Annotated in this window: 47 protein-coding genes and 1 tRNA gene; 16 read left to right on the forward strand and 32 right to left on the reverse strand. The window is 40.5% G+C overall.

All coding sequences use genetic code 11. From position 1 onward, the window contains the following. The first annotated feature begins 422 nt into the window (after window positions 1-422). Together V7783_RS14045 and V7783_RS14050 are read left to right on the forward strand one after the other, a co-directional pair. Window positions 423-836: a hypothetical protein gene (locus V7783_RS14045; protein ID WP_335679242.1), complete on the forward strand. Its 414-nt coding sequence runs from the start codon at window positions 423-425 to the stop codon at window positions 834-836. Between the two features lie 121 nt (window positions 837-957). After that, window positions 958-1,920, forward strand: coding sequence for a hypothetical protein (locus V7783_RS14050; RefSeq protein ID WP_335679243.1), 963 nt, complete (start codon window positions 958-960; stop codon window positions 1,918-1,920). 498 nt (window positions 1,921-2,418) lie between these two features. On the opposite strand, the gene pyrF is transcribed toward V7783_RS14050, so the two are convergent. The 9 genes from pyrF to gyrA form a co-directional block, all read right to left on the reverse strand. After that, window positions 2,419-3,123 (reverse strand): orotidine-5'-phosphate decarboxylase, encoded by a 705-nt coding sequence (gene pyrF / locus V7783_RS14055; protein ID WP_335679244.1) that lies wholly within the window; start codon window positions 3,121-3,123, stop codon window positions 2,419-2,421. 33 nt (window positions 3,124-3,156) lie between these two features. Then, complete coding sequence (gene lapB / locus V7783_RS14060) at window positions 3,157-4,293, reverse strand: lipopolysaccharide assembly protein LapB (protein WP_064666289.1); 1,137 nt, start codon at window positions 4,291-4,293, stop codon at window positions 3,157-3,159. Between the two features lie 2 nt (window positions 4,294-4,295). Beyond that, on the reverse strand, window positions 4,296-4,577 hold the full coding sequence (locus V7783_RS14065) for a lipopolysaccharide assembly protein LapA domain-containing protein (RefSeq protein WP_016707217.1): 282 nt from the start codon (window positions 4,575-4,577) through the stop codon (window positions 4,296-4,298). Window positions 4,578-4,598: 21 nt separating this feature from the next. Further along, complete coding sequence (ihfB, locus tag V7783_RS14070) at window positions 4,599-4,886, reverse strand: integration host factor subunit beta (protein WP_016707218.1); 288 nt, start codon at window positions 4,884-4,886, stop codon at window positions 4,599-4,601. Between the two features lie 62 nt (window positions 4,887-4,948). Then, complete coding sequence (rpsA, locus tag V7783_RS14075; RefSeq protein ID WP_029216020.1) at window positions 4,949-6,616, reverse strand: 30S ribosomal protein S1; 1,668 nt, start codon at window positions 6,614-6,616, stop codon at window positions 4,949-4,951. Between the two features lie 94 nt (window positions 6,617-6,710). Continuing rightward, entirely contained in the window at window positions 6,711-7,421 is a 711-nt protein-coding gene (gene cmk / locus V7783_RS14080) for a (d)CMP kinase (RefSeq protein ID WP_192541935.1), read from the reverse strand. Window positions 7,422-7,528: 107 nt separating this feature from the next. Beyond that, on the reverse strand, window positions 7,529-8,806 hold the full coding sequence (aroA, locus tag V7783_RS14085) for a 3-phosphoshikimate 1-carboxyvinyltransferase (RefSeq protein WP_335679245.1): 1,278 nt from the start codon (window positions 8,804-8,806) through the stop codon (window positions 7,529-7,531). Then, window positions 8,806-9,888: a 3-phosphoserine/phosphohydroxythreonine transaminase gene (gene serC / locus V7783_RS14090; RefSeq protein ID WP_335679246.1), complete on the reverse strand. Its 1,083-nt coding sequence runs from the start codon at window positions 9,886-9,888 to the stop codon at window positions 8,806-8,808. Before serC ends, aroA begins: the two co-directional genes overlap by 1 nt. 78 nt (window positions 9,889-9,966) lie before the next feature. Beyond that, the gene (gyrA, locus tag V7783_RS14095; protein WP_335679247.1) at window positions 9,967-12,666 is read right to left on the reverse strand and encodes a DNA topoisomerase (ATP-hydrolyzing) subunit A; all 2,700 of its coding nucleotides are present in this window, start codon (window positions 12,664-12,666) and stop codon (window positions 9,967-9,969) included. A gap of 179 nt (window positions 12,667-12,845) precedes the next feature. On the opposite strand from gyrA, the gene ubiG reads away from it, so the two are divergent. From ubiG to yfaE, 5 genes are all read left to right on the forward strand, one after another. After that, on the forward strand, window positions 12,846-13,556 hold the full coding sequence (gene ubiG, locus V7783_RS14100; RefSeq protein ID WP_335679248.1) for a bifunctional 2-polyprenyl-6-hydroxyphenol methylase/3-demethylubiquinol 3-O-methyltransferase UbiG: 711 nt from the start codon (window positions 12,846-12,848) through the stop codon (window positions 13,554-13,556). Next, on the forward strand, window positions 13,556-14,239 hold the full coding sequence (locus V7783_RS14105; RefSeq protein ID WP_335679249.1) for an HAD family hydrolase: 684 nt from the start codon (window positions 13,556-13,558) through the stop codon (window positions 14,237-14,239). Before ubiG ends, V7783_RS14105 begins: the two co-directional genes overlap by 1 nt. 401 nt (window positions 14,240-14,640) lie before the next feature. Then, window positions 14,641-16,923, forward strand: a complete 2,283-nt coding sequence (gene nrdA, locus V7783_RS14110; protein ID WP_192541939.1) for a class 1a ribonucleoside-diphosphate reductase subunit alpha — start codon at window positions 14,641-14,643, stop codon at window positions 16,921-16,923. A gap of 69 nt (window positions 16,924-16,992) precedes the next feature. Continuing rightward, on the forward strand, window positions 16,993-18,123 hold the full coding sequence (gene nrdB / locus V7783_RS14115; RefSeq protein WP_335679250.1) for a class Ia ribonucleoside-diphosphate reductase subunit beta: 1,131 nt from the start codon (window positions 16,993-16,995) through the stop codon (window positions 18,121-18,123). Then, complete coding sequence (gene yfaE / locus V7783_RS14120) at window positions 18,123-18,395, forward strand: class I ribonucleotide reductase maintenance protein YfaE (protein ID WP_335679251.1); 273 nt, start codon at window positions 18,123-18,125, stop codon at window positions 18,393-18,395. Before nrdB ends, yfaE begins: the two co-directional genes overlap by 1 nt. A gap of 37 nt (window positions 18,396-18,432) precedes the next feature. Here yfaE and V7783_RS14125 read toward each other — a convergent pair whose 3' ends face one another. Then, on the reverse strand, window positions 18,433-18,960 hold the full coding sequence (locus tag V7783_RS14125) for a YaeQ family protein (protein WP_335679252.1): 528 nt from the start codon (window positions 18,958-18,960) through the stop codon (window positions 18,433-18,435). A 150-nt stretch (window positions 18,961-19,110) separates the two neighbouring features. On the opposite strand from V7783_RS14125, the gene V7783_RS14130 reads away from it, so the two are divergent. Next, complete coding sequence (locus V7783_RS14130; RefSeq protein WP_335679253.1) at window positions 19,111-21,507, forward strand: TonB-dependent receptor; 2,397 nt, start codon at window positions 19,111-19,113, stop codon at window positions 21,505-21,507. An 80-nt stretch (window positions 21,508-21,587) separates the two neighbouring features. On the opposite strand, the gene V7783_RS14135 is transcribed toward V7783_RS14130, so the two are convergent. The 7 genes from V7783_RS14135 to V7783_RS14165 form a co-directional block, all read right to left on the reverse strand. Next, complete coding sequence (locus V7783_RS14135; RefSeq protein ID WP_335679254.1) at window positions 21,588-22,205, reverse strand: FKBP-type peptidyl-prolyl cis-trans isomerase; 618 nt, start codon at window positions 22,203-22,205, stop codon at window positions 21,588-21,590. Between the two features lie 104 nt (window positions 22,206-22,309). Beyond that, on the reverse strand, window positions 22,310-22,696 hold the full coding sequence (locus tag V7783_RS14140) for a hypothetical protein (RefSeq protein ID WP_335679255.1): 387 nt from the start codon (window positions 22,694-22,696) through the stop codon (window positions 22,310-22,312). Between the two features lie 49 nt (window positions 22,697-22,745). Next, window positions 22,746-22,836: transfer RNA gene (locus V7783_RS14145), tRNA-Ser, on the reverse strand. 101 nt (window positions 22,837-22,937) lie between these two features. After that, the gene (locus V7783_RS14150) at window positions 22,938-23,315 is read right to left on the reverse strand and encodes a hypothetical protein (protein WP_335679256.1); all 378 of its coding nucleotides are present in this window, start codon (window positions 23,313-23,315) and stop codon (window positions 22,938-22,940) included. 197 nt (window positions 23,316-23,512) lie between these two features. Continuing rightward, window positions 23,513-24,061 carry an NAD(P)H nitroreductase gene (locus V7783_RS14155; protein WP_335679257.1) on the reverse strand — a complete coding sequence of 183 codons (549 nt, stop codon included), beginning with the start codon at window positions 24,059-24,061 and terminating at the stop codon, window positions 23,513-23,515. A 170-nt stretch (window positions 24,062-24,231) separates the two neighbouring features. Further along, window positions 24,232-24,909, reverse strand: a complete 678-nt coding sequence (locus V7783_RS14160; protein WP_335679258.1) for an HvfX family Cu-binding RiPP maturation protein — start codon at window positions 24,907-24,909, stop codon at window positions 24,232-24,234. A gap of 64 nt (window positions 24,910-24,973) precedes the next feature. Further along, window positions 24,974-26,935, reverse strand: coding sequence for an NADPH-dependent 2,4-dienoyl-CoA reductase (locus V7783_RS14165; protein ID WP_335679259.1), 1,962 nt, complete (start codon window positions 26,933-26,935; stop codon window positions 24,974-24,976). Window positions 26,936-27,154: 219 nt separating this feature from the next. Between V7783_RS14165 and sppA the strand changes: the two genes are divergently transcribed. After that, a complete protein-coding gene (gene sppA, locus V7783_RS14170; RefSeq protein WP_335679260.1) occupies window positions 27,155-29,020 on the forward strand; it encodes a signal peptide peptidase SppA in 1,866 nt (621 codons plus the stop codon). Window positions 29,021-29,089: 69 nt separating this feature from the next. Next, window positions 29,090-30,100 (forward strand): asparaginase, encoded by a 1,011-nt coding sequence (ansA, locus tag V7783_RS14175; protein ID WP_335679261.1) that lies wholly within the window; start codon window positions 29,090-29,092, stop codon window positions 30,098-30,100. A gap of 61 nt (window positions 30,101-30,161) precedes the next feature. Here the strand turns inward: ansA and gndA are convergent, their stop codons facing one another. Next, window positions 30,162-31,535 (reverse strand): NADP-dependent phosphogluconate dehydrogenase, encoded by a 1,374-nt coding sequence (gndA, locus tag V7783_RS14180; RefSeq protein ID WP_335679262.1) that lies wholly within the window; start codon window positions 31,533-31,535, stop codon window positions 30,162-30,164. Window positions 31,536-31,934: 399 nt separating this feature from the next. On the opposite strand from gndA, the gene pyk reads away from it, so the two are divergent. Next, the gene (pyk, locus tag V7783_RS14185) at window positions 31,935-33,371 is read left to right on the forward strand and encodes a pyruvate kinase (protein WP_335679263.1); all 1,437 of its coding nucleotides are present in this window, start codon (window positions 31,935-31,937) and stop codon (window positions 33,369-33,371) included. A gap of 122 nt (window positions 33,372-33,493) precedes the next feature. On the opposite strand, the gene V7783_RS14190 is transcribed toward pyk, so the two are convergent. The 6 genes from V7783_RS14190 to thrS all read right to left on the reverse strand — a co-directional run bounded on the left by V7783_RS14190 (window position 33,494) and on the right by thrS (window position 38,884). Then, on the reverse strand, window positions 33,494-34,318 hold the full coding sequence (locus V7783_RS14190; RefSeq protein WP_335679264.1) for a LytR/AlgR family response regulator transcription factor: 825 nt from the start codon (window positions 34,316-34,318) through the stop codon (window positions 33,494-33,496). After that, the gene (locus V7783_RS14195; RefSeq protein WP_335679265.1) at window positions 34,315-35,388 is read right to left on the reverse strand and encodes a sensor histidine kinase; all 1,074 of its coding nucleotides are present in this window, start codon (window positions 35,386-35,388) and stop codon (window positions 34,315-34,317) included. Before V7783_RS14195 ends, V7783_RS14190 begins: the two co-directional genes overlap by 4 nt. Before the next feature lie 175 nt (window positions 35,389-35,563). Next, window positions 35,564-35,926 (reverse strand): 50S ribosomal protein L20, encoded by a 363-nt coding sequence (gene rplT, locus V7783_RS14200; protein WP_008110477.1) that lies wholly within the window; start codon window positions 35,924-35,926, stop codon window positions 35,564-35,566. Window positions 35,927-35,941: 15 nt separating this feature from the next. Next, a complete protein-coding gene (gene rpmI, locus V7783_RS14205; protein WP_004587840.1) occupies window positions 35,942-36,142 on the reverse strand; it encodes a 50S ribosomal protein L35 in 201 nt (66 codons plus the stop codon). Between the two features lie 208 nt (window positions 36,143-36,350). Then, window positions 36,351-36,914: a translation initiation factor IF-3 gene (infC, locus tag V7783_RS14210; RefSeq protein WP_335679266.1), complete on the reverse strand. Its 564-nt coding sequence runs from the start codon at window positions 36,912-36,914 to the stop codon at window positions 36,351-36,353. Window positions 36,915-36,973: 59 nt separating this feature from the next. After that, complete coding sequence (gene thrS, locus V7783_RS14215; protein ID WP_335679267.1) at window positions 36,974-38,884, reverse strand: threonine--tRNA ligase; 1,911 nt, start codon at window positions 38,882-38,884, stop codon at window positions 36,974-36,976. Between the two features lie 258 nt (window positions 38,885-39,142). Between thrS and V7783_RS14220 the strand changes: the two genes are divergently transcribed. The 3 genes from V7783_RS14220 (at window position 39,143) to V7783_RS14230 (ending at window position 42,616) form a co-directional block, all read left to right on the forward strand. After that, complete coding sequence (locus V7783_RS14220; protein WP_335679268.1) at window positions 39,143-40,183, forward strand: endonuclease/exonuclease/phosphatase family protein; 1,041 nt, start codon at window positions 39,143-39,145, stop codon at window positions 40,181-40,183. Between the two features lie 41 nt (window positions 40,184-40,224). Further along, complete coding sequence (locus tag V7783_RS14225; protein ID WP_064666315.1) at window positions 40,225-40,671, forward strand: DUF3010 family protein; 447 nt, start codon at window positions 40,225-40,227, stop codon at window positions 40,669-40,671. 199 nt (window positions 40,672-40,870) lie between these two features. Next, window positions 40,871-42,616 carry an AMP-binding protein gene (locus V7783_RS14230; RefSeq protein ID WP_335679269.1) on the forward strand — a complete coding sequence of 582 codons (1,746 nt, stop codon included), beginning with the start codon at window positions 40,871-40,873 and terminating at the stop codon, window positions 42,614-42,616. A 45-nt stretch (window positions 42,617-42,661) separates the two neighbouring features. Here V7783_RS14230 and V7783_RS14235 read toward each other — a convergent pair whose 3' ends face one another. From V7783_RS14235 to V7783_RS14255, 5 genes are all read right to left on the reverse strand, one after another. Next, the gene (locus V7783_RS14235) at window positions 42,662-43,591 is read right to left on the reverse strand and encodes an alpha-E domain-containing protein (protein WP_335679270.1); all 930 of its coding nucleotides are present in this window, start codon (window positions 43,589-43,591) and stop codon (window positions 42,662-42,664) included. 1 nt (window position 43,592) lies between these two features. Then, window positions 43,593-45,047: a circularly permuted type 2 ATP-grasp protein gene (locus V7783_RS14240; RefSeq protein WP_335679271.1), complete on the reverse strand. Its 1,455-nt coding sequence runs from the start codon at window positions 45,045-45,047 to the stop codon at window positions 43,593-43,595. A 43-nt stretch (window positions 45,048-45,090) separates the two neighbouring features. Further along, the gene (locus V7783_RS14245; RefSeq protein ID WP_335679272.1) at window positions 45,091-45,969 is read right to left on the reverse strand and encodes a transglutaminase family protein; all 879 of its coding nucleotides are present in this window, start codon (window positions 45,967-45,969) and stop codon (window positions 45,091-45,093) included. Continuing rightward, window positions 45,966-48,485, reverse strand: a complete 2,520-nt coding sequence (locus tag V7783_RS14250; protein ID WP_335679273.1) for a circularly permuted type 2 ATP-grasp protein — start codon at window positions 48,483-48,485, stop codon at window positions 45,966-45,968. The genes V7783_RS14245 and V7783_RS14250 overlap by 4 nt, the downstream gene beginning before the upstream one ends. Before the next feature lie 119 nt (window positions 48,486-48,604). After that, window positions 48,605-51,916, reverse strand: coding sequence for a transglutaminase family protein (locus V7783_RS14255; RefSeq protein WP_335679274.1), 3,312 nt, complete (start codon window positions 51,914-51,916; stop codon window positions 48,605-48,607). A 538-nt stretch (window positions 51,917-52,454) separates the two neighbouring features. On the opposite strand from V7783_RS14255, the gene V7783_RS14260 reads away from it, so the two are divergent. Further along, window positions 52,455-53,258, forward strand: a complete 804-nt coding sequence (locus V7783_RS14260; protein WP_335679275.1) for an SHOCT domain-containing protein — start codon at window positions 52,455-52,457, stop codon at window positions 53,256-53,258. 44 nt (window positions 53,259-53,302) lie between these two features. Beyond that, window positions 53,303-54,484, forward strand: a complete 1,182-nt coding sequence (locus V7783_RS14265) for a zinc-binding metallopeptidase family protein (RefSeq protein ID WP_335679276.1) — start codon at window positions 53,303-53,305, stop codon at window positions 54,482-54,484. Between the two features lie 173 nt (window positions 54,485-54,657). Here the strand turns inward: V7783_RS14265 and V7783_RS14270 are convergent, their stop codons facing one another. The 3 genes from V7783_RS14270 to V7783_RS14280 all read right to left on the reverse strand — a co-directional run bounded on the left by V7783_RS14270 (window position 54,658) and on the right by V7783_RS14280 (window position 57,238). Continuing rightward, the gene (locus tag V7783_RS14270; RefSeq protein WP_335679277.1) at window positions 54,658-55,500 is read right to left on the reverse strand and encodes an alpha/beta hydrolase; all 843 of its coding nucleotides are present in this window, start codon (window positions 55,498-55,500) and stop codon (window positions 54,658-54,660) included. Window positions 55,501-55,630: 130 nt separating this feature from the next. Continuing rightward, on the reverse strand, window positions 55,631-56,038 hold the full coding sequence (locus V7783_RS14275) for a zinc-ribbon domain containing protein (RefSeq protein ID WP_335679278.1): 408 nt from the start codon (window positions 56,036-56,038) through the stop codon (window positions 55,631-55,633). A gap of 288 nt (window positions 56,039-56,326) precedes the next feature. Further along, the gene (locus tag V7783_RS14280) at window positions 56,327-57,238 is read right to left on the reverse strand and encodes a hypothetical protein (RefSeq protein ID WP_335679279.1); all 912 of its coding nucleotides are present in this window, start codon (window positions 57,236-57,238) and stop codon (window positions 56,327-56,329) included. Window positions 57,239-57,671: the final 433 nt, after the last annotated feature.

Genomic DNA, 57,671 nt, shown 5'->3' on the forward strand with positions numbered 1-57,671 from the left:
GCGGTCAGCGGTCAGCGGTCAGCGGTCAGCGGTCAGCGGTCAGCGGTCAGCGGTCAGCGGTCAGCGGTCAGCGGTCAATTTAAAATGATATAGAAAAGAGTAAAGTGAAAGCTTTGCTCTTTTTTGTTTTATAAGCTTCAATGGCAACTATGAGTGATAACTGTTCATTGGTTAAGTTAAACTTAAACCTGTATTGATGAGTAGAATTCTAATTTTGTCCGGTAACATTATTAAACGCCGTTTTGGTGCAAAATAACAAGCTCAATTCCTAGCTATTTTAATTATTTGTTTACAATGGTAATTTTTGGTGAAATTATCAGGGTATGTAATATACGCCGTTTTGGTGTGTTATAAACCACCAAAATGGTGTTCAATAAAATTGTTATAAGCCACTCTAGTTTGGTACTAAATTTAGGAAAATGATGAAAAAAACTCTTTTACTGCTGATGACTCTTTCGCTATTCGCATGCTCTCCGAACCCTAGGCTTGATGCAAACGAAGAATTCGAACGACTCTATGTCGCACTTGGAATGGAAGAAATCTTAAGTTCATTTGACGGTGAAATTAATATCAGTCCTGAAAAATTTCTTTCAGAAAAGTTGAGTGATTTACCTGAAAATCAAAAAAGAATTTTCATCGAGTCTATGCCTTCAAAAATAATGACTGATCCTATCAATATAAATGCTGCTAAAGTTGTATTTAAAACAAAACTTCTCTCGTTATTAACAGCCGAAGAGTTAAAAATTGCAGCAGATTTTTATTCTAGTAATGTTGGCTTAAAGGCTCATCGAGCAATTATAGAGGCGGAAGTGGCTGTTTCTGAATCTTTAGATTGAATAAATGGCTTATAACAAGGCGCTAAACTAGGAAAAAATTCAATAAGCTCGTCGCTTCGCTCGATTTTAGCTTATTCAATTTTTCCTGTTAGCTAAGCGTTAAGCCTATTGGGGGGCATTAATGAGTAAGTATGAATTGAAAGATGCTATTGATGAACATATGCCGCTTATTGATGAAATTCTCCAAGAGTCAAAAGTAGCTATATTTGATCGGTTTATGCGAGCTGCTTCAATTTTTGTTGATGTTGCAATAACTGATTCTAGTTTTGGAAGCAAAGAAGAGCTTCTTAAAAGTGAAGCTTTTTTTAAGGGAATAATTCCATTGGTAAACGACTGGTATTTTGAGAAATATGGCGAGCTCGCGAAAAATCCAAAGGATATAATTTATTCGGGAATTGTTAATCCCTATGGGCAACCTGTACTAGTAAAAATCCCATCTACAACTAGTAGAGTTGAAGTACCAAATGAAACAGCATGGCTTACTTTTCCAGATTGCCTGCAAGAAAGCGAGTCATTACCCGATATGATTCAAACTCCATTGATACTGGATAAGCTACCCACAAATGAACAAGAGGTACTACTTTCTGAGTTCGATGAAGTTGTATCTATGACGCGATCGATAAACCTAAATATAATGTCTGCTAGCGAACTTGATGCAGAAACTACTCATATGGCACAAGGAATATGGAGTCATTTTGAAAAAGCTATTACGGATATCCTTTCATTTAAAAATCATCAAGCGTCTATTGGGTGTTGGGAGTTACATCTAGCAATAGAAAAAACGCTAAAAGTGTATCTAAAGCAGGCCGATGGAAAGAAATACTTTGGACACAATTTGAACACACTCGGGGATAAAGCAAGGGACTATATTCCAGAAATTGACTTATCAATGATAAAATCGTTGCCAAGTGACAAAGATGCTATCCAGCTTCGATACTCCGAATTAGTTCATAATGTTGATGAAGCTGTGGATTATTATAAAAAAGCATTGGCATTGGTTTTCTTTATAACTAGCAAATTATCCCGAAAGTATAAGTTCAATAACGCGTCTTTCTTAATAAAAATGGCACCTTGGGCAAAGTAAGGCCTAATCGGGTAGCCGAAGGTCTCTAACCTCCAGCCCCCGCACCACCCATCATGCGCTTTTTATTAGCAGGTAGTGCAATGGGCGGTTCACCTCCCGTAATGAATATTGATCTAAAAACTGCGTACTTTGGTGCGGGCTATTGCGCCATTGCCATATAAACACTCCGTGGGTCTATCATCTGTATTACTCTTAAGCGCAGCGTCTCTTAACCTCTTTGTGAATAATTTACTAAGTTTTTTTGCACAAAGAGAAGGGAATGAGAAGTAAATGAGGGGAAACTTAGCGCTTAGTATTGGCATGGTTAAACCACCAATAAAAATAAATTAAAATCGAGTTGTTCTACAGGCTCGTGCCGACCATCTGCAACTGCCAAATTCCAAATTCTAGCCTATTCATCGCCAACTTATTAAGTTTGTATACCTAGAAACAAAAAGAGCAAAGTAAATACTTTGCTCTTTGTTCTTTGTATTAGTAATAGTTAAAAATAACGCTTGTTTATTTTATCGAGTCATTAATTTCTTTAAGAACCGCAACAGGGTCTGCAGCTTGGGTGATCGGACGTCCAACAACTAGGTAATCACTGCCATCATCAATCGCTTGCTTTGGTGTCATAATACGTTTTTGATCCCCTGCATCACTGCCTGCAGGGCGAATGCCTGGGGTCACTAGTTTAAAATCTTCACCTAGCTCTGCTTTCAATTTCTTCGCTTCTTGTGCTGAGCACACTACCCCGTCAAGGCCTGATTCTTTGGCAAGTTTTGCTAAATAAATAACCTGATCTTCTGGGGTTTTATCAACCCCTAAACGAGTTAGCTCTGCGGCATCCATACTGGTTAAAACAGTAACCGCAATTAGCAGTGGCGCTTTATCACCAAATTGCTCAAGCGCTTGTTTGGCTTTAGTCATCATTTCGACACCACCACTGGCATGAACATTAACCATCCAAACACCCATTTTGGCCGCGGCAGTAACCGCTTTGGCAACCGTATTTGGAATATCATGAAATTTAAGATCTAAGAATACGTCAAAGCCTAAATCAATCAGCTCTTTAACAAACGCAGGGCCAAAGTAGGTAAACATTTCTTTACCTACTTTTAATCGACACGTGTCAGGAGAAAGTTGTTTAACAAAATTTAATGCTGTTTGCTGATCATCATAATCAAGGGCTATAAGAACTTTTTTTGATTGTTCGAGAGACATAACTTTCCTAAAACGAATTGAATATAAGTAAAATTAAAAACCGTCTAAGCCACGGCTTGGGACTATGGTTTCCCAATGTTTACACGACGGGCAAACCCAATAAATGGTATGGCTAGTAAAACCACAGTGTTGGCACTGAAAATCTGGCTTTGTTGCAATATAAGAGGTTACCAATTTATCTATTTGATCTAACACTTCTTTAATATCATTATTTTGTTTTGCTAATAGCTGTAATAAAAAACTAAAGCCGCGAATAGTCGGCTGGCGTTTTAAACTATCAGTTAAAAATTTGATTGCTTGCTCGGTATGCCCTTGCTCTAGTAATGCTTTACAGTGTTTTATTTTTATTAGTACACCGCCTTTATCAAGCAATTGCAGCAGTAATTCATGAAATTGGTGGGTTAAGTTTAATTGCTCGTAACTATGCGCTAAGTCATCAATAAACAAGGGCGCAAAGAAGGTAAAATTGCAGATCAGCTCTCGCCAATAATAAATCGCTTTTACATAATCTTCTTTTGCAAACGCTGATTTACCAAGCTCATATAAGGGTCTAATTGCTTTTTGATTGAGGCTAATAGCTTTGCGCATAATTTGCGGATCATTTTCGATTAATGCCGCTTCACAATAAAAGTTAGCTATGGCCTTGAAGTGTTGTGGTTTAGAAAATAAATCGCTGTGTGCTTCAAACATATTGATACCTTTTTCCCATTCACGCGTTTGTGAATATAGATTAAGTATCGGCTCTAATGCATCACTGTGATTTGCTTTAACTAACCAAACAAGATGTTCTTCTGCGCCATCAAGTAACCCTGCCATAATATAATCTTCAGCAAGTTCAAGGCGACTAGTCGCAGCTTGTTGTTCATTAAGGCTTGGGTGTTTAAGGAGTAATTCGTGGATTTTTATTGCGCGATCTAATTCACCGCGGCGGCGAAACATCGTTGCGAGTGTAGAATAATGCTCGACAGAATCTGCTGCAACTTCAAGTAAATTGATAAGGTGTTCAAGACCTTGGTCTTCTTCTCTATCAAGTAAAAACTTTAAGCCTTTACTGTATTCAGAAGTGATCTGACGATTAAGTTGATGAGCTTGGTTTTTAGCGCTATTTTTACCCATGATCCAGCCATAACCAGCCGCAACAGGTAAAAGTAAAAACAAAAGCTCAATCATAGTTAGGTGTCTTTATTAGCAACAAGCTTATTATTATCTTTTTCAGGCGCTAACTTTTTCTTCAACCGATAGTTTTGCCACTTCAATTGCGAAAACAATTTAAAGCTAATAAAACAACCAATTGCGACACCTAAAGCAAAGCAGATACTTATTATCATTGCGAGGGGTAAAGTATTGCTGGCAATAATATAATTTATTTGCACTAACTGTGGATTTTGCGAACCAAGTACAAATGCAAAAATTAAGCATATTGCTACCAGGATAATTTTTAATACCCTAAACAAGTAACTACTCCAACTAAATAACTAGGCAATGCTCGCGTTTACGCGATCTCGTAACTCTTTGCCTGGTTTAAAATGTGGTACGTGCTTACCTTCAAGCTCAACTGTGTCGCCAGTCTTAGGATTACGACCTGTGCGTGGTGAGCGAAAGTGTAGTGAGAAACTACCAAAGCCACGGATCTCAATGCGATCTGAGCTTGATAATGAGCCGGCCATTTGTTCAAGAATTTCTTTAACAGCATTTTCAACATCTTTCACAGGTACATGTGCGTGTTGCTCGGCTAATTGTTCTATCAATTCTGACTTAGTCATAACGTTTCCTTAAAAAGAGATAAAGGAAGGGCAACACTGCCCTTCCAATTAAGACTGATTAATTAGTCTTTTTGTGCATTTGCGAATGCAGCTGCCATTGCGTTTTCGAACACTGGCTCTTCTTTCTTAAGCTTTTCTAGTACTTCTTTCTCTTCTGCTTCGAAAAGAGCTTTAACAGAAAGGCTTAAAGTGCGGTTCTTACGATCAACACCAACATATTTCACTTCAATCTCGTCGCCTACAGAAACAACAGTAGTTGCATCTTCAACGCGCTCTTGAGCGATATCAGCTACACGGATGTAACCTTCAACGCCTTCGATAAGTTCAACAGTTGCGCCTTTCGCATCAACTTCAGTCACTTTACCTTTAACAATAGCACCTTTTTTGTTTGCATCAAGGTAGTTATTGAATGGGTCAGCTTCGATTTGCTTAACACCTAGAGAGATACGTTCACGCTCTGGGTCAACTTGCAATACGATAGCAGTGATTTCGTCGCCTTTCTTGAATTCACGTACAGCGTCTTCGCCAGGTGTATTCCAAGAAATGTCTGAAAGGTGTACAAGACCGTCAATACCACCGTCAAGACCGATAAAGATACCGAAGTCAGTGATTGATTTGATCTTACCAGTAACTTGGTCGCCTTTGTTTTGAAGACGAGCAAATTCTTGCCAAGGATTAGCAATACATTGCTTAAGACCTAGAGAAATACGACGACGTTCTTCGTCGATTTCAAGAACCATAACTTCAACAGTGTCACCTAGTGAAACAACTTTTGAAGGGTGGATGTTCTTGTTAGTCCAATCCATTTCAGAAACGTGTACTAGACCTTCAACGCCTTCTTCGATTTCTACGAAGCAACCGTAATCAGTAAGGTTAGTTACACGACCAGAAAGTTTAGAACCTTCTGGGTAACGACCAGCGATAGCTGCCCATGGATCTTCGCCAAGCTGTTTAAGGCCTAGAGATACACGAGTTTTATCTTTGTCGAATTTAAGAACTTTAACTGCGATTTCGTCGCCAACATTAACGATTTCTGAAGGGTGCTTAACACGCTTCCACGCCATATCAGTAATGTGTAGTAGACCATCAACACCACCAAGGTCAACGAATGCACCGTAGTCAGTAAGGTTCTTAACGATACCTTTAACTTCTTGACCTTCAACAAGGTTAGCAAGAAGCTCTTCACGCTCTTGTGAGTTTTCTGATTCGATAACTGCACGACGTGAAACAACAACGTTGTTACGTTTTTGGTCAAGCTTGATTACTTTAAATTCAAGCTCTTTGCCTTCAAGGTGAGTTGTGTCACGTACTGGACGAACATCAACAAGTGAACCAGGTAGGAAAGCACGGATTGAATCAACTTCAACAGTGAAACCGCCTTTAACTTTACCGTTGATAACACCAGTAACAGTCTCTTGCTCTTCACATGCTTTCTCAAGACGGATCCACGCTTCGTGACGCTTCGCTTTCTCACGAGAAAGGATAGTTTCACCGAAACCGTCTTCGATTGCATCTAGTGCAACATCTACTTCGTCGCCAACAGCAACTTCTAGTTCACCAGCAGCATTTTTGAACTGCTCTGCAGGGATAGCACTTTCTGATTTAAGACCAGCATCTACAAGTACAATGTTGTTCTCGATTGAGATTACTGTACCTTTAACGATAGAGCCTTGCTCTGCTTCAAAACCCTTTAAGCTTTCTTCAAATAACTGCGCAAAATTTTCTGACATACGAATATACGTCTCATATATTAATACCAATAAGCAACCATGCTGCATGGGGTTGTTAAAATAGCACTGGCATCCTGCTGGCGCATAAAATAGTTTATCGTCGCTTTGGAAGTTTACCTTCGACAATCGCAGCATCTAATAAAGTCATAACCTTATCAAACACTTGCTGCGCATTAAGCTCACTAGTATCGAGCTCAATGGCATCATCAGCTGGCACAAGCGGAGCAACGGCACGATTCATATCGCGCTCATCACGTGCTTGAATATCTTCTAATAGACCACTTAGTGTAACATCAAGACCGCGTTCATTCAACTCAACAAATCGTCTACGCGCACGTTCATCTGCGCTGGCGGTCAAATAAATTTTTAATGGTGCATCTGGAAATACCACAGTGCCCATATCACGGCCATCGGCGATTAAGCCATTTTCAGTACGAAATGCACGTTGGCGACGTAATAATGCTTCTCTAACACGTGGTAAGGCTGCTACTTTCGACGCGGCAGCCCCTACTTCTTCATTGCGAATTGTTGTTGATACATCTTCGCCTTCAAGAATAACTTTACCAGCGTTTGCTTGACTATCTACTAAAAATTGCACATCTAAGTTAGCAGCTAAAGGCACGAGTGCCTCTTCGTTGTCTAGTGCAATTTGATGGTGCAATGCTGCCAGTGCTAATACGCGATAAATTGCGCCACTGTCCAGTACATCCCATCCCAATTTCTCGGCTAACAAGCGACAAACAGTTCCTTTACCTGAACCACTTGGGCCATCAACGGTGATCACCGGCATTAATAACGCCTGCATTTAAACCTCCTGCAATGCACACCAAAATTAAACTGCGACATTATACGTTACTTATTACAATAGATCCGCTTTTTGTATGTAACTTTTTATATTTCAGTCCCTGTTGCTCATTGGCTAACCGATGCTAGTACATTGAAAAACGTTGGAAATGTTTTATATGTACACTTAGGATCGTTAATGGTAATAGGCTTACCGCCCACTGCAACCATGGCAAAACACATGGCGATGCGGTGGTCGTCATAAGTATCAATTGCCACATCGTTAAAGTGTTTTGGCGGTGTTATTTCGATGAAATCTTCACCTTCTACAACCTCAGCGCCCACTTTACGAAGCTCGGTGGCCATAGCATGTAAGCGATCAGTTTCTTTTACGCGCCAATTGTAAATATTGCGAATAGCCGTTGGGCCATCGGCGAATAACGCCACAGTTGCAAGGGTCATTGCCGCATCAGGAATGGCGTTTGCGTCGATATCAACGCCTTTCAATTGGCCTTTACGTACCACTAAGCGCTCGTCATACCAATCAATCTTAGCACCAACCTGCTCCATGACTTTGGCAAACCCGATATCACCTTGGACTGATTTTGCACCAACGCCTTTTATTTCTATTTCACCGCCGGCAATTGCAGCAGCTGCAACAAAATAAGAAGCCGATGACGCATCCCCTTCAACCATAATACGCTCAACAGCTTGGTATTGCTGCGCGCCTTTCACGGTAAAGGTTTTATAATCATCGTGTGTGACAGAGATACCAAATCGCGCCATGACATCTAGCGTGATATCAATGTAAGGCTTTGAAACTAAAGTGCCTTTAATGGTGATGTTGGTATCGCCATTAAATAACGGCGCAGCCATTAATAAGGCTGTTAAAAATTGGCTCGAGATACTGCCATCAATTTCAACGTTGCCGCCGTTTATTTGCCCGCCAACAATTTTAAGTGGCGGATAATCTTTATTTTTTAAATAACGAACGTCACCACCTAGCGCTTGCAGAGCATCCACTAGATGACCAATTGGGCGCTCTTCCATACGTGGCTCACCAACTAATTCATAGTCACCTTTAACGGCGGCAAGTACCGCAGTAAGTGGCCGATAAGCTGTGCCTGCATTACCTAAAAATAACGGCTCTGAGGGCGTTAATAACTGCCCGCCTACGCCTTGTACTGTGGCTACCGTTTTATCGTCATTTAAACTTACCTGTACGCCTAACTGTTTAAGCGCACCTAACATGTGGCGAATATCATCGCTATCGAGTAGGTTTTCGACCACAGTAGTCCCTTTAGCAAGGGCTGCTAATAGTAAAATGCGGTTAGAAAGACTTTTTGATCCCGGTAACGTAACGCTGCCATTTACCTTACTAATCGGCTCTAAACGTAACTGTTCCATTAGCTGTGCTCCTTGGCAAATTGTGCCATAAAGTCAACTAACGCTTGTACGCCCTCAAGTGGCATGGCGTTATAAATACTCGCACGCATACCGCCAACAATACGATGCCCTTCAAGTGCCAGTAAACCTGCTTCTTTAGCTTGTGCTAAAAACGCTGCATTTAAGCTTTCATCGTTTAACCAAAAAGGTACGTTCATACGTGAACGACAGTGCTTTGCCACTTTATTATTATAAAATGATGATTCATCAATAAAGCCGTAAAGCAGTTCTGCTTTAGCAATATTTTGCTGCTCCATGGCTTTTACACCGCCATTTTGCTCAAGCCAGTCAAATACTTCTGCCGCTAAATACCAAGCAAATGTCGGTGGCGTGTTATACATGCTGCCTTGTTTTACTTCGAGTGCGTAATCGAATATGCCTGGTTTTGCGACCCCTTCACGTTCAAGCAAGGTTTTACGAATGATCACTATGGCAAGGCCTGATGGGCCAATGTTTTTTTGCGCACCGGCATAAATTAAATCAAACTGATCAACATCAAATTCACGCGATAAAATCGTCGATGACATATCAGCAACGATCGGCGCTGTTGGGTGACTTGGTACATCAAATACTTCTATGCCATCAATGGTTTCATTTGGGCAATAATGGATGTATGACGGATCTGCTGGAAATTGCCATTCGCTGACCGGTTTGATAGAAAATTGCTCGTTTGTGTCATTACGTACATCAAGCTCAGTGACTGTGGTGAATTTTACCGCTTCGTCAACTGCGCCTTTAGACCAAACACCGTTTTCACAATATACGGCGGCTTTATTATCGACATGCAGGTTTAATGGCACCGCAGCAAACTGACCGCGGCCACCACCGTGCATAAATAACACTTCAAATTCATCGCTAATATTCATTAGTCGACGCAGGCTTGCTTCACACTTCGCGGTGAGCGCTAAAAACTCTTTACTACGGTGACTAATTTCCATCACCGAGACACCTAAATCTTGCCAATCAACAAACTCTTTTTGTGCCTTTTTCATCACAGCTGGCGGCAACATTGCAGGCCCTGCACAAAAATTATATTTACTCATTACCTTTCCTCATTCCAGTAATTACTTTGCTTTTTAATTATGTATAAAAAAAAGCGGCCGAAGCCGCTTTATATTGGTTTATTCAACCGGTGGATTATCACCAGTTTCATCATTAACCGTTTCAACTACTTCGACGCTTTCGCCTTCGATAATAGCCTCAAGCTCATCGATTTCAATTTCTTCGATACGTTGTAAACCAACTACTTGCTCTTCGTCAATAGTTCTTATCAAAATAACACCTTGGGTATTACGCCCAACGGTAGAAACTTCTTTAACTCGCGTTCGAACAAGCGTACCACGATTAGAGATAATCATGATTTCGTCGTTTTCATCAACTTGTACTGCACCAACCACAGCGCCGTTACGCTCAGACACTTTGATTGATACTACACCTTGAGTCGCACGACTCTTAGACGGGTAGTCTTCAAGTAGCGTACGTTTACCGTAACCGTTTTCAGTCACAGTTAAGATAGCGCCATCAGTCTTAGGTACAATTAACGATACAACACGTTGACCTTCAGGCATCTTAATACCACGAACACCGGTTGCAGTACGACCCATTTGACGTACACCTTTGAACTTGATTTCCGGGTTACCGTTTTCATCAAGTACTGGGTTGCCATTTTCATCTAAAACAGGTGATTCTTCCGCTTCTTTAAAGCGAACAACTTTACCAGCATCAGTAAATAGCATGATTTCGTTGCTACCATCGGTGATATCAACACCAATTAGGCTATCACCGTCATTCAAGTTAACAGCGATAATACCACTGGCACGTTGACGACTATAAGCTGTAAGTGGTGTTTTCTTCACGGTACCGAATGCAGTTGCCATAAAGATGTATTTATTTTCTTCGTATTCACGTACCGGCAATATTGCAGTAATACGCTCGTCAGCTTCAAGTGGTAACAAGTTAACGATTGGTTTACCGCGCGCTGCACGACTGGCCAGTGGTAATTGATACACTTTAAGCCAATATAAACGACCTGCCGTTGAGAAACACAAGATTGTATCGTGGGTATTGGCGACCAGTAGACGTTCGATGAAATCTTCATCTTTCATCTTGGTTGCTGATTTACCTTTACCACCACGACGCTGTGCTTCGTAATCAGACAATGGCTGATACTTCACATAACCTTCATGAGAAAGCGTTACTACAACGTCTTCTTCTGTGATCAAGTCTTCAAGACTAATATCATGAGCCGCGGCGTTGATTTCAGTACGACGTTCATCACCGTATTGCTCTTTAATTTCGACTAGCTCGTCGCGGATAACTTCCATTAAACGCTCAGGATTAGCAAGAATATATAAAAGCTCGGCAATTAAATCTAATAACGTTTGGTATTCGCTTAGAATCTTTTCATGCTCAAGACCGGTTAACTTGTGTAAACGTAAGTCAAGGATCGCTTGGGCTTGTTGCTCAGAAATATAATACTGACCATCACGGATACCTAAGTCATCTGCTAACCAATCAGGGCGTGCAACGTTTGCTTCACCCGCTTTTTCAAGCATGGCTTTCACATTACCTAATTCCCACGGACGACTTGCTAGTGCGACTTTAGCTTCAGCAGGTGTTGGTGAGTTACGGATAAGCTCGATAATTGGGTCGATATTAGCAAGTGCAATTGCTAAACCTTCTAGCATGTGCGCGCGGTCACGGGCTTTGCGTAAATCAAATACCGTACGACGGGTTACCACTTCACGGCGGTGAATAATAAACTCTTCAAGCATTTCTTTTAAGTTGAAACACTTCGGTTGATTATTAATTAACGCAACCATGTTCATACCAAACACAGTTTGTAACTGAGTTTGTGCATACAGGTTGTTTAAGATCACTTCGCCTACGTCACCACGTTTGATCTCGATAACGATACGCATACCGTCTTTATCTGATTCATCACGTAATGCGCTAATACCTTCAATCTTCTTATCTTTAACAAGCTCAGCAATCTTTTCGATTAAGCGGGCTTTATTTACTTGATAAGGGATTTCGTGAACGATAATCGTCTCACGATGGGTCTTTTCGTCGACTTCAATTTCTGCGCGAGCACGCATGTACACTTTACCACGGCCTGTTAAATAGGCTTGTTCGATGCCTTTTTTACCGTTGATAATTGCTGCAGTTGGAAAATCTGGACCCGGAATATAATCCATTAATTCATGAATCGTTAGATCTGGGTTTTGAATAAGTGCTAAGCAACCGTTCACAACTTCAGTTAAGTTATGAGGAGGGATATTGGTTGCCATACCTACCGCAATACCCGAAGAACCGTTCACTAATAAGTTAGGTACTTTAGTTGGTAATACGTCAGGAATTTGTTCTGTACCATCGTAGTTAGGCACAAAATCAACCGTCTCTTTCTCAAGATCAGCTAATAGCTCATGAGACATTTTCGCCATACGGACTTCGGTATAACGCATTGCTGCTGCCGAGTCACCGTCAACTGAACCAAAGTTACCTTGGCCGTCAACTAACATATAACGTAAAGAGAAAGGCTGAGCCATACGAACAATGGTGTCGTACACTGCACTATCGCCATGGGGATGGTATTTACCAATTACGTCACCAACCACACGGGCTGATTTTTTGTAAGGCTTATTCCAATCATTATTAAGCTCGTTCATAGCAAACAAAACGCGGCGGTGAACAGGTTTTAAGCCATCACGTACGTCTGGTAGTGCTCGTCCTACGATTACGCTCATCGCGTAGTCTAAGTAGGAGTTTTTTAACTCGTCTTCAATATTGACTGGCAGAATTTCGTTGGCGAAATCAGTCATTTGATATCACATTCCTTCAGTATTTCCCCACAAAGTGCCGCATACGGGCGCTTGCGAGGATATTAGTTATTATTACCAAGTCATGCTACCACAATTAATTTAAATTTACAGGCGCTAAATCTTTGCGATTTATCAATTTCACCCTATATAATGGCCTCAGATTGACGAGGAAGTTTTTTATGACCGAACATCAGAATGTAGATAGTGCAGAAATTGCAAAGTTTGAAGCCATTGCCGAGCGATGGTGGGACCGCGACGGGGAATTTAAACCCCTTCATGAAATTAACCCGTTACGATTAGATTTTATCGCCGATAAAGCCAACGGCTTATTTGATAAAGAAACCCTAGATGTAGGCTGTGGTGGTGGCATCCTCAGTGAAAGCATGGCGCGAATGGGCGCAAAGGTTACTGGCATCGATATGGGCCAAGAGCCATTAACCGTTGCTAAACTACATAGTTTAGAAACCGGTGTGAAAGTCGAGTACATCAAAGTACCTGCCGAGCAGTATGCGCAAGAGCACCCTGCTCGCTTTGATACTATTACGTGTATGGAAATGTTAGAGCACGTTCCAGATCCTGCTTCTATCATTCATGCAGTGGCGGCATTAGCTAAACCTGGCGCTGATGTGTTTTTTTCTACGCTCAACAAAACCCCTAAAGCCTATCTGTACGCCATTATTGGTGCAGAGAAGTTATTGAAAATGGTGCCAGAGGGCACACACGACCACAAAAAGTTTATCAAACCAGCGCAACTCATTGCATGGGCAGAGCAAGCAGGGTTAAAAGTACGTGCAAGTGCTGGGCTCAGTTATAACCCGCTATCAAAGCAGTACAGCTTAAATACCGATGTGAGCGTTAATTATATTCTTCACTTTGAGAAACTTGCGTAATGGCTGGTTTTAACACAGCAGCATCAGCAATTGACTACGACGCCTTTATTTTTGACCTTGATGGCACCTTACTTGATACTGCAGACGATCTTGGTGCTGCGCTAAATAGTGTATTGTCAGCACATGATCAACCTACGGTATGCGCCAATGTTTACCGCCCAGCGGCATCAAATGGAGCAGTAGCACTGCTAGAGGCGGGATTTGGCCAGCACTGGCCCACCCACCCGCAACAAGATGCTTTGCGCCAACAGTTACTCACGGCCTACGCTGATAATATTGCCACTCATAGCCAATGCTTCACGGGTATCGCACAATTATTAATTGCGCTTGAGCAGCAACAGATCAAATGGGGGATCATGACCAACAAGCCGGAGTTTTTGACCACTCCCTTAGTGGCTGCAATCTCTGAGTTAAGTGATGCGCAAGCAATTGTCTGTGGTGACACACTAAACGTGGCAAAACCTTCACCGTTACCTTTACTTCACACAGCGCAACTATTAGATGTCGACCCGAGTCGCTGTTTGTATGTAGGTGATGCCGAGCGCGACATTATCGCAGCTAAAGCCGCGAACATGCACAGTGCAACTGCGTTGTGGGGATATATCCCCAGTGAAGAAGAAGCGTTGAGCTGGCAAGCTGACTTTAATTGGCAGTCACCTATTGATGCATTTAACCATATATAGTGGCTTGCTAATAATTAAACACTATATATTGTGATCGTGTTATTTTTTGCACATTGTTTGCTGATAAAAAAAGCAGCCTAAATTTATTTTTAAAATGGTTAAATTTAATAGATCATCAGTTGATTTTTATAAATTTCATTTTAATCAAATGGTCAAAGGTTAATGGCTACTAACACAAACGTGTTATCCCGACGTTATCCACAATGTGGGGCATTTATGCCCCTTGCAAATGATCGCATACCACACTATCTTGTGATCCAGAGTTTGATGAACACCAGATGTTGTGGCTAAATGTTATTCAATTAAATTCGCGCTAGAACAGTCTTATGACAATAAAATATTTATTTTAAGAAAAATGTGTCACTAAAAAATTTTATATCCCAAGGAATACAGGCAAAACTATGAACCAACAGCTATCTGTAAGCAAACGTGACGGCCGTAAAGAGTCACTTGATTTAGATAAGATCCATCGCGTTATTGCTTGGGCCGCCGAAGGTCTAAATAATGTGTCTGTCTCACAAGTTGAGCTAAAATCACACATCCAATTCTACGATGGCATCCGTACTGAAGACATCCATGAAACGATTATTAAAGCAGCCGCTGATCAGATTTCAAAAGAATCACCTGATTACCAATATTTAGCCGCCCGTTTAGCTGTATTCCATTTACGTAAAAAAGCTTATGGTCAGTTTGAGCCGCCGCGTTTATACGACCACATTGTCAAGCTGGTAGAAGATAAGCGCTACGATGCTCACTTACTTGCTGATTACACCGAGCAAGAAATTGATCAACTAGACGAATACCTTGATCACGCACGCGATTTAAACTTCAGCTACGCCGCAGTTAAGCAGCTTGAAGGCAAATATTTAGTGCAAAATCGTGTCACAGGTAAAATTTATGAAAGTGCACAGTTTTTATATATTCTTGTTGCCGCAAGCTTGTTCTCTGATTACCCGAAAGAAACGCGTTTAGATTACATCAAACGTTTTTATGATGCGGTATCAATGTTTAAAATTTCATTACCTACGCCAATCATGGCGGGGGTACGTACGCCTACTCGTCAATTCAGTTCATGTGTACTAATTGAATGTGGTGATAGCCTAGATTCAATCAACGCTACTTCTTCTGCGATTGTAAAATACGTATCACAACGTGCAGGTATTGGTATTAATGCGGGTCGTATTCGTGCACTTGGTAGCCCTATTCGCAATGGCGAAGCGTACCACACCGGTTGTATTCCTTTTTATAAGCACTTTCAAACAGCGGTTAAAAGCTGTTCGCAAGGTGGTGTGCGCGGCGGTGCAGCGACCCTTTTCTACCCACTGTGGCATTTAGAAGTAGAAAACTTACTCGTGCTTAAAAACAACCGTGGTGTTGATGATAACCGCGTGCGTCACTTAGATTACGGTGTGCAGTTTAATAAACTAATGTACGCGCGCTTAATTAAAGATGATTATATCACCTTATTTAGCCCGTCAGACGTTCCGGGGCTTTACGATGCCTTTTTTGAAGATCAAGATGAATTCGATCGTCTTTACGTACAATACGAGCAAGATGAATCAATTCGTAAAAAGCGTATTAAAGCCATTGAATTGTTCTCAATGTTTGCACAAGAGCGTGCCAGCACAGGTCGTATTTATTTACAAAATGTCGATCACTGTAATACACATAGCCCGTTTATTGCTAAAGTGGCGCCTATTCGTCAATCTAACTTATGTTTAGAAATTGCTTTACCGACAAAACCGCTTAGCAATGTCAATGACGAAGAAGGCGAAATCGCCCTTTGTACGCTATCGGCATTTAACTTAGGTGCGATTGAGTCACTGGATGAGCTTGAAGAATTAGCAGAGCTTGCGGTACGTGCCTTAGATAACTTATTAGATTTCCAAGACTACCCTGTTCCTGCTGCACATAATGCAACGATGGGTCGTCGTACTTTAGGTATCGGTGTTATCAACTACGCTTACTACCTCGCTAAAAATGGTAAGCGTTATTCTGATGGCAGTGCCAATGCATTAACGCATAAGACCTTCGAAGCGATTCAATATTACTTGATGAAAGCGTCGAATGAGCTTGCTAAAGAGCGTGGTGCGTGCCCTAAATTTAACGAAACTACATACTCACAAGGCATTATGCCGACTGATACTTACAAGCGTGATTTAGACAAAATTTGTGATGAGCCACTGCATTTAGATTGGGATACATTACGTGCCAATATTAAAGAGCATGGTATGCGTAACTCGACGTTATCTGCATTGATGCCTTCTGAAACATCGTCGCAAATTTCTAATGCAACCAATGGTATTGAGCCACCGCGCGGTCATATCAGTGTTAAAGCCAGTAAAGATGGTATTTTAAAACAGGTTGTTCCTGAGTATGAGCGTTTAAAAGATAACTATGAATTATTGTGGGATATCCCATCAAATAAAGGTTACATAGAGCTTGTTGGTATAATGCAAAAGTTTGTTGATCAAACAATCTCTGCAAATACTAACTACGACCCAAATAAGTTTGAAGGTGGTAAAGTACCGATGAAGGTATTACTACAAGACTTATTAGGCGCATATAAGCTTGGCGTTAAGACCCTTTACTATCACAACACCCGCGATGGTGCGTCTGATGCACAAGATGACACACCTGAAGTGGAAGATGATGATTGTGCAGGCGGCGCGTGTAAAATCTAATCGATAATAAATATAAATTGCAAGCGGGCCTTAAGCCCGCTTTGTCCTGTTCGTTTTTTGAGTGATCTTATGTCTTATACTACTTTTAGCCGAAACCATAATAACCAATTACAAGAACCGATGTTTTTCGGCCAAACCGTTAACGTATCGCGTTATGATCAACAGAAGTACCCTATTTTCGAAAAGTTAATTGAAAAACAATTGTCGTTCTTTTGGCGTCCTGAAGAAGTCGATGTAAGCAAAGACCGCTTAGATTTCCAAGCCCTGCCTGAGCACGAAAAGCATATCTTTTTAAGTAACTTAAAATATCAAACCTTGCTTGATAGTGTACAAGGGCGTTCACCAAATGTGGCACTACTTCCTATCGTATCTATTCCTGAGCTTGAAACTTGGATTGAAACCTGGGCGTTTAGTGAGACGATCCATAGCCGCTCTTACACGCATATCATTCGTAACGTAACGCAATCACCTGAGCTTATTTTTGATGATATCGTTAGTAACGACAAGATCAGCGAACGTGCTGATGCCGTGACTAAATATTACGATGAGTTAATCAATAAAGTGGCTGTGTATAACTTGTACGGTGAAGGTAAACATACTCTTAATGGTGAAACGGTACATATCAGCTTATTTGAACTTAAAAAGCTGTTATACCTTGCCATGATGTCAGTCAACATTCTTGAAGCTATTCGCTTTTATGTCAGCTTCGCCTGTTCATTTGCATTTGCTGAGCGTGAATTGATGGAAGGCAACGCAAAAATAATCAAGCTGATCGCCCGTGATGAGGCGCTTCATCTGTCTGGCACTCAGCATATTTTAAACATCATGCAAGATGGTAAAGACGATCCAGAAATGGCTATTGTTGCGGCGCAGTGTCGTGAAGAAGCAATTAAGATGTTTGTCGATGCCGCTGAGCAAGAAAAAGAATGGGCTGAATACTTGTTTAAAGATGGTTCAATGATTGGTTTAAACAAAGATATTTTGTGTCAATACGTTGAGTACATCACTAATGCACGTATGAATGCGGTAGGTTTACCAACCCAGTTTAAAACTAGCAGTAACCCTATTCCATGGATCAACTCATGGTTAGTATCAGACAATGTACAAGTTGCTCCACAAGAAGCTGAGATCAGCTCTTACCTTGTAGGCCAAATTGATTCGCAAGTTGATGCTGCTGACTTTGGTGACTTTGATCTCTAATGAGCAGCGACAAAACTGCAAAGGTTCACTTTGCAGATAACAGCCAGTGTGTTGAGTTTAACACTGGCTGCCATTCCCTTTTAGACTGCCTTGAACAACAGCAATATGATATCCCTTTTCAATGCCGGGAAGGCTATTGCGGTGCTTGTCGCGCAACTCTTAGCCAAGGACAAGTGATCTACAATGAAGAGCCACTTGCGTTTGTACGTGACGGCGAAGTGCTGCTATGCTGCTGTAAACCCGATGGTGATATTACTCTGAGCTTTAAATAAACCCGCTAAAATAGGTAAATATTTAAGTCGATTGCTATTAGTGCCAATCAAATTGTTTGGTTTCATAGCAATGCACTTTATCACTGATCATTAAACTACTTTCATCAATGATGACATCCCAATTTAAACTGCGCGTTAAATCCATTTGAATATCGTCAACAAACTGCTGATCAATTTCGATAATATGACTATTTGCGAATAACTTTAAGCGTGCTTCTGACTCAATTAGCCACTGACTATTACTAATCGTTAGGACTAGTAATTCGTCAACTTGCTTCGCTATTTTTAGCAGTTGCTCAAGATTAGGCTGTTCGACACTTAACCACGTTTTATAATGCTCATCCAGTGCTTGAATACCGACATCTGGTTGTAGTCTATCGGAGAGTTTATTGAGCACTGCATGGCTGTCGTAAGATAAAAGACAATACCCTACTAGCTTTAAAACAAAATGCTCGAGTGTTTCATTTTTTGTTAAAGCTGTGGTAAATACCTCTTGATGATTACGCTGCTGACGTAAGTCTGCAATGCTAAATCGTGCTTTAAAGATCCGGGCTTTATCAGACATAACACTCACCAAACTAGTGATTATTTCTACTAGAGTATAGCGCTAAGTAATGAAAATGTGTTTATTTTAAAGTTATGGTATAACATTATTGATCGGCACAAATGATGGTGTTATATTATATCACAACATAATAACCACGATGTAGTAACCATGATCCGACATTCTTTAGTATCCACTGCAATTATCTCTGCTTTAAGTTCTTTTTCTGCTCATGCCGCGGTTGTAACAGGCCAAGTTTTAGATGACAAAAATCAACCGATCAGCCAAGCCGACGTCCATGTACATGGTAAAGCTCAAACAATAAAAACTGATAACAATGGCCAGTTTAGTATTAATATCGACGCGAATAGTCAATTACATATTAGTAAAGATAATTATGTTGATGCCCGCATTGCAGTTAATGAAGCAAGCCCAGCATTACACGTTACCCTTATTCCAACCTCTGTTGAAACAGTAGTGGTATACGCCTCTGCCTTACATAAAAATAGTTTAGAAATGATTTCACCAGTCAGCGTACTCAGTGGTGATGAACTACGCAATAAAGCAAAACCAACTTTAGGCGAAACTTTAAAAGGTCTGCCAGGTGTAAATGCCAGCTATTTTGGCCCAGTTTCTTCAAGCCCTATAATCCGTGGTTTAGATGGCCCCCGTGTAAAAATCACTCAAAATGGTTTAGACAGCAGCGATGCATCTAGAATTGGACCTGATCACGCAACCTCTAATGACAGCCTAGCAGCTGAACAGATTGAAGTTTTGCGAGGCCCTGCGACGCTACTTTATGGCTCAGGTGCAATCGGAGGTGTTGTTAATGTGGTTGATAACCGTATTCCTACCGATAATATTGAACAATTGACCGGTGCAGTTGAATACAGTCACGATACGGTATCAAACGCCAACACCTATGCTGCCAAGCTTGAAACAGGCCATAACAACTTTAATTTCCATTTTGATGGTACCAAACGCACTGGTGATGACTACCAAACTCCGCGTTTTAACTTACCTGAGGAAGAGCACGAAGATCATGAAGGTCATGACGAAGAAGAGCATGAAACAGCAACGTCAGTTAAAAATACCTTTATCGATAGCCAAACCGTAAACTTTGGTACTAGCTATGTAGGTGACCATTTAACGTTAGGCGTCTCTTATGGCCGTATAGAAACAGATTATGGTATTCCAGCACATAGCCATGAACATGGTCATGATCACGAGCACGAACATGCCCATGAAGATGGTGAAGAAGAAGCTGTTTATGCACGTGTTGAGCAAGATCGTTGGCAAGGTTTAATGAGCTATGCATTGCATAACAATTGGATTGAAACCATTAATTTACGTCTTGGTTATACTGACTATCGCCATGCTGAAATTGAAGATGGCGCGATTGGTACAATCTTTAGTAATGAAACCACTGAAGCACGTTTTAATGTTGAGCATAAACTAGGGAACTGGCACGGGATGGCGGGCTACCATTTTAGCGAGTCAAATTATGATGCTGATGGTGAAGAAGCCTTTACACCTGCAAGTAAAACCACGACTAATGCATTGTTTATTTTAGAAGAGCAACAGTTTGGCGACGTAACTGTTGAGCTTGGTGCCCGTTTAGAAGACTATAATATTGATAGCAACGTTGATGCTTCAGCGCATGACCACGACCATGGCCATGCTGATGAGCATGCTGATGAGCACGAAAATGAAGTAACAGCTTACAGTAAAAGTTTTACAAATCTAAGCGCTTCGGCAGGTGCCATTTGGCAATATACACCTGGCCAAAGTGTGTCTCTTAGCGTGTCACATTCTGAGCGTGCTCCATTATCAGCAGAACTGCTTTCAAATGGTGTGCATATTGCCACTGGAACCTATGAACTCGGTTTAGGCTACGTGATAGAAGACGGTGAAATTCACTTCGAACCAGAGAATATCAAACAAGAAACATCAACCAATATTGATTTTGGCTTTAGACGTTTTAGCGGTGATTTTGGTTATACCGTTAACTTTTTCTATAACGACATTGAAAACTTTTACTATCAGCAAAATACAGGCTTAGTGTTTGATGAAGAGCATGGCCTTGAGGCTGCAGAGCCTGGTCACGATGATGGTATGGCTGTTTATCAATTTGTTAGTAAAGATGCAAAATTATACGGGATTGAGTTTGACGCACATTATCAACTTAACGCCAATGCCATGGTTAAATTATTTGGTGATTCAACGACAGCAAAACTTGCTGATGATGAAGGGAATTTACCGCGTATTCCTGCGAACAAATTAGGCTCTGAATTACAATATACTATTAGCGATTGGCAATTTAGCTTAACGGGCACTCACTACTTTGAGCAAAATGACATTACAGCCTATGAAACAGCGACTGATGGTTACACATTAATTGATGCACAAGCAAATTATCAATTAACTGTTGGCCCTGTCGATACGCAGTTTTATGTCAACATTGATAACATCACCGATGAATTAGGTTTTGTACACAGTTCCTTCATTAAAGATCAAGCGCCATTACCAGGGCGAAACTTTAGACTTGGTGTTCGTGGATACTTTTAATTTACCGTAACACAAGTATAAAAAAAGCCACCTTAATCATCTTAAGGTGGCTTTTTATTTACTTAAAAAGTAAATAACTATTAAAGAATAGCGTGTAACTCAACATCAAATACAAGCGTCGAGAAAGGTGCAATCGCAGCACCGGCACCACGTTCACCATAAGCAAGCTCATGAGGAACATAAATACGCCATTTAGTGCCTACTGGCATCATTTGTAATGCTTCAGTCCAACCTTTGATAACGCCACCAACTGGGAATTCAGCAGGCTGACCACGCTCATAAGAGCTATCAAAAACAGTACCGTTGATAAGTGTACCGTGATAATCAACACGCACTGTAGACTCTGCAGTTGGCTTTTCGCCTTCACCTGTTGCAAGTACTTCGTATTGAAGACCAGACTCAGTAACCGTGATTTCAGCACGTTTTGCATTTTCTTCTAAGAACGCAATGCCTTCAGCTGCTAATACTTTAGCTTCTTCTTCACGACGAGCTTGAATTTCAGTGTTGATTTTTTCAAATGCAGCTTGGATCTCTGGGATTTCAACTTGGAATTCGCCACCTGCATAAGCATCTTTCATGCCTTCAAACACTGAATTTAAGTTTAAGCCTTCAAAAGGGTTAGCTTTAAGTTGCTCACCCATTTGTAAGCCAATACCGTAACTTGCTTTTTCAGCATCTGTAGTAAAATTATCTGACATAATGTGTTTCACGTTTTGTTTATACCAACCTTAAAAACGTTGGTATCAGTTAAAAGACGCGCCTATGCTATCATAAAAAAAAGCCCTTTTGGGCTTCTTTAAGATTAGTTTTTAGGGAGTTTTCGCTTTATAAAGCGCATCGCGAAAGTAAATACTGGCAAGCTGATTAAAATACCAGCGAGTAATGGGCGACTCAGTAATGCTTGCGGACCAACGAGTATAACGGGAACCACTAACAAGCCAAAAACGCCGATATAAATTGCTGCAATTTCAGGCCAATGCTTATCATATTTGGTGATCAAATGGGCTGATAACACATTAAAGCCTAAGCAATACGCCATAGCCGTAACTAATACCTGCTCAGGTTGTGAATCAATGGCCATTTTAACTAACAAATTAATAGCGCTGTGATAGCAATAGCCAAATACAGTCCATAACAACACATGCTTGAGTACCCGCTGAGTTGTCGTTAATTGATTTTGTTCTGACATGGTAAACTCCAGATAGCAAAAAGCCGCCCATAAGGCGGCTTTTTAAATATGGTGGAGAGATAGGGATTTGAACCCTAGATGGGCTACAAACCCATGCCGGTTTTCAAGACCGGTGCATTCGACCACTCTGCCATCTCTCCGTACGGCGCGGATAATAGGGTTTACTCGCCTTGTTGTAAAGCCCTAAAAGTAAAAAATCTAAATTAATTGCAGCTATGCCACTATTGCGGCGAAAAATAACTCAATAGTACTGTTTTGGTCGTTTTGCTATCCACGAACATAATAAACACACTAACAAGCTAAAAGTCACAAAACTTAAACCTTGAAATATTAAGTCATAACGATTGAGATCATCACTTGGCACCAAGACCAATACAAAGGCAGGCAAAATACTCAGCACTAAAACATAAAAGCACACTTTGAATGCTCTACCAAAATCAAATCGTCTGGTACGTTGCATCCACCACGCTAATATAAAGACGATACCTATTGATGACATTGCGATTAGATGAGGAGTCTGCGTACTAAATGCGGTGTACAGAGTGATCACGGCACCTACAAAGCCCCATAAAGACCAAGTAAGCCATTTTTCTTTTTCACGTAAAAATAAATTTCCCATTGTTCTCGTCTTTTTTATCGTTATTGTTATAAGACATTCCATACACTAACAAAAAACAACAGATTAAAAAACAAACCGAAGAAGAATAATTGCCTGCATCCTAGCGCTTCTCACAGCCAACGTTTAGCTAAGTTAAGTTAGCAAAAGCAACCTTAATCTAGTATGACTGTGATAGCGCCGACAAGTTCATTTTAAATTTATAACATACTGAAAAAGTCGTCTGCTTTATGCCGCGCAGGCTTAGTGCAATCAACAACCGCAGTGCCTAGATATAGATAACCCACTATTTCATCTTGCTCAGCAAGACCAAGTGCCTTTTTCACAGCTGCACTTTGAGCAAAATACCCAGTGCGCCAAATACCAGCTAATCCTTGTGCAAACGCGGCCTGCTGCATTGCGAATACGGCACAACCGGCACTTTGCACTTGTTCAATTCGAGGTACTTTTGGGTGTGCTTGATATTTTGCCACTGCAATAATGATCATCGGTGCTCGCTGTGGTAATTCTTTTGCACGACTGATCGTTTTTTCATCTTGTTGTTCTGCAATAGCACTTTGATAGTAAATTTCACCTAAGCGGTCGCGCCCGGCTTCCTCTACTATAAAAAATTGCCAAGGCGCTAAGCCACCATGATCGGGAACTTTTAAGGCAGCCTTTTTGATGTTGTCTAATTGTGCTTGATTGGGCCCAGGGAAACTTAATTTGGGATCAGATTGACGAGTTAATAACAGCTCAATAGCGTCCATAACAATTCTCTATTTGAAAAAGAAACAAGCATAGCATTGATATGGATCGCTGAGAAAGTTAGAAAGTTAGAAAGTTAGAAAGTTAGAAAGTTAGAAAGTTAGAAAGTTAGAAAGTTAGAAAGTTAGAAAGTTTGCAGTGAGTGCTGCAAACTTACAAACAAATATCGCGATTATTCGAGCCTTTTTCGTAACCAGTGATCCACACTCACAAAGCGTCCACCACCAGTAAAAAACAAGCTTAGTAACATAGCAAAATAGATGGCTGAAAACTCAATGCCATTATTTAAAATAGACGGTTTACCTTTTTCATACAGATAATCTGGAAAACCATGCTCTTCTACTAGGGCGCGAATTTTACCAATACGTTCTTGTACAGCGAGGGAATTATCAAGGCTTTCTTGGGCACCGGGGACAGCTAACCAATTAAGTACTTGCGCAGCACTGGTATCTGGATCTGTCGGCGCAATCGCAAACCAGCCATTGTGCCAATGTACGGAGGTTGCGGCAACGACCATAGTAAACATCAGCGGTATGCTCACCAGGCGGGTTAATAAACCCACTAAGAGCAGCCAGCCACCTAGAAACTCACTCCAGCCAGCTAAGAAAGCCAGTAAATCAGGAAAAGGTAAGCCCAAACCCCAATCAGCGTTGCCAAACCAAGCAACAACATCAGGTGAAGCTAAAAAAAATTCAAAAAAGCCATTATCACCACCACTTATATTCAGCTTATTATAGCCTGCGATGATCATGACAGGCGCCAGTATCAATCTAAATAGTAAAGCAGGAATACCATCAAATATGGCTATTTTTTGCAGTAAGGTTTTATATTGTGAGATCACTTTATTCATCGTAGCAGTCTAATCTTTTAAAATGTATTAAATAAAGACCGCTACGATGGAAAGTTTATTTCAGTTAAATTTTACGTGCCACTTGTAGCGCTTCAAAAATAGCTCGTTTAGCATCAATCGCTGTTGCTAACTTAGCCCCACCAATCACATGCACTTTTGGGTTATCTGCTAATTGCGACATTAACTCATTGTTAGACACTTGACCGATGCAAGCAATAACCGTATCAACAGGTAAAACTTGCTGCTCCCCTGCGACAGTAATTTTCAAACCTTGTGCATCAAAGTGATGGTACTGACAATCAGCAATTTGTTTTACACCGTGTTGCTTTGCAACTTGGCGATGTATCCAACCGGTAGTTTTGCCAAGTTCGCTACCAAAGCGCCCTGCACTGCGTTTGAGCATAAATAATTGGCGACTGTCTTTATGTGGGCTTGGTTCGCACTCAATGCCCCACTGGGTTTTAAATTCACTGATAGTTTGATTTTTATGTTCACTTAAAAAAGCGACCATATCAAAGCCAATGCCACCGGCACCTAAAATCGCAATCGATTGGCCTAATTCAACCTCACCACGGATCACTTCATCGTAAGAAAAAACCCGTTTATCATCAGCGCAAGTAAAGTTTGCTTCACGCGGACGTACCCCCGTTGCAAAAACCACATCATCGTATTGCTCAAGCATCTCATCCGTAAATGCAGTATTAAGTGTTATTGTAACCTTAAGACGCTCAAGTTCATTTATAAAATACCGCAAGGTGTGATTAAAGTCTTCTTTGCCGGGAATTCGCATCGCTAAGTTAAATTGCCCGCCCATGTCGGCATTTTTATCAATAAGGGTGACTGTATGGCCTTTTTGCGCCAAGTAACAACTGGCTGATAAACCTGCAGGTCCAGCGCCAACAACCAATACACGTTTTGCTTTTGCTGTGTGCTCAAGCGGGTAATCTAGTTCAAAGCCGGCTTGCGGATTAACTAAACAGGTTGCTCGCTTACCTTTAAACACATGATCTAAGCACCCTTGGTTACAGCCAATACAAATATTAATTTGCTCGCTGTGTTGTGCTTGGTATTTATTAAAAAACTCAGGATCGGCAAGCAGTGGACGTGCCATCGAAATTAAATCGGCATCCCCTGCGTTTAAAATTTCATTGGCAATATCAGGAGTATTAATACGATTTACAGCGATGACAGGAACAGACACCACTTCTTTTAAACGTTTTGAGGCTTCTTTGAATGCACCTGGTGGCACCATACTGGCAATTGTGGGCACTCTCGCTTCATGCCAACCTATACCGGTATTAAATATATCAACACCGGCTTGCTCCAAAGCTTTAGCTTGGATAGTGACCTCTTCTGGTGTTGAACCATTTGGGATCAAATCCATCACGGATAAACGAAAGATAATTAAAAACTCTTTATTTACTTTTGCACGTACCGCGTTGACAATCTCTAACGCTAAACGCATGCGGTTCTCTAAGCTACCACCATATTCGTCGGTGCGTTTATTTGTATGCGGCGCCATAAACTCATTAATCAAATAGCCTTCAGAGCCCATTACTTCAACACCATCATAGCCTGCTTTTTGCGCTAAATAGGCTGAATGAGCAAAATCTTTGATGGTTTTTTTAATAGCACCAACAGACATCGCTTTAGGTTTATAAGGGTTGATCGGCGCTTGAATTGCACTGGGCGCTTGGTTAAATGGATGATAGGCATAGCGACCAGCGTGTAATAATTGTAAGCAAATCTTTCCGCCATGCTGATGTACAGCCTCAGTATAAGCACGGTGCTTAAATACATCGTAATAGCTATTAAAAGAGGAAGAAATGGGGGTTAACTTACCACGTAAATTAGGACTATAACCACCAGTGATGAGCATTGCAGTGCCGCCTTTTGCACGTGCTTCATAAAAAGCACGCAGCCGCTTTCTGTTGTGCCAGCCCTCTTCAAGCCCTGTGTGCATTGAGCCCATCACTAAGCGATTGCGTAATTGTGTGTGTTTTAATTGTAGTTGTTGTTCTAACATCCTCTGCCCCGTTAACTGGTCTAACCTCTATACATTAGCGAATTCTGCTTGATTGGCAAGTAATAAGCAACAAAAGCACTAAATTATGTACTATTTCAGCATTTAAGCTCACTAACATGGTAGCTGATAAACACTTCGTTACGATTTAACAGTTAAATAAATTTTTATTCTAGGCTAAGATGGTGCTAGATATAAGTTGTACCAGACTAAGGATTTATTTTGATTGCAAAGCTGTTTAAAGGACTGTGGACAGGAATTAACTTTTCTCGTCGTTTAGTTCTCAATTTTTTATTTATACTAATTGTGATTCTTTTCATTGTCTCGATAGCCAGTGATGGTGATGAAATTAAAGTTGCTGACACATCCGTGCTCAGGCTCAATCTCAATGGCCCTATCGTAGAAGAAAAAACTTACGTAGATCCGGTAGAAGCGGCCATCAATGATGCAACAATGGGTAATGATGAACCGGCTGAAATCTTACTCGATGACATTATCGAAGTAATTGATCAAGCGACCAAAGATGAACGTATCAGTGTTATTTTGCTTGATTTACAAAAAATGCCAAACGCGCATTTAAATAAATTAAAGCAAATCACACAAGCGCTTGATCGTTTTAAAGCAGCTGATAAAAAAGTCATTGCATCTGGCTATTATTATTCACAAGCGCAATATTACCTTGCTGCTCACGCCAATGAAGTATCAATGCACCCATACGGTGGCGTTGAAATTCAAGGTTTTGCTATGTATCCACTGTATTTTAAAGATGCCCTTGAGAAGCTTGGCATCACTCAGCATATTTTCCGTGTTGGCACATTCAAATCCGCTGTTGAACCGTTTATTCGTAATGATATGTCTGATGCAGCAAAAGAGGCCAACAGTGTATGGTTAGGTGCATTATGGCAAGAATACAAGCAAGATGTTGCTGCGGTACGCCCGTTCGATGAATCTAACTTTGATGAAACAATGGATGTATTCCTTGCAAAAATGCAAGCAGTCAATGGTGATTCAGGTCGCTATGCTCTAGAACACCAATGGGTTGATTCATTAAAAACCAATCAGCAAGTTCGCCAAGAATTGATTGCATTAGTTGGCACTGAAGAAACCGGTAAAACCTTTAATCAAGTTTCGTTTAACGAGTATTTGTCATTAATTAAGCCACCTATTGAGTTTGATAACCCAGTAACCGAAAAAGTCGCTGTTGTTGTTGCTCGCGGTACAATTTCTGACGGTGAACGCAAAGCCGGTGAAATCGGTGGTGATTCTACAGCCGCATTACTTCGTAAAGCACGCTTAGATGAAAAAGTTAAAGCAGTGGTTCTGCGTATTGATTCAGGCGGTGGCAGTATGTTTGCTTCTGAAGTTATTCGCGCTGAAGTACTGGCACTTAAGGCAGCTGGAAAGCCAGTAATTGCCTCAATGAGCTCTGTGGCTGCCTCTGGTGGTTACTGGATTGCCTCTGCAGCCAATGAAATTTGGGCCGCACCTAGCACTATTACCGGTTCAATTGGTGTGTTTGGCAACTTTATGACCTTTGAAAACACCATGGCTAAAATTGGTGTGTACTCTGATGGTGTCGCCACCACTGAAATGGCAGGCTTATCAGTCACCCGCCCATTGAATGAGAAAATGGCGCAAGTTATCCAACTGAGTGTTGAAGATGCCTATCAGCGCTTTTTAGAAGTGGTTGGTGAAGCACGTAACATGACACCTGAGCAAGTTGATAATATTGCCCAAGGCCGTGTGTGGATAGCAAGTCAAGCGCAAGAGCTGGGCTTAATTGATAAGCTTGGTAATAAACAAGACGCTATAGAAGCCGCTGCTGAACTTGCTAAACTTGATTTTTACGAAGTCAAAACTATTAAGCATAGCCTTTCTGGGCAAGAGCAATTAATGCAAGATATTTTTGGTAACGCATCAGTAAAAGCATTTATAGGCTCGCAAAGTACCTTGCAAAATGCCCTGTCTAACCAAGCATCAATCAATGGCTTAGTTAAGCAGTTAACCTCGGAGGTTGAAAGCTTGCAGGATTACAACGATCCGCAAGGCATTTATGCTCGCTGCTTAGTGTGTAATATTTCGCAATAAATAGTGTATAAGCTGTAATCGCAGCCACTAATCGTTATACTAAGCCCAGTTTTTTTACTGGGCTTTTTTATGAAACGTAAACGTATTTATATCGCATACACTGGCGGTACAATTGGCATGAAAAAATCAAGCCGAGGCTATATTCCTGCAGAAGGCTTTTTAACGCAAACCGTAGCAAACAATGCTGAATTTAATCGTGATGAAATGCCTTTATTTGATATTCACGAGTATTGTCCGCTTATTGATTCGTCAGATATGTCCCCTGCCCATTGGCAATTAATTGCAGAAGATATTAAAAGTAAATACCAAGACTATGATGGTTTTGTCGTATTGCACGGTACCGATACCATGGCCTATACCGCCTCGGCACTGTCATTTATGTTTGAAAACTTAACAAAACCCGTGATTGTTACAGGCTCACAAATTCCACTGTCACAATTGCGTTCTGATGGCCAAGTCAATTTACTAAATGCCATGTACTTAGCGGCTAATTACCCAATTGCTGAGGTTAGTTTATTTTTTAATAATCAATTATTTCGCGGCAACCGTGCGACAAAAGCACATGCTGATGGCTTTGATGCCTTTGCCTCACCAAACCTAGAGCCACTGGCGCTATCAGGCATTAACATTCAATTATTAAAAGGTCAGTTAAGCCCCTACGTTGAAAATGAACTACAGGTAACCAATATCACACCACAACCTATTGGGGTGTTATACCTATATCCTGGGATAAGCCATGCTGTGGTTAAAAGTCTAGTAAACGATAATATCAAAGCCCTAGTATTATTAAGCTTTGGTGTCGGCAATGCGCCGCAAGATCCAGACTTTTTAGAGATCCTTTCAAGCGCTAGCAAACGCGGCATGGTTATTATCAACCTCACGCAATGCCTAAAAGGTCATGTTAATATGGGCGGCTATGCAACCGGTAATGCCCTACTAAACATTGGTGTGATCAGTGGTTACGATATGACACTGGAAGCATGTCTCACAAAATTACATTACTTATTCAGCCAAAAGCTTGAAATAGAAACGATTCGCCATCTGATGCAGGATAACTTACGTGGTGAGTTAAGTAGGTAAGAATTTAAAACTAAAAAGGCACGCTAATTAGCGTGCCTTTTATTTAAACCACTTGGTCTAATTAACGAACTTTCGCGTCAATATCGACTAAATCAGTTAAATGACAAACTTCACCACTGTGGGTTTTAATACCATGCTCGCCGAAGTAATCTCGTTGTGCTTGTACTAAATGACCATTACTTGGCGTAGTAAGCGTTGCAAAGTAGGTTTGCGTTGAACTTAACACCGGAAATGCTAAACCAGTCATCATTGCTTGGCCTGCTATCTTACGCAGTGCTAACGACTCTTTCTCAAGTGTATCGATAAACTCAACACCATCAGCAATATTATCTAAGTAATCAGCACGGATAATACAGCCAGCACGCCATGTTTGTAGCGTTTTAGACAAATCTACTTTCCATTGATGGGCACGCGATGCACCTTTAATAAGCGCAAGGCCTTGGCGATATGCCAATAAGCTTGCAAACAAGAAAGCATCTTTAAGTTCGTCTAAATCAAGCTCAACTTGCGACGTTGATTTAGCGGCGTAGGTCATTTCTTTTGCGGCGTGAGTGTCGCCGGTATTGGTCAAATGACGTGCTTGCACAGCAGCAACAAGTGATGGCACCGCAATGCCAAGCTCTAGTGCATTTTGTGCGGTCCACAAACCCGTGCCTTTGGCGCCGACTTTGTTATCTATTAAATCAACTAGCGCTTCATCCGCATCGGTTTCTAACGATAAGATATGACTTGAAATAGACAATAAATAACTATTTAGTGATCCTTCAGACCATTGATTAAAAATCTCAGCAACTTCTTGTGGTGTACGGTTTGTGCCTAAACGTAGTAATTGATACATTTCTGCAATTAATTGCATTAATGCGTATTCAATACCGTTGTGCACCATTTTAACAAAGTGACCACTGGCTGATTGACCGACCCGTGCAAAACACGATTCGCCTTTGTAGCTAGCAGCAACTTTCTCAAACCATGGCTCGACACGCTCCCAGCCACCTTCTGAACCACTTGCCATCATTGCAGGACCATGTCGAGCGCCTTCGGCACCGCCAGAAATACCCATAGTGGCAAATTCAAATTTATTTTGATATTTCAGTTTACGCGATATGCCGTCTTTATAATTACTATTCCCGCAATCAACAATAATGTCGTCGCAATCAACGCCCGCTTCAACTAATTCGTTACACACTTTATCAACTAACTCACCTGCTGGTACTAATAACAAGATTGAGCGAGGCGGCGTTAACCGTTTTACCATATCAGCTAAATCAGACACAATGTGCAGACGATCTGCCATGCCTTGTAATTTAGCACAGCTTAATAGCTCTTCGCCCGCATCTGGGTTTTTATCATAAGCTACTAGCGTCATACCCTGTTCTATCAAGTTCAGAGCAAGATTTTTACCCATAACGCCTAACCCGACTAATGCAACTTGCATTTAGTGTCCTCCTCGGTAACAACTATTGGTTAGTAAATGAAAATAATACCGCGCGCATTATATACCCAAGCCACTTAAAAATGCGAGCTTAGACAACAGATACCGCGCTATACGCAGCAAAACACACAAGATAGAGCAAATTATATCAAACAACGCCTCCCACAGGGGAATTTTCCTTGTATGGATTTCTGAGCCGAGCATTGACGAGACCTGACACCGGTGTCATAATGTGGTCATATTTTTTGTATAAAATTATGACAGCCTAATAAGTAACACTGCATTGAATAATGTATTGGCTGAGCATAAAAACTGTAATATGCGTGTTAGTTAAAACGGCATATATAAATAACGAAAAACCGTCAACCTGCTTACCATTTAGTAAGCCTACAGGAGAATTTGATGCTTAGACGCACAAAAATAGTCGCGACCCTTGGACCTGCAACCGATCGAGATAATAACTTAGAAAAAATAATCCGTGCTGGTGCAAACGTAGTGCGTTTGAACTTTTCACACGGTATTGCACAAGATCACAAAGATCGTGCCCAAGCGGTGCGTGATATAGCCAAGAAATTAGGCAAGCACATTGCAATTTTAGCCGACTTACAAGGCCCAAAAATTCGTGTATCGACATTTAAGGATGGCAAAGTAAGCTTAGTTGTTGGCGCTAAATTTATTCTTGATGCAAAAATGGAAAAAGGCCAAGGCGATGTCAGTGCTGTTGGTATTGATTACAAAGAGCTTCCACAAGACGTTGCGCCAGGTGATTTATTACTATTAAATGATGGTTTGATCCAACTGACTGTTGATAGTGTTGAAGGCCACTTAGTTTATACCACAGTGACTGTTGGTGGCGTATTATCAAATAATAAAGGTATCAACCGTTTAGGTGGTGGTTTAACCGCACCAGCGTTTACTGAAAAAGATAAAGAAGATTTAATCACCGCCGCTGAAATTGGCGTAGATTACATCGCTGTTTCATTCCCGCGCAGCGGCGATGACATGCGTTATGTTCGTTCACTTGCAGTAGCTGCTGGTTCAAACGCACAGTTATTAGCAAAAATTGAACGTGCAGAAGCGGTTGAGACTGTTGAAGCCGTTGATGACATCGTATTAGCGTCTGATGCTGTGATGGTTGCCCGTGGTGACTTAGGTGTTGAAATTGGCGATGCTGCATTAATGGGTAAGCAAAAGTTAATTATCCGCCGCGCTCGTTCACTAAATCGTACAGTGATCACCGCAACGCAAATGATGGAATCAATGATTGATAACCCAATGCCAACACGTGCAGAGGTTATGGATGTTGCCAATGCAGTACTAGATGGTACTGATGCTGTGATGCTTTCTGCAGAAACTGCAGCCGGTGATTACCCTGAAGAAACAGTGGCAACGATGGCACGTGTTTGTTTAGGTGCAGAATCGCAAAAAGAAACGCACGTTTCTAAGCATCGCTTAGACAGCCGTTTTTCATCAAATGCTGAATCAATTGCTTTATCTGCTATGTATGCTGCAAACCACTTAGATTCTGTGAAAGCGATTATTACTTTAACTGAATCAGGCAGCACAGCTAAATTGATGTCACGCATCAGCTCTGGTTTACCTATTTATTCATTGTCTCGTCATGCAAGTACACTTGGTCAAACTGCTCTATATCGTGGTGTTTACCCAGTATTCTTTGACTCTACACAATGTGAAAAAGAGAACATGGTAAAAGATGCCCTAAACACGTTAGTTGCGGCAGGTTCATTACAATCTGGTGATACCGTTATTATCACTCACGGTGATGCAATGGAAACTGTTGGCGCAACCAACACGATGAAAATTGTTACTGTTGCTTAATTATAAAGGTTTAATTAAATCGGTTTAAAAAGCAGTCATAAAAAAACGCGAGCCTAGGCTCGCGTTTTTTATTTAAAATACACTGGGTTAAATCTAAATCACTAAATAGAACCGTGTCTAAATTAACTCGCTAGTGCAGCTTTTACTTTATCGCGATAACTACGGCTTACTTTTAGTTCTTGGCCGTTATCTAGCACTAACAAATACTCACCGCTTACCTGAGTGACGAGCTTGCTAATTTGTTTAGTGTTTACAATCGCGCTGCGGTGTACACGTACAAATAGCTGTGGATCAAGTTCCTGTTCTAATTCTTTCATGGTTTTGCGAAGAATGTGGGTTTGCCCATCTTGGCAATGCAAACACATATAGTCACCTGCTGCATCAACCCATTGAATTGTCGCTACAGGCACGCGGATTATTTCACCCTGCTCTTTCACAGCTAAAGATTCTGGGTAGCGACGATCTGTTAGGGTATCGCCAGTGGCCAGTTTTTTCAAAATCTCTTCACAATTATTGCCAGTAATTCCAGCGACAAAACTTGCCAATTTCTTTTTATGGGCGTTGTCTTGTTGCGTCTTCAAGTAGGTATGCACTTTTTCTACCGCCTGTTTTAGTCTGTTGTCATCGACTGGTTTAAGGATATAATCTAAAGCATGAATTTCAAATGCTTTGACTGCGAACTGATCAAATGCGGTGACAAATACAATAGCAGGTAATGCTCTGACACTTTCACTAAGTGCTCTGGCAACCTCAAATCCATTCATTCCTGGCATTTGAATATCTAAAAAAACTAAATCTATTTTCCCTGCTTTACAGGCATCAATGGCTTCTTGTCCAGAGCTGCAAAGTTGCATGACTTCAATATCATCAAATTCTTCTAATCTTACTGCTAAGCCTCTTCGGGCTAACGGTTCATCATCAACAATCAGGGTCTTAATCTTGCTCATTTCTTCACAGCCTTTTCAAACGGAACGCGCAGATTCACTTTCAATCCACTTGGCGTATTATGTGACAACACAAACGAATAGTTATTTTCATACAAGGTTTTTAGACGGTCTTTGGTATTGGCCACACCGACTCCTTGCGAATTAACTAGTTGGCCATTAAGTAACTCAGTACCTGGGCCATTATCGCCTACTTCCAATAATAGTTCATTAGCAAAAACTTGTGCTTTAATATCAATCACTCCGCCTTCAATAAGGTGTGCTATCGCATACTTAATCGCATTTTCGATGATCGGTTGCAAAATCAAACTTGGTACTAATGCATTTTTTGCTTCATCACTGACTTGTACATTCACCTGTAGTCGCTCATCAAAACGCACTCGCTCTATTTCTAGGTAGAGCATCAGTGCATGCAACTCTTGTTCAAGTGGTACTTTTTTTATCGGATCGGTATTGAGTGTATAACGTAAAAAATCACTCAATTTTGACACCATTAAATTAGCATCTTTATTCTCTTTAACCAAAATCAACGTTGAGATAGCATTCAAAGTATTAAATAAGAAGTGTGGATTTAACTGATAACGCAGCATCTTTAATTGCGCTTCATGTGCCATAGTAGTGGCTTTTAGAGCTTTCTGGCGCTCACTTTGCAAAAGTTGATAATACTTAATACCAAAATACAAACCACTCCAACAAAGTATAATATAAACGGAATCTAAGCCTTGTTGAAGATAATAAAACCACTCTGTTGGACGATAACCGTGGCGATAAATTTCCCATAGATTAAACTTTTGGATCACCGCCCATAAAGTGCCAGTAACATAAGACGCACTGAACACCACCAGCATTAAAACCCAAGGTGCTGCATTCCAGGCCTTGCGATACATATAACGCAAAGGCACAGTCATTAAACAACCGGCGTAAGCATTGAGCACGATAACAAATACATAGATATCGCGCATTTCAAACACTTTAGAGCCAATGTAGTTAACAAGTGCATAACCTATCCAACCGGCGATCTGTAAGACCCAAAAGAACCGTTGGCGGTTATCAACTAAGGATTGCCAATTCAAAATAGTTAATTACCTCATTTATTTGTAATTATTATATAGCGTTAGTTAGGGTGGGATCACTACCGACTATCTCGCTTTTCACGAGCCTTACCGCAAAATAAAAATATGTATGCATTTTATTTTAGCCACAAAAAAAGGAGCCATGGGCTCCTTTTCAATACTTATTTGTAAAAGCTTAAGCTGCCGCTAGGCCTTCTTTTGCTTTTGCAACAAGCGCTGCGAATGCAACTTGGTCATAAACAGCGATATCTGCAAGGATCTTACGATCGATTTCTACAGATGTCTTTTTAAGACCATTGATAAAACGGCTGTAAGACAGACCATTTTGACGTGAAGCAGCATTGATACGTGCGATCCATAATTGACGGAAAGTACGTTTCTTCGCGCGACGGTCACGGTAAGCGTATTGACCCGCTTTAGTAACAGCCTGGAAAGCTACGCGGTAAACACGTGAACGTGCTCCGTAGTAACCTTTTGCTTGTTTTAAAACTTTTTTGTGACGTGCACGTGCGACAACGCCGCGTTTAACTCTTGCCATTTCTAAAAACCCCTATTAAGCGAATGGTAACATACGTGAAACTAGACCATGGTCATTCTTATGAACCATCATCTTAGGACGTAGGTGTAACTTACGCTTAGAAGTTTTCTTAGTCAGAATGTGACGAAGATGCGCTTGTTTACGCTTGAAACCGCCTGAAGCAGTTTTCTTGAAACGCTTAGCAGCGCCTCTGTGACTTTTTAGCTTATAAGCCATTGCAATAACTCCAAATGTATTGCTTTAAAATTAGTAAGCAGGCGTGAGATATATTGCTATAGCTCCACTTTTAGGCCTAACTTACTGCCATAGTCCGGTGAAAACCCAACATAAATGCTGCAGTTTTACTTTAATACCGGTTAGCACAGGTGAATATTTTCATATTACTTGGTGACCTGAGCTAAATTCGGTGCGCATCTTAACCTGTTTATTGCTTTTTAGCAACAGGCGCCATCATCATAACCATTTGACGGCCTTCAACACGATTTGGGAAAGACTCAACAACTGCAAGTTCTTCTAAATCATCTTTGATACGGTTTAATAATTCGATACCAATTTCTTGGTGGGCCATTTCACGACCACGGAAGCGGATGGTTATCTTAGCTTTATCGCCACCTTCTAAGAACTTACGTAAGCTGCGTAACTTAACCTGATAATCACCTTCATCCGTGCCAGGACGGAATTTGATTTCTTTTATCTGGATCTGCTTTTGCTTCTTCTTCTGCTCTTTTAGTTCTTTGCTTTTTTCAAAGATGAACTTACCGTAGTCCATGATTCTGCAAACAGGCGGCTCAGCATTTGGGCTAATCTCAACTAGATCAACACCAGCGGCATCAGCCATAGTTTGCGCGTCTTTTAATGACTGAATTCCAGCTTGCTCGCCTTCAATGTCAATTAAGCGAACTTCTTGAGCTGTAATTTCTTCGTTAATACGATTTTTTTGGGCTGTTTGTTGCCCTTTCTTGCCGCCTCTAATGGTACGTTCCTCCAAGAATATCTAATAATAAGCGTGTAGTTAGCATATTAATCTATGCCCTACACGCTGGATTTTTATAGTCGATTTTTAATTTCATCGCTAATTTTAGCGACAAATTCATCAACATTAAATTTGCCCAGATCTTCACCTGTGCGGGTACGTACTGCTACTTCTTGTTGTTCAACTTCTTTGTCGCCAACAACCAGTAAATATGGGATACGTTTTAATGTATGTTCACGGATTTTAAAGCCAATCTTCTCATTTCTCAAGTCAGCAGCGGCTCTAATTCCAAGTTTATTTAATTTTTGTACAATTTCTTGCACATAATCTGCTTGTTTATCGGTGATATTCATAATCACCACTTGCTTAGGCGCAAGCCACGTTGGGAATAAACCAGCATACTCTTCAGTTAAAATACCAATAAAGCGTTCAATCGAACCTAAAATTGCACGGTGGATCATAACAGGTGTGCGACGTTCGTTGTTTTCAGCAACATATGTTGCCCCTAAACGTCCAGGTAATGCAAAATCTAGTTGCACTGTACCACACTGCCACGCTCTGTCTAAGCAATCGTACAAAGTAAATTCAATTTTTGGACCGTAGAAGGCACCTTCACCCGGTAAATAGTCAAATTCGATGTTATTTGCTTTCAGTGCTTCAGCAAGCGCAAGCTCTGCTTTATCCCACATTTCGTCTTCGCCAATGCGTTGTTCTGGGCGAGTCGACAACTTAACAACAATTTTTTCAAAACCAAACGTTTCGTATGTATCATAGACCATTTGGATACAAGCTGATACTTCATCCATGATTTGCTCTTCAGTACAGAAGATATGCGCATCATCTTGAGTAAAGCCACGTACACGCATTAAGCCATGCAATGCACCTGATGGCTCATTACGGTGACAACAGCCAAATTCAGCCATACGCAGTGGTAAATCACGGTACGATTTTAAACCTTGGTTAAAGATCTGTACGTGACCTGGGCAGTTCATTGGTTTGATTGCGTATTCACGCTTTTCAGATTCAGTGGTAAACATTGCCTCTGAATACTTTTCCCAGTGCCCTGATTTTTCCCATAACGAACGGTCCATCATCATCGGACCTTTAACTTCTTCGTATTGGTATTCACGGAGTTTTTCACGTACGAACTCTTCTAATTCGCGGTAAATGCTCCAACCATCGTTGTGCCAAAACACCATGCCTGGCGCTTCTTCTTGCCAATGCCATAAATCGAGTGCTTTACCAATACGACGGTGATCGCGCTTTTCAGCCTCTTCAAGACGTTGTAAATACGCTTTAAGCTGTTTTTTATCGCCCCATGCGGTGCCATAAATACGTTGCAGCATTTTATTATCTGAATCGCCACGCCAATAAGCACCGGCCACTTTCATTATTTTGAAGTGTTGGCAAAAACGCATATTTGGTACGTGTGGGCCGCGACACATGTCGATGTATTCTTCATGATGATATAAGCCTGGACGGTCATCTTTGCTGATGTTTTCGTCAAGGATTTCAATTTTGTATGTTTCGCCACGAGCTGCAAATGCTTCGCGGGCTTCTTGCCAGCTTACGGTTTTTTTAACCACGTCGTAGTTTGTTTTAGCAAGCTGTAGCATGCGCTTTTCAATGGCTTCTAAGTCATCTTGACTCAGGGAATGTTCCATATCGATATCATAGTAAAAACCGTTATCGATGGTAGGACCAATTGCCATTTTTGCATCAGGGAACAATTGCTTAACTGCATGACCAATCAAGTGAGCACATGAGTGACGAATAATTTCAAGACCGTCATCATCTTTTGCGGTGATGATTTCAAGGCGAGAATCGTCTGTAATTAAATCGCAGGCATCAACACGGGTGCCATTAACACGACCAGCAATGGTTGCTTTGGCAAGGCCTGGGCCAATATCGTTGGCTACATCAAGAGTGCTTACTGGGTTTTCAAAACTACGCTGACTGCCGTCAGGGAGAGTAATAACTGGCATTATAAATCCTTACTACAGTGGTGACGCCTACAATGCATCACATGTATTTATTAAAGTAAAATGAGTAACTCGACAACGCTTTTACGAATAAGCATTGCTAATTTTAACCGTCTTCGGTTAATGCATTTGTTGAGTCTTACCAAACACAAGCGGTTATTGTCGCGGTTGAAGCCACTAAATACAAGTATTTAGCCAGACAAATTGACAAATAACTGCTGCATTTCATACTTAATGCAATTTCAGCTGTTGGATCATCGAATGAGCGTTCTTAAAAGTATCCGTTTTGCCACCTTAAATTTACTTAATTATGCGGCGCCGCCTTATTCCTTTTACCAATTGCACGAACGCTACAATGCAACTCAGTGGCGGCAAAAACAGCAGTTTATTACCGACTTTCTACAGCAAAGCCAAGCGACCGTTATCGCATTTCAAGAAGTGTTTAGCCCCAAACAACTCGAAATACTGTGTAAAGAGCGAGGCTATGACTATTTTGCAACCGTCGCTACACCTCGCAGCGATAATCTATATCCACAGGTGCTATTTAATCCTGTGGTCGCTATTGCTGCAAAAATTCCTTTTCAATACTGCCATGAATTAACCCCTTGCCCTGAGTTACTTGAGTATTTAAATAATCAAAATGAGTTTAAATTTAACCGCACGCCAATTAAGTGCCACTTTGATATACCTGGCTTTGGCGAGTTAGCCTGTTATGTGGTGCATTTTAAATCACAACGAGTGCATTCCATGGCGCATATGCTAAACATTCACAATCAAGACGATCCACTACTTAATTTACTGCAGCAAACGGTTGGCATGATGCAATCACATATATCTCGGTCACTGGAAGCATCAATTGTCTACTACGACGCACTTAAAACACAGCGTGAGAAAAATTGCGCAACCTTAGTTATGGGCGACTTTAACGACAATATACAAAGCCCGGCATTATCATTTATGACGCAAGGTTTTCACCCGACTCGCTGCGAACCTTGCTTAGAGCTTGAGCAACCAATCGTTGGGCTTACTGATGCGTTTGAATTAAGTACTGAAGCGATTCAAGGCAAAACCAAGCCTGCCACCCATTATTACCAAGGCCGTGGCAATGTATTAGATTATATTTTAGTCTCTGGGCACTTTAATACTGACTGCGTGTTATCGCGTATAAACTCGTTGCGTTATTTAAGTTTCGACAAACATTTAAATCCTGAGCAAACAGATGAAGATATTTGCATCAGCGATCACGGTGGCGTTGGCATTGAAATCGCTTTTAATGCCAACGACGCTCGCATCTTGAGGTGACTTGGGTATAATGTAGCAAACTAGTTATTTAGAGAATGACAATGAGAACATGCGGTGTAGAAATTACCGGTAGTGACGTACTACTGTGTATTTTAACAAAAGATAAAGACGTATTTGATATACGCGATATTCGCCAAACTCGCTTTACATTAGGCAATGGCAATGACACAGAAGTAATGCGTAAATTCCAGTTTGATTTTGCTAAACTGATGCAAGATTATCAGATTGATTCTGTTGCTATTCGTCAACGTGCCCCAAAAGGTAAGTTTGCAGGCAGTGCCAATGGCTTCAAAATGGAAACGGCGATTCAATTAATTAAAGAACTCGATGTACACTTATTCACAGTGACTGAAGTTAAAGAGCAATTAAAGCGCAATCCAATCCCTATTGATTTTGCAGAAACGGGGCTGAAAAAGTACCAAGAGAATGCATTTGTTAACGCTTATGTCTATTTAATGAAAAAAACCTACCGTAGTGAAGAGCTTTAATTTTTAATTAACCCTCTATCTACCACTGAGCGTGACGCTAGTGCGTATTGCGACCATGTTTGCACATACTACTAGCGTTTTTTATTGCCTATAATTTCTGCTTTTTATTGCTACATTGGTCGTATAGCCCTTTCCTTTGTCGACAATCTGTGTTTTTCTAACAATGTAAACTCTCACAACATTGACACGGAGAATGATGATGCAAGTAGAACAGATTAACGAAACTGCAAGCGACACAAATAATAAAGTCAAAAATCCAATAGGGTTATCAAAAAGCTACTATCAGGGGGCTCAGAGTCCTGCATTGATCAATAAAACAATTGGTAATTACCTTGACGATATTGTCGACAATAACCCACATCACCCAGCAATAGTCGTTCATCATCAAAATATTCGCTTAAGTTATAAAGATTATCAACAACAAATCAACCAACTGGCAATGGGCTTGCTCGCTTTAGGGGTGAAACCAGGTGATCGGGTTGGTATCTGGTCACCTAATAATCTTGAGTGGTGCTTAACGCAATTTGCAACAGCTAAGATCGGGGCCATTATGGTCTGCATTAATCCAGCCTATCGCCCTAATGAATTACAATATGCGCTTAACTCGGTACAGTGCTCTACCCTTATTACCGCCTCTAATTTTAAAGCCAGTAATTACCTTGATATGCTTAATGAGTTACTGCCAGAACTTGCAACAGCAACTCCTGGGCAACTCAGCGCAAAAAATTTACCTGATTTAAAGAATATTATTCGTATTGGCGATGAACCTGCACCGGGCATGTTTAGTTTTAAACACGTTATGGCACTGCCCAACGATGCAACACAACAAGCACTCAAGAGCATTGCAGCAACACTAAAACCAGACCAAGATATCAATATCCAGTTTACTTCTGGCACGACGGGTAACCCAAAAGGGGCGACTTTATCGCATCGCAACATTTTGAATAATGGTTTTTTAATGGCTAATGCCATGGGGTTAACTGCCGCAGATAAACTGTGTATCCCCGTGCCTTTGTATCATTGCTTTGGCATGGTACTAGGAAACCTTGTGTGTATCAGCAAAGGTGCCACTGCAGTGTTCCCCGGCGAATCGTTTGATCCAACCACCACCTTAGAAGTGGTTGAGCAAGAGCGCTGCACCGCGCTTCATGGCGTGCCTACTATGTTTATCGCAGAGCTTGAACTAAAAGATTTCTCCCGTTTTGATTTATCAAGTTTACGCACCGGCATAATGGCTGGATCAACCTGCCCAGAGCAGGTAATGCGAAAAGTGCACTCACTAATGCATATGAAAGAAGTGGTAATTGGCTATGGTCAAACTGAATGCAGCCCTATTAATAATGTCACTGAAATTGATTCCCCTATCGAGAAACAAGTCACCACAGTTGGCCGCGCCCTCGCCCATACCGAAGTAAAAATAATTGATGAAGTGGGCAATATTCAAAAAATCGGCCTGCCCGGTGAAGTATGTAGCCGAGGCGCTGGTATTATGCGCTGCTATTGGAATGACGAAGAAAAAACCGCCGCAACGATTGATAAAGATGGCTGGCTGCATTCGGGTGATTTAGGGGTAATGGATGAGCAAGGCTTTGTTGCCATTGTAGGGAGGATAAAAGATATGATTATTCGCGGTGGAGAGAATATCTACCCGCGAGAAATTGAAGAAGTACTCTACACTTATCCGGGCGTGCAAGATGCCGCTATTTTTGGTATCAGTGATGAAAAATACGGTGAAGAAGTCTGTGCCTGGGTGCAACCCAAAGAAGATGCGATATTAACAGAGCAAGAAATACGCACTTTCTTAAAAGATAAACTCGCCTACTTTAAAGTACCGAAGCACATACGGTTTGTTGAACACTACCCGATGACGGTGACGGGTAAGCTACAAAAATTTAAAATGCGTGAACAAATGCAAGCAGAAATAAAAGAAAGCGCATTTTCTTAAACTGTAAGCGCCCAACGTCAGTATTTGTTGGGCGTATACCTTGCTTTATTCAACTGGTTTTAAAAAGTACGTTTGCGCAAGTGCGTTATGAATACCAGCTAATTCTATTTGTATTTGATCGATATAATTATGCAAATGCCCATTTTTCAAAGATCTGACATCTTTATTTTTTAAATCATCAATAGCTATATCAATTAATTTAATAATATCAGTAGAACTTTCAAGTGGCATAATGAGGGACTTTAATTCTAATAAACAAAATAAAATTGAACGTGGGAACACGTCACTATGCATTATAAACTCTAATACATCAGCTCGTTGCACTCGAACGCCCATCTGTTGCCTATACATTTGATATGCACTTAATGAACGCAACAAACTGATCCACTGAATATTCTCATAAGGCTTTGCTTCATCACTGGTTATCAACGTCTCTGAGCGTATATCTAAAATACGTGATGTCATATCAGCTCGTTCAATCAACGAACCAAAGCGGATAAACGTAAAGCCTTGATCATGATTAAGTGTCGCATCGATAGCACCAAAAATTTGATGAGCAGACTCTATAATTGCCTTTAGGTAAGCGAATCGACCACGCTTAGCAAGCCCCTCTTTTTGATTGTCTTTAACATAGTAATATAACGAATTTATTTCCTCCCATACATCACGTGGCATAACGTCACGTATCGTACGGGCGCTCTCTCTTGCGTAGATAATGGAATTTAAAATAGACGAGCCATTTTCACTGCCAACCAGTAAATACCGAAGTGCTTTTTGCTCAGAATAGTCTGCGTGCTTTTCTTGATAAGCCTTTCGCGCACCTATTATGTCAATTAAGGGCTCCCATCCAGTGCATACACCTTTTGGCAAATCCATCATCAGCATATTGTTGACGTTAATTAAGCGAGCAACATTTTCAGCACGCTCAACATAGCGTGCTACCCAATACAAAGTTTCACCTACTCTTGATAACATATTATTTAGCCTCTTCGTCAACTATCCATGTATCTTTACTGCCACCGCCTTGTGATGAATTTACCACTAAAGAACCTTTGATCATGGCTACGCGCGTTAAACCACCAGTAGTGATTTGTGTATCATTGCCTGACGACAAAATAAACGGTCGCAGATCTACATGACGACCCTGTGGTTCAGTCCCATCAAAGGTTGGTACTGTCGATAAATCAAGTGTAGGTTGGGCAACCCAGTTACGAGGGTCTGCTTTTATTTGTGCAATGGTTTCTTGTTGCTCTTTCTTAGTCGATTTTGGACCAATTAATAAACCATAGCCGCCAGATTCATTGGCAGGTTTGACGACTAGTTTGTCGATATTTTTAATAACGTAATCACATTCTTTAGGGTCTAAACATTTATACGTTGGTACATTTTCTATTTTTGGTTCTTCACCCAAGTAATATTTTATAATGTCAGGCACGTAAGCATAAACCACTTTATCATCTGCAACGCCAGCGCCAGGTGCATTAACAAGTGCCACATTGCCCTTAGACCAAGCACGCATTAAACCAGGCACACCTAACTGTGATTCGGGTAAGAAGGCTTCTGGATCTAAAAACAAGTCATCGATACGACGATATATTACATCGACTCGCTGTAAGCCAGTAATTGTGCGCATATAAACACAGTCATCTTTTTCAACAACTAAATCACGACCTTCTACCAATTCACAGCCCATTTCTTGAGCTAAATAACAGTGCTCAAAATAGGCAGAATTGAACACACCCGGTGTTAATACCACAACTTCTGGTTTATCGTCTGGGCGCGGTGACATGGCAGCTAGCATATCAAATAGCTGTGATGGGTAATCATCAACAGGTAAAATCGACACTTCCTCAAATAGCTCCGGAAATACTCGCTTCATAACAGAGCGGTTCTCGAGCATGTAAGACACGCCTGAGGGGACCCGCAAGTTATCTTCAAGCACATACATGGTGCCTTTACCATCACGAACCAGATCTGAGCCGCAAATGTGCGCCCAAATTTTATTTGGCGGGGTTATTCCGACACATTGCTGGCGAAAATTAACCGACTTTTCAAGTAACCCTTTAGGAAAAATACCATCTTTAATTATTTTTTGATCATGGTATAAATCATCTATAAATAGGTTAAGCGCTTCAACACGTTGCTTTAAACCAACTTCAACGTTTTGCCATTCTTTTTTACCAATCGTTCTTGGGATAATATCGAACGGCCACGCTCGATCAATCATATTACCTTCATTATAAACAGTGAACGTAATCCCCATTTCTTTAATGGCTAGATCAGCTACGGCTCTGGCTTTAGCTAATTCTTGTTTAGATAAGCTGGAAAAAAACTCTGCTAACTGCTTACCATGGGATCGAACATTGCCTTGCGCGTCTATTAATTCGTCAAAAAAGCCATTAGTTTTATACGCTTTCCAGTCAATTTTCATACATCCTTCCGCCTTGTCCATTTTAAATACGAAGTTGTTTTAATTACTCCAATCGAATCATATCCACTGCCACATCTAGCAACTGAGATCCGCCACCAAATACCACTCCTTTTAAAGGGGTTACATCTGAGAAGTCACGCCCAACAGCTAAAGTAACATGTTGCTCTTTAGGGAGAACATTATTGGTCGGATCAAAGTCGACCCAACCAAGCTGAGGTACAAAAATAGAGAACCATGCATGTGTTGCATCTGCTCCTTCTAACTTTTCTTCGCCCTCTGGAGGTAAAGTTTCTATATAGCCACTTACATAGCGAGCTGCTAAACCAATACTTCGTAAGCACGCTAACGCGAAATGTGCAAAATCTTGGCAAACGCCCCTTTTTTGTGCAAATACCACGCTCAACGGTGTGCTAATAGTGGTAAAACCAGGATCATACTTAAACTCATGAAATATTCGTGCCATGAGATCTTTGCACCCTTCAATTAAACCAATATCAGGTTTGAAAGAGGTGAGCGCATATTCCTGTATACCATCGACAATCGGTGTCAATTGGGATGGCAAAATGAACTCAGATGTTTTTAATAACGCAGTGGTATTTGGCTTTTCTAAAAGACTGCGAGCTTCGTGCCACGGCATATCAGCGTCATGTAAATTACTATTAGCTGAAACTAACAGCTCTACTTCACTGGTCATTGTCACTATCAGTTTTCTATGTTGTGTCGCTATTTCGAAAGCCGTTACTTTGTTATCAAAGTAGTCGGTAAACTCTTGAATAAAATGTGCCGCCGGTTCAATCTCAATACGACTGCTATGGCATACCTGAGCACGATTGCTCTTCGGCGTTAATCTAGCTTGATTTTGACACAAGCTAACGTAGTCAGCATAGCGATATGTTGTCTTATGTTTTATTTTATATTTCACGATTGGGCTTGCTCAATATTAGTCCAATTTAATTTATTTGCGGTTTGTGTGTGTGAAAAGTACTGTAATAACAATACATCGCAAACCGTTTCCAAGTTTACGCGTATATTGTGGGTGAACTCGATGAGCTGTTCACGCACACCCGAATCTGTTAATTGCAAATAATCTTTTTCTGTTACGTAACAACTTGTTTTAGAGAGTAAAATTGCTTTTTCGTGTGCAGCAATAACACCTTGTCTTCGCTTCGTAGGTAAATGCTGACAGAGCTGGTTTATTTGCTCTAATTGAAAAAGTAATGAACGCGGGTATTCGGCATCAAGCAACAATAATTCCAACCCAGTACCAATACTCTGATACATACGATAACGGCGCTTATGCGTCACTAAGCTAACTTGGCTACTCAAAACGGCTTCGAGTAGACCTAGCTCTTCAGCCTGTTCAAGTTCCTGAGTGAGTAAAGACGCAGTTAAAGAGGTAATTTGTAAACTGCGTTCAATGCGGCGTCCCATTTCTAGTAAAAACCAGCCATTACTGTTCGGCATACAGTCCATTAAGGAGCCGTTAAATGCCATAATTAAACCAATCACTTTATCGAGAATACTTTGCATAGCACGAGATGAAATATTAAGATTTACATGTTTTAGTACTTTAATTTGATCATTGATTTCATCAAGAATGCGACGACTATCATGTGATAACAGTTCTTGAATTTGCACTGAGCCATTTGCCAAGTAGCGTAATGTATTTATGATGCTTCCCCCACGTAACTCATCGGCTAAAAGAGCAAACGCGGTTTCTTTAGATTCTGACGGTTCACATTCTTTTAGCTGCATTGCCTGCTCGACATAAGGGTAAACAATATGCTGATCACCAATTGCCGTCATTAACCTAGCGACCGTGTTGCGGCGAATTGAATCAGGGTAAATAGCAAGCTCAGTGTACCTATCAATAAATATACGCAATATTCTTATAGTGTTTTCACAACGCTCTAAATAGCGACCTAGCCAAAATAAATGCTCCGCTGTCCGACTAGAAACGACACCTTCGAGTAAAGTAACATCCATTCTTTTTTTGATCGGAACAGGCGGGCTTTGCTCAATCAAATCTAAGTCCTGACTGGTATTGATCCATGTGTCTTTAAGCCAGCCGCCTTGAGCTTTTAAACCTTTATATTCGGCAGAAAAACACAGTGCTGAGGGCAAAACTTCAACACCACTTTCAGTTGATAATGCATAACACCTAAATATAACGGGTTTAGCAATTAACTTACCATCATCCCAAAATGGCGCACTACTAAATACTGGCTTTTCTTTAAAGTAATAATCATTCGATTGTTTATTAATAAGTTTTTGAATTTTATCAGCTTCTATATCACCATCTAATTTTAGATTAGTATCCTTATAACTACCAAGTTCATATAATGGCCAGTCTGAGACTTTAACTTGTTCAATACTGTAATATTTTGGTCCATCAAGTAATAAAGGTTGCTGTAGAAATTGCTCTGATAAACCTGCTAAATTAGACTGAATTGCAACTGATGACAGTACACCGCTGCCAAAAGGATTTAATACTTTGACCGAGCCTTGACGTACAGCTTGCAATAAACCGGGTATACCATGTAATGAATACTCTGTTTGTTCTAATGAATCGATGCTTTTATCAGGTATCCAGCGCAAAATGACATTTATTTTCCCCAAACCTTGCAGTGACTTTAAACAAACCTCACCGCCGCGTACAGTTAGATCAGCACTTTGAACTAATGTGTAACCAAAGTAAGTAGATATAAATGCATGCTCATTATAATTTGGGTCATCAATCCCTTGCGTTAAAATAACGATACGCGGGTCATCCATATAATGGATAAAATCGTTAATCCCCTTTTGAAACAGGTTTAAAAACTCTTTTATTTGCTGAACATTACATTCGGCAAATTCCTCAGCCATCACTCGCCTAGCAATGATACGATTTTTAAGTAATAAGCCTAAGCCGAGCGGACACTGGCAGTGATCTGCCAACACTTTAAATTCACCCGAGGGGGTACGGTAAATATCCACGGCAGTAAAAAACAATTTTAGCTCATCAATTGGTAAGCTAAATCCTTCACGTAAATAATGGCTGTCTTGATACAATTGCTGAGCTGAAATTTGCCAACTAATAAGCAGGTCTTGCTGCGAATAAATATCTTGTTGAATATGATTAAGTAATAGTGTTCTTTGCTTAATGCCCTGTTCAAGTGTATTCCAGTCTTCGCGAGAAAACATAAACGGTAACGGATCAAAATGCCATTGCTGATCCCGCTCACTTTTTATATTACCATTTTGCAAAAGCTGTCTTATTTCAATAGCACGACTACTCACATCGTCTGCGCTAAGATTAGCCAGACGATTAAAAAGTGTATCCCAATGCTCAGGGTTCAGGCCACTGTGATTTGCCAGCTCATCATGGTTATGAGTTTTCTCAAGATATAAAGACAACCAAGTAGGTAATTGTGGCATCGCATTATTATTAATGTACAAACTAAAAGCACTCCGCAGAGATAGAATTAAACACCATTGTAGTTCAATATTTTGCCAAATTGCTTAGAAATAACGTCTTCAACTTAAGTATATTTAAATTAAAATCGTTTATTGCTTTATTACCTAAATCTTGGCTGCCTTCTTAAATCAAGCGTGTTTGGGTAGTCATTATTGATGCTCTCTTCATCAGGCACGACAAACTCACTTACCGTCTCAGCTGACTCAAAACTGCGTGTCACTGCCGAAGGGCTCCAACTCGGTTCACTCGTCGCTAATAATGAAGGAGTATGACCATGCTCCCAAAAACGTGCTACACGCCTACCTTCTGCTTCAAATGCATTTACAGGGAGCGTTTCAGGGTTGCGCCCACCAGCGTGACTAACATGGTATACAAAGCCACCGAGTGAACGCCCCTCCCACGTATCAATTAAATCAAATACCAAAGGTGCGTGCACACCAATTGTTGGGTGTAACGCTGTAGGAGGCTGCCATGCTCGGTATCTAATGCCAGCAACCATTTCATCCTTGGCTTTGCCTTTAACGGTCTTAAGAGGAACTCGACGGCCATTACACGAAACGATATAACGGTCGCTGATTGTCCCTAGTACTTTTATTTGCACCCGCTCTAAAGATGAGTCTACATAACGGGCTGTGCCAGAGGCACTCGCTTCTTCGCCTAATACATGCCAAGGCTCAATTGCCGTTCTTAATTCTAAAGTGACATCATCTAGCTCTCTGGTACCACAAACAGGGAATCTAAATTCAAAAAATGGATTTAACCAACTTAATTGAAAAGCAAAGCCCGCTTCTTGTAAATCTCGTGCAACTTCAGCTAAATCATTTTCAACATACTCAGGCAATAAAAATTTATCATGTAACTCAGTTCCCCAACGTACTAATGGCTTGTGATATGGCTTTTTCCAAAACCAAGCTAATAAAGTTCTCAGCAGCAACATTTGCACTAAACTCATTTGCGAATGAGGGGGCATTTCAAAGCCTCTAAATTCTACAATACCTAATCGCCCGGTTGCTGAATCTGGCGAGTAAAGTTTATCAATGCAAAATTCTGCTCTGTGGGTATTGCCTGTTAAATCAACGAGCAAGTTACGCAATAACCTATCAACCAACCAAGGTTCAGGTACTTCTCCCTCTGGCATATGTGAAAATGCAATTTCAAGCTCATACAATAGTTCATCGCGAGCCTCATCCACCCGAGGTGCTTGGCTCGTTGGGCCAATAAATAATCCTGAAAATAAGTACGATAAACCAGGGTGATGCTGCCAATACGTTATAAAACTTCTTAATATATCTGGACGTCGCAGAAATGGGCTTTGCTCTGGTGTTTCTCCACCAAGTGTTACATGGTTACCGCCGCCAGTACCTGTGTGCCGGCCATCAGCCATAAATTTATCTGTGCCTAAGCGAGTTTGCTTTGCCAGATCGTACAGTGTTGTTGTGCGCTCAACTAACTGCTGCCAAGAAGTAGATGGATGAATATTTACCTCAATCACACCTGGATCAGGCGTCACCGCATATTTTTCAACTCGGCTGTCTTTGGGTGGACTGTAGCCTTCGATGATAACAGGGATTTTTAATGCTTTTGCTGTATTTTCAATCGCATTTAACAGCGCAATATAGTGTTCAAAATGGCTCGTTGGTGGCATAAAAATATATAAACGCCCTTCTCTGACCTCCAATGCCATTGCGGTCTTTATCATTTGCTGGCCAATAAAGCCCTTTTTAATTTTTTTGTCTTTACTAAAACCTTCAGGAATATCGAACGGATCACGTTCTATAATATTGCCTGACCACTGAAGGCTATCAAGGGGTAATCTATAACCAAGTGGTGATTCACCCGGTAATAAAAAACAATATTCGCGTTTAAATTCCCATATACAAGACTGCCAACAATATTTTGAATCGTTAAATTGCAGCGGTAGAACATAACCAATGGGGTTTTCTAACCCCTGCTCCATCTTAGCTAAAAAGCCTTTTCGACTCATGGCATTAAGTAATTCTGGTTGCTTAGGGCTTACCTCTTTAGGGAGGGATGCTTCTTGCCATAAATGATACAAGATATCTTCATAGGCAGTTGTGATTGCTTTTGTATCAAGGCCAAACTCGCCACATAACTTTTCTATAAAGCGCTTAGCATCGGTGTGCTCTAATTTGTAATTTTTATTAGGATCAGCTAACAAACTGGCATCGTGCCACAACGCTTTACCATCTTTACGCCAATAACACGCATATTGCCAACGCGGTAACGGTTCACCAGGGTACCACTTACCTTGGCCGTAATGAGTAAAACCACCTTTTGTGTATACTTTGTTCATGGCTACAAATAGATTTTGTGCCAAGACACGTTTTTCTTTGCCGTCCGCTTCTGTATTCCACTGCGGATGCTCCATATCATCGATAGAAATAAACGTCGGTTCACCACCCATTGTAAGGTGAACACCTTCTTGGTCGAATATATCATCAACTTGTTGACCTAAACGGTTTATAGCTGCCCATTGTGTTTGAGAATAGGGCTTAGTTACACGTGGGTCTTCATGCACACGGGTTACTTTGTTATAAAAACTAAACTCTGATTTGCACTCGTCTATTCCCCCTGACACCGGGGCCGCTGAGCTAGGCTCTGGGGTACAAGCAAGTGGAATATGTCCTTCGCCAGCAAATAGACCAGAGGTAGGATCAAGTCCAATCCAGCCAGCGCCAGGTATATAAACTTCAGTCCAAGCATGTAAATCTGTAAAGTCTTCTTCTGGCCCACTTGGGCCGTCAAGTGACTTTTGATCTGAGGTAAGCTGAATCAAATAACCCGATACAAAACGCGCTGCTAGGCCTAAATGACGAAAAAGCTGTACCAAAAGCCAGGCTGAATCTCTACATGAGCCTGTTTTTTTAGTCAGTGTTTCGTTGGCAGTTTGTACTCCCGGCTCTAAACGTATGCCATAGCCCACCAAGTTATAAATGGCTTGATTAACGGCCACTAAAAAATCAACACTTCTTATTGGTTGCTCTGGTTGTAACGACTCAATTAACGTTTGAAACTTAGGACTTGGCTTACGTTTTTTTAAATATGGAGTTAGTTCAGCTTTAGAAATTTTATCGTATTCAAACGGAAACTCTTCTGCATATTCTTCTAAAAAGAAGTCAAACGGATTTATCACCGTCATCTCAGCAACTAAGTCCACAGTAAAACTAAATTCTGTAGTGGGCTTATTAAACACCACCCTTGCTTGGTAATTGCCAAAAGGGTCTTGCTGCCAATTGATATAATGGTCTTCTGGAATTATTTTTAATGAATAACTTTTTATTTTTGTGCGACTGTGGGGGGCTGGGCGTAAGCGAAAAACATGTGGTCCCATATTTACAGAACGGTCGTATTTATATTGAGTATGGTGCGCTATACCAACAGTAATCGTCATCTATTAAATCCTCTTTAATTTTGTATAGCCATTTTTTATCGCTTGACTGGGTAGTAACTAAAACTACCTGGTTAGTTATGAAGCAATATACATTCCATTTAATTCATATAATCAAATCAGCATTTTAGTGTAAAAATCAAGCAAAAGCCTTGTTTGCTGACACAACCAATAAAAATCAGAGCATTTGTTAAACTATTTGGTGCAACAAGGTGCACCAAGTTAGATAAGTTTTTTATAAAACGTAGGAAACCTCATCACCTTATAGGTAGCTCACGATGAAAAGTTACAGTACGTTGTTGAACTGAATCACAGTTAAAAAATAGTTCACAATTAAACCCTATCTAAGGGCTATAACAATGGTATAGTAGCTTGATTTTTAATCATCCTTAAATGCAAACTAGCAAGCTTAGTGCGTTTAAACAAGCAAAGTCGGCAGTGAATTATGCTTTTTATTAGTCCCACTGTGTAAGATAAATTGTTTATATCAAGCAGCGTTATCGTAATTCACTCTTATCGACCCCTATTAAGGACTCTTATTATGCAAACATTAACAGACATTGGTGACAACTTAGTGAAAGGCATTTCTGCGCGTTATGGTTTGAGCTATGAGGCTGTTGTGCATATGTTAGTTGCGGTTAATAATGGCGGTTGTTCAATGGCGCAATTTAACTGCCCTGAACTTGGCGGGTCTGGTCAATGGATGCGCGGCGGAATGACAATGGTCGGTGACATGTTTAATAATGGCTTAAAGAACACCGTTGATAACTTGTGTAATGAGCTTGCAACCGTATTAAGCAATAACCAAGTTTTTCCTGTAATACCCGCTGGCACGCCGGGCAGTAATCAATGGTGGCCGAATAACTTAGGGACTCCTTCAAGTACAGGGGCACAGAATAATACCCGCTATGCTGTTTTTAATAATCGTTTAGCTGTTGAACAAAATGGCAAAGTAACCTTGTACGATACGCTCGATCATCAAATTGGCGGCGTTAGCCAACAACAAGGAGGCAACGCCTCGCTTACCTTTAACAGTCAATGGGGAAATATCAGCGTTACTAGTTTACCGATTATCTCAAATGATAGTGCGGCTAACACGCCACCAGTTCAAAACACTAACTTTGCTCAACCTGAGGCTTTCATTCAACATCCTTCTTTTCAACCTGAGGAGGCTTTTGAACAACAAACAGAAAAGCAAGTATCACCATCCAATGTTAATGCAGCACAATACTCTGTCACAGAAACGCTTGAAATAATTGAAAAACTTGCACAGCTCTATGACTGCGGTGCTTTAACCGAGTCTGAGTTTAATGACAAAAAATCAGATTTATTAAATCGTATTTAGATCAGTAGTTAATTACTTTATGTTTATTAATGAGTGCATGATGTATGAAAACCTTCAAGTGTAATTGTAAAGACGACCAAATTTTATTTTTTGAAAGTAGTCATTGTATTGCTTGTCAAAAAACAGTGGGCATAGATGACGAATTTTCTGCTGTTGAGCCCTATGAATTTGATGAAAGTACCGGGCTATACTACAAACAATCTGCCCCCCAGTCGCATTACAAAAAATGTGATAATAATGCTCAGTATGGTGCATGCAATGGTATGGTCAATATGGATAGTTTTATACCTAAAGCTGATTCTGAAGAAGTGCTATGTTTTGCCTGTAAATTTAACGAAACAATTCCAGATTTAAGCATCAATGAACATATACCGCTGTGGACTAAAATGGAAACGGCAAAACGTCGTGCTCTGTATACGCTAAAAGCACTCGGCGTGCCTTTAAATAACCTTGTTCAAGATCCACAAAGCGGACTTAGTTTTGACTTTATCACTGACCGTAGTGTAATTGATCACTTTGCCACAAAACTTGAAGGCCAAGACAATGTTTTTACAGGCCACGATTGCGGACATATTACCATCAATTTAGCGGAAGCTGATGATGTTGCACGCTCACAAACCAAGCTCGCTATGGGTGAACGCTATCGTACTTTGCTTGGACATTTTCGCCATGAATTAGGCCACTACTATTTTGATCAATTAATTGTGGGTTGTCCTAAAAAGCATGCTTTGTGTAAACAATACTTTGGTGATGACTCACTGGATTACCAGCTAGCAATCGATGCCCATTATAAAAATGGCGCGCCAGCTAACTGGCACGAACATTTCATCAGTGAATATGCCACTATGCACCCTTTCGAAGATTGGGCAGAAACATGGGCTCACTACATGCATATAATAGACACATTGGAAACAGCAAAAAACTTTTCTATTACAGGCTCAACCACTGGTAACGAATTTGATATAGAAGATGCGGATGAGCTAAGATTGCCGCAAAATTCATATTATTTTTATGCCCAAACATCGATAGATAGTCTGCTTGATAGTTGGATGGAATTTTCAGTTATTTTAAACTCTTTAAATCGCAGCATGGGCTTAGCAGATGCTTACCCGTTTGTATTAACGCAGTCTGTAAGAACTAAACTGTCATTTATTCATCACGCTATTCACAATAGGCTCAATTTGATGCCTGAGTTAAATGCTATTACAACAGTTGATAAAGATTAAAATAGCCCATAGTGTTACAGGATAGATCAATACAATGCTCAGTTTAACTTTATAGTGATTTTTCATACACGAATAGTTTATCTGAGCATTGCATCTTCACAGCCTAATTCCCTCACCGATTGTATTTATATTTTATAATGTAAAAATTATAATCGAGCGCCCGAGTATTAAACTCATTTATCTATCTTTTGCATGTGGCTAGTTAAAAACAAAAATTGATAAGGAATAACTTTTTGCCAATAGTGCCAGTCATGTATACCGGGGCGTTCTACATAATCATGGCGGATCCTAAGTGCTAATAACGCGTCATGAAGTTCACGGTTTTGCTCAATAAAAAAATCATCAACACCAATATCAAGCATAATAGGCAGGTTATCAGCGGTTTTCTTCCAACGTGTATTACCCGCAGCCAGTTTATGTAAATTATTGATGATGGATGCATTATCCCAGCGCTGTGGATATTGGCTATACTCACCTAATACCTTTTCAATACCAAACTCAGCAGCAAAGGGCCGTAAATCCACACCACCAGACATAGACGTAACCGCGGCAAATACCTGTTGGTTATTAATAGCAACGTTCAATGCACCATAACCTCCCATTGATAGGCCAGTGATCCCCCGCCCCACTTTAGACCGATTGGTCGAATAGGTGTTATCTATATAATTTACTACATCTTCTGCTATATAAGTTTCATATTGTGAATCATTAAGCACTGGCGAATTTAAATACCAAGCGCCGTAGTTACCGTCTGGGTTTACAACTATCACATCATACTGATCTGCTAATTGTTCTATATCAGTTAATTTAGTCCAATCAGTGTGGTTACCGCTAAAACCATGTAATACATAGATCACATTGTAACGTTTATCGCTCGAATAATTATCCGGCAGGACTACCGTTATCGGCTGTTCTATCTTTGTTTTTTGCCCAACGAAAGTGCTGCTCTTAACTTCAAATGCAACTGCGTTGCTACTAAGCACAAGGCTAAAAATGATGACAAATAAATGTTTCATATTGTTATTTTATTAGTGATGTAATTGTATTTTTATCATTCCACTGTTTTTACATGAAGTAAATAACTAATTTATCATACAATTAAAGCCACTAATGAGTAAAATTAACCTAATTGTTTCCATAACTTCACTATACATTACTTTTCAGGTGCTTTTTGACGAAATCTATCCTTGCAAGATTCGCCTTTTTTCCGAACTTTGGATAAAGCTCCAACATCCCCAACCATTGAGTAAGAAATTCTCTATTTGATAGTGCTTTAGGTTTATTTTCGCAGTATTCACGCTCGACTCTATATAACTCAGCCTTGATTGCCCGCATTTGTTTCCAGCAGCTCAAGCATAGTTGACGCTCAGTCCACATATACTCTTTTCTTACTTCATAAGCCTGCTTTTGCTCTTCAGCAAGAAATACAGCCTCACAATTACATTTGATGCAAACGTATTTAATATCTTCATAATACGCTGCGAGAAATTCGTGGCCGACAGAGCGCTTTGATTCTTGCGAGTATTCATTTCTATTTATCGGAACTTTATTCATTGGCGTATTAACCATTTTCGTTATGTTAAGTCGAGAGACAGTAAAGTGATACATTGAGTATCAGCTTTTACGCATATGCCTATTTATGTAATATGTTTTACGCATGCTAATATAAGCCTTCAAGTTAATCCTCATTTACTTCTCTTTCTCTGCTCTTTGTGCAAAAAATCTTTAAATGTATTTTATTCACAAAGAGGTTTAGAGACGCTGCGCTTTAGAGGAATATAAGCAAATACTGTGCTAATAATGTAAGGATTATTGCGTAGCGCTCCTTATATGTATTTGCCGTTAGGTGGATTTACTTTTGCTGCCTTTTATGAAATAGATGGATAAGAGTACACACAAAGCGGCGCTAACAATAAATGATGGTATAGCAAAAGCCTGAATTCGTGAGAAATAATCTGACCCAATTGCAGGCAAAGCCATGACGCTCGGCAGTACTATCACAAATATTGTTGCAGCTGGAAAAGGTAGTGGTGTAGCCAAGATGGTTGCAAACAAAGCAAATATTGCTCGCTTGTTAACAACTGTAAACTTAGTACGGTTTAGTGTTTTTATTATTATAAACCCAAAAATTCCAATCGAAATCGTATAAACAATTAGCCACCACACCCCGCCAGTAAGAAAATTTATAGCAGAGACCTTGTAAAATTCTTTTTGGTTTGTTTCAGGGGGTGAAAATATAATATTTATGGGCATATTATGATTTGATTCTACAAATGAAAGTATCTCTTCATATAACTTATGTCCCTCGATTGAAAAACCTCCTGGCCTGTAGTTGTAGATATTCAATTCCAAAGCTGGAGAATCGGATATTACTGATTCTGAGCTCGGGTAATTTACAAAACGCTTTTTGATCGTAAGGTCTGAGTAATCAATTATTACCACATCCACTTCTAATTCTTCGCTCTTAAAACGCCTTGTTCGATGGATTCTACTTATTAGGTCGTTATTAGTATTAGCGATGGAATTACCCTTATGCTTTCCACTACTCCACTTTAGTAGATCAAGCATTTCTTCATCTTTTCCCAGATCGACAAAACCTTTAGCCTGAAGAAAGTCTCTAATACTGCCCTGCAGTGTATTGAGTTGATTTGCATCAGTAACATCGAAATGCAACGTGGCACGTGGGACGCTGTATGATGAGCCACATGATATGAGCATTATGGATAAAAGTATTATAAGAACTGTGCTTCGCATGTCTCTTACATCTAACGAGCCTGTAGAATAACCCGTTTTTATTTATTTTTATTGATGTATTACCATAGCCGAGTTTCTATTTTGATTCAATTAGTTACTTCGATTTTACGTAAAATATAAAGAGAGGGTTTGCTGTTGCTTTAATTGACGTTTTGCCGGTGTTTGAGTCGCTTATTTAAGGAGATAAGGGTTAGTTTTATTAAAGTAATGTGTATTACGCATGCTAATATAAGCCTTCAAGTTAATCCTCATTTACTTCTCATTCCCTGCTCTTTGTGCAAAAAAAATTTAATTGAATTATTCACAAAGAGGTCAAGAGACGCTGCGCTTTAGAGGAATATAGATTCTAAACCCAGAACTATTTACATGGTTGGGGATACTATTCCCTAATAGCCTACGTTTATAAGCTAACGGAATGTTGCGAACGACTCGT

Origin of the sequence: Pseudoalteromonas sp. (assembly GCF_036960685.1) — a bacterium.
Taxonomy (GTDB): Bacteria; Pseudomonadota; Gammaproteobacteria; order Enterobacterales; family Alteromonadaceae; genus Pseudoalteromonas.

Coding starts and splice junctions, on each gene's coding strand:
- V7783_RS14155 (WP_335679257.1), bottom strand. CDS start 24,061: ATGGACGCTATTGAGCTGTTATTAACTCGTCAATCTGATCCCAAATTA.
- V7783_RS14140 (WP_335679255.1), bottom strand. CDS start 22,696: ATGTCAGAACAAAATCAATTAACGACAACTCAGCGGGTACTCAAGCAT.
- V7783_RS14045 (WP_335679242.1), top strand. CDS start 423: ATGAAAAAAACTCTTTTACTGCTGATGACTCTTTCGCTATTCGCATGC.
- thrS (WP_335679267.1), bottom strand. CDS start 38,884: ATGCCAGTTATTACTCTCCCTGACGGCAGTCAGCGTAGTTTTGAAAAC.
- V7783_RS14190 (WP_335679264.1), bottom strand. CDS start 34,318: ATGAGCAAGATTAAGACCCTGATTGTTGATGATGAACCGTTAGCCCGA.
- V7783_RS14130 (WP_335679253.1), top strand. CDS start 19,111: ATGATCCGACATTCTTTAGTATCCACTGCAATTATCTCTGCTTTAAGT.
- V7783_RS14160 (WP_335679258.1), bottom strand. CDS start 24,909: ATGAATAAAGTGATCTCACAATATAAAACCTTACTGCAAAAAATAGCC.
- V7783_RS14280 (WP_335679279.1), bottom strand. CDS start 57,238: ATGCGAAGCACAGTTCTTATAATACTTTTATCCATAATGCTCATATCA.
- V7783_RS14225 (WP_064666315.1), top strand. CDS start 40,225: ATGAGAACATGCGGTGTAGAAATTACCGGTAGTGACGTACTACTGTGT.
- V7783_RS14255 (WP_335679274.1), bottom strand. CDS start 51,916: ATGACGATTACTGTTGGTATAGCGCACCATACTCAATATAAATACGAC.
- nrdB (WP_335679250.1), top strand. CDS start 16,993: ATGTCTTATACTACTTTTAGCCGAAACCATAATAACCAATTACAAGAA.
- V7783_RS14265 (WP_335679276.1), top strand. CDS start 53,303: ATGAAAACCTTCAAGTGTAATTGTAAAGACGACCAAATTTTATTTTTT.
- ubiG (WP_335679248.1), top strand. CDS start 12,846: ATGACCGAACATCAGAATGTAGATAGTGCAGAAATTGCAAAGTTTGAA.
- V7783_RS14150 (WP_335679256.1), bottom strand. CDS start 23,315: ATGGGAAATTTATTTTTACGTGAAAAAGAAAAATGGCTTACTTGGTCT.
- V7783_RS14270 (WP_335679277.1), bottom strand. CDS start 55,500: ATGAAACATTTATTTGTCATCATTTTTAGCCTTGTGCTTAGTAGCAAC.
- yfaE (WP_335679251.1), top strand. CDS start 18,123: ATGAGCAGCGACAAAACTGCAAAGGTTCACTTTGCAGATAACAGCCAG.
- V7783_RS14220 (WP_335679268.1), top strand. CDS start 39,143: ATGAGCGTTCTTAAAAGTATCCGTTTTGCCACCTTAAATTTACTTAAT.
- V7783_RS14240 (WP_335679271.1), bottom strand. CDS start 45,047: ATGAAAATTGACTGGAAAGCGTATAAAACTAATGGCTTTTTTGACGAA.
- cmk (WP_192541935.1), bottom strand. CDS start 7,421: ATGCAGGCGTTATTAATGCCGGTGATCACCGTTGATGGCCCAAGTGGT.
- nrdA (WP_192541939.1), top strand. CDS start 14,641: ATGAACCAACAGCTATCTGTAAGCAAACGTGACGGCCGTAAAGAGTCA.
- V7783_RS14230 (WP_335679269.1), top strand. CDS start 40,871: ATGCAAGTAGAACAGATTAACGAAACTGCAAGCGACACAAATAATAAA.
- V7783_RS14275 (WP_335679278.1), bottom strand. CDS start 56,038: ATGAATAAAGTTCCGATAAATAGAAATGAATACTCGCAAGAATCAAAG.
- V7783_RS14235 (WP_335679270.1), bottom strand. CDS start 43,591: ATGTTATCAAGAGTAGGTGAAACTTTGTATTGGGTAGCACGCTATGTT.
- V7783_RS14125 (WP_335679252.1), bottom strand. CDS start 18,960: ATGTCTGATAAAGCCCGGATCTTTAAAGCACGATTTAGCATTGCAGAC.
- aroA (WP_335679245.1), bottom strand. CDS start 8,806: ATGGAACAGTTACGTTTAGAGCCGATTAGTAAGGTAAATGGCAGCGTT.
- pyk (WP_335679263.1), top strand. CDS start 31,935: ATGCTTAGACGCACAAAAATAGTCGCGACCCTTGGACCTGCAACCGAT.
- ansA (WP_335679261.1), top strand. CDS start 29,090: ATGAAACGTAAACGTATTTATATCGCATACACTGGCGGTACAATTGGC.
- ihfB (WP_016707218.1), bottom strand. CDS start 4,886: ATGACTAAGTCAGAATTGATAGAACAATTAGCCGAGCAACACGCACAT.
- lapB (WP_064666289.1), bottom strand. CDS start 4,293: ATGATTGAGCTTTTGTTTTTACTTTTACCTGTTGCGGCTGGTTATGGC.
- pyrF (WP_335679244.1), bottom strand. CDS start 3,123: ATGTCTCTCGAACAATCAAAAAAAGTTCTTATAGCCCTTGATTATGAT.
- V7783_RS14105 (WP_335679249.1), top strand. CDS start 13,556: ATGGCTGGTTTTAACACAGCAGCATCAGCAATTGACTACGACGCCTTT.
- serC (WP_335679246.1), bottom strand. CDS start 9,888: ATGAGTAAATATAATTTTTGTGCAGGGCCTGCAATGTTGCCGCCAGCT.
- V7783_RS14050 (WP_335679243.1), top strand. CDS start 958: ATGAGTAAGTATGAATTGAAAGATGCTATTGATGAACATATGCCGCTT.
- rpmI (WP_004587840.1), bottom strand. CDS start 36,142: ATGGCTTATAAGCTAAAAAGTCACAGAGGCGCTGCTAAGCGTTTCAAG.
- rpsA (WP_029216020.1), bottom strand. CDS start 6,616: ATGTCAGAAAATTTTGCGCAGTTATTTGAAGAAAGCTTAAAGGGTTTT.
- V7783_RS14135 (WP_335679254.1), bottom strand. CDS start 22,205: ATGTCAGATAATTTTACTACAGATGCTGAAAAAGCAAGTTACGGTATT.
- gndA (WP_335679262.1), bottom strand. CDS start 31,535: ATGCAAGTTGCATTAGTCGGGTTAGGCGTTATGGGTAAAAATCTTGCT.
- V7783_RS14260 (WP_335679275.1), top strand. CDS start 52,455: ATGCAAACATTAACAGACATTGGTGACAACTTAGTGAAAGGCATTTCT.
- rplT (WP_008110477.1), bottom strand. CDS start 35,926: ATGGCAAGAGTTAAACGCGGCGTTGTCGCACGTGCACGTCACAAAAAA.
- V7783_RS14165 (WP_335679259.1), bottom strand. CDS start 26,935: ATGTTAGAACAACAACTACAATTAAAACACACACAATTACGCAATCGC.
- gyrA (WP_335679247.1), bottom strand. CDS start 12,666: ATGACTGATTTCGCCAACGAAATTCTGCCAGTCAATATTGAAGACGAG.